Origin of the sequence: Streptomyces sp. HNM0574, assembly GCF_012726235.1 — a bacterium.
Lineage (GTDB): Bacteria > Actinomycetota > Actinomycetes > Streptomycetales > Streptomycetaceae > Streptomyces.
The window spans coordinates 1-57,671 of sequence record NZ_JAASAH010000022.1 but is presented as its reverse complement, the minus strand read 5'-3'; the positions used below and the strand labels follow the sequence as shown (position 1 = coordinate 57,671).

The window sequence follows — 57,671 nt, the reverse complement described above, 5'->3', positions numbered from 1 at the left end:
CATGGCGCGCGCGTCCAGCGGCGCCACTTCGTCGTACGGGATCTCGGGGAGCTGGAGCTGGTCGAAGAGCTCTTCGACCTGGTCCGGGCTCGTGGGTTCGGGGTCCTGGGCCTGCTCGGGCACGAAGCCCTCTTCAGCGGCCGGGTCAGTGGTACCCGGTATCCCGTGGTCGAGCCGGGGTGACATGGAATCCTCCATCAGTCTCTCGGCATATGGCTGCCGAAGCCGTGACGTGCACTACGGGGTGCGGCGCCTCCAAGGCCGACGTGGTTGGGTGGTCCTTACTAGAGCTACCTGCTTGCGCATAGGCATGGCAAGCGCTAATTGTCCGAATTTGCACCAATGTGTGGGTTGTTCGGCTACCGGCAGGGCCGGTGAAGACGTAGGGTTTGAACCGCCTGACGGGGGCAGCAGTGATGGGCGCTTAGGCGATCAGAAGGGGTGTGCATGGACCGCGGGATGCCCGGCAGCACAAGCCGGGGCCGGCTGACGGTCGACGTACGGCACCAGGGCGTCAGCGCCGTGGTGACACCCGAGGGTGAGCTTGATCACCACACCGCGGAACTGCTGCGCGAGCCACTGGAGCGATGCGTCGCCGATGGTTACAGCCGGTTGGTGATCGACTGCTCACGGCTGGACTTCTGCGACTCGACGGGTCTCAACGTCCTGCTCGGCGCCAGACTCAAGGCCGAAGCGGTGGGTGGCGGAGTGCACCTGGCGGGCATGCTCCCCGTCGTGGCCCGGGTCTTCGAGATCACGGGCGCGGGAGCCGTCTTCACGGTGCATGATGATCTTGATGCGGCACTGTCGAATGTCCCCGAGTCCTGAGCTCGGCGCGCCCGTTGCGGGTCCGTACGGTCGTGGACCGGGTCACGGAACAGTTGCGCGCATCACAGAGCCCCCGGTCAATCGGTGGGTGTTCCCACGTGCCGGGAGGGCAGGAGACCTGACGAATCAGCAGACGTTCGTCGAGCCGTTCGACCGGACAGGCGCGGGGCGACGAGACGGTAACTCGGTGAGCGGTGAGGTGAACCACTGATGAGCACCACCCGGCCGTACCCGGCGGGCGACGGCGTTCCGGAGCCCGAGGGCGCCGCGGCGACCGCTGCCGCACCGGAGGCCGGGGCTGACGGTGTGCGCTCCTCCGAGGCGACCGGCTCCGGCGACGCGGGCACGCCCGCGCGGCGCGGCGGCGCGGCCGCCGGTGGTGACGTGCCGGAGGGCTCCCCGGGTACGGGCTCCGGTTCCGGCGCGGGTTCCGGCTCCGGCGAGGCGGGCGGCACCGACGGGCGGATGCGGCAGGTGCGCAGGCTGCGGCTCTCGGGCGTCAGCGGCGCCGTGCCCCGCGCCCGTGACTTCACCCGGCAGGCGCTCCAGGACTGGGGCTGGCTGCCCGCGGCCACCGCGGACCAGCGGGCCGCCTCCGAGGACGCGCTGCTGGTCGTCTCCGAGCTGGTCACCAACGCCTGCCTGCACGCCGACGGCCCCGAGGAGCTGCGCATCGGCACCGGTGCGAAGGTGCTCCGCCTGGAGATCGTCGACCTGGGCACGGGCGCCCCGGCTCCGCGCAGCCCGCACCGGGCCGGACGGCCGGGCGGGCACGGGATGTTCATCGTGCAGCGGCTCTGCCTCGACTGGGGCGTCGTCCGCAACCCGGAGGGCAAGGGCAAGACGGTCTGGGCCGAACTCCCGGCCCCGGGCTGAGAGTTGGCGGCCGGTGGCCGCCTGTGTACGCGGTCTACGCGCGACGCCCCCGCTCGGCGAGAGCGGGGGCGTCGCGCGTTCCGGGTGCTCATGTGGGGGCGGGTGCGGCGCCGTCGGGGTGCGGGTTTTGCGCAGTTCCCCGCGCCCCTTGTCGCGGGCTCACCCCGCTTGGGAGAACTGCGCCGTAGGCGTAGGGCTGGCAAGCGCGGCGCGGCCACCCCCGCGCGGGGTGCGCAACCGTCGTCACCGGGCCGCCCCGTACGCCGTGGTCGTTCGCGCAGTTCCCCGCGCCCCCAGGAGGGCGCCCCTCCCCGCGCCCCTTGAGGGGTGCGGCATCTCTTCCATCGTTGCGGTCCCGGGCGTACTGTCAGCGGCCATCTGATGTGCCGTCAGGAAACTTGCCGAGCAAGGATGAAGGGGGAAACCCGGTGTCCCAGAGCAAGAAACGTCCAGCCCGCCGGCGCGGTCCGGCGCTCGCCATGGCCACGGTGGTCGCCGCCGGGTCGGTCGTTCTGATGTCCGCGCCCACCGCGTCCGCCGAGACCGTGGACGTCGACTACCAGTGCAAGACCCCGATCGGGAACAAGGGCGCCGTCTCGCCCATCGACATCAAGAGCACCGAGGCCGACGGCGGCCACAAGCTGACGATGTCCTTCGAGAAGGGCGTCTCCTCCAGCCCCATCGAGCTGGGCAAGGGCGCCATGAACCCCAGCGCGAAGATCAAGGTGGGCGGCGCGGACAGCGGTGAGGTGGACGTCAAGGGTCCGCCGAACGACAAGCCCATCCCGGCCAACACCCCCATCAAGATCAGCGACTTGACGGGTACGTACACCCCGAAGAAGAGCGGCAAGGTCACCTTCACCGCGGGCGTGCTGACCATCAAGGCGATGGGGACGACCACCACCTGTACGCCGAAGAACAACCCGAAGCCCTCGCTCTCCCTCGACGTCGAGGCCGCGGGCGGCGCCGGCGGCGCGGGCGGCGGCGGTGACGCGGGTGCCGGCGGCGCCACCGGCGGAGGCGGCGCGGCGGCCGGCGGCTCCGGCGAACTGCCCGAGACCGGACCGGCGGACTCCGCCGTGGCACTGGGCACCCTCGGCGGCACGGTGCTGCTCGCCGGTGTGGCCGGGGCCCTGTGGGTCACCCGACGCAACGCCACCGCACACCGCTGAGCCGGGCTCCCGGCCCCGCCCCGTACCGCGGGGCCGCGTACGGGCGCACCCGGCGGCGGGACCTCAACGGCCCCGCCCGGCACGCCCGTTGAGCACCCGGGACCACGCACCGACCGGCAAGGAACACGCACCGCCAGGGGAGCTGAGCCGCCGATGCCGATCCGCAGCGCGAGCCCGCGCCGACCGACGACCCTCCCGGCCCTGTTCGTCATCGCGGTGTGCTGCGCGACGGCCGTACTCGGCGCCGACCGCGCCGTCGCCGCCCCCGCGAGCCAGCGCACCCCCGGCTCCGCCGCCGCGGACGAGGGCCGGGACTGGTCGGCGGCGCCGTCCAGCGTGGGCCGCAGCGGCCCCGGGCGCGAGCAGTTCTACCTGGAGGGCGAGCCCGGCAGCGTCCTCCGCGACACCCTCTCCCTCACCAACGACAGCGACCGGGCCCGCACCTTCACCCTGCGCGGGACCGGCCCGGACGGGAAGCGGAGCGGCGGCGCGGCCCGCTGGGTGGCCTTCCCTGACAAGGGCGCGGCGCGCGCCGGCGAGGTCCGGGTTCCGGCGCGCACCCGCGCGGACGTGCCGTTCACGGTGACGGTCCCGGCCGGTGCCACCCCCGGCGACCACCCCTCGGCCCTCCTGGTGGGCGAGGGCGGCCGCGACGTGGGCGTACGGCTCCAACTGCGCGTCACCGGGCCCGCGTTGTCGGCGCTGAGCGTCGAGGACGCCACCGTGCGCGAGCGGGACGACGGCGCCACGGAGGTTGCGTACCGGCTGGTCAACCGGGGCAACACCGTGCTCCGGCCCCGCCTCGCGCTCCGCGCCGACCCGCTGTTCGGCGAGGCGACCCGGGCCGGGCCGCGTGCCCTGCCCGTCGAGCTGCTGCCCGGGCAGCGGGTCACCCTGCGCGAACCGTGGCGCGACCCGCCCGCGTTCGGCCCCGCCGACGTCACGGTCGCGGTCACCGCGGACGGCGGCGCCGAGGGCGAGGACAGCGCCGCGTACACCGCCGTGCCGTGGGCCGCCCTGACCGTCACCGCGGCCCTGCTCGCCTTCGGCGCCGGCGGCGGCCGCTGGTGGTACGTGCACCGGGCGCGCGGCCGCCGGGACGGCACGGAGACGGAGGCCGGCGACGCGGGCCCCCCGGCACCGGACGGCGCCCAGGAACCATCCCCAGACACGGAGTTGACGACGACGGGAGCGGTGAAGTGACGGCGTGGCCGGAGCACGAGAAGGGCGCGGGGGCGGGCGTGCGGCACCGCGCGGGCCGCCGGCTGCGCACGGCGGTGGCGGCCGTCGCGGTCGCCGGTGCGGCGCTGATGTCCACGGCGGCGGCCCCGGCCACCGCCTCCGTCGCCGAGGAACGGTCCGCGCCGCGGATCGAACTGTCCGAGGACGAGGCCGGTGCGGGGGGCGACGTCACCGTCAGCGGCACCGGCTGGCGTCCCGAGAGCCTGCTCACCCTGCTCATCTGCGGACAGAACGCGATCGGCGGCACCAACTCCTGCGCCAACGCGGCCGGCCGTGCCGTCACGACCGGCGCGGACGGCGCGTTCCAGGAGAAGATCCCGGTCGCCGAGCCGCCCAAGCCCTGCCCCTGCGTGGTCCGCGCCTCCACGGTGACCGGCGCGTACGCCTCGGCCGACGCGGAGTTCACCGTCGCCGGGCACCCCGTGAAGCGGCTGCCCGAGGACCGGGGCGGCGGACGTCTTTCGGTGCTGGCCGCGCGGCTGGAGGGCAGCAGCGGCCTGCTGACCTGGTTCGGCGCGCCGCCGCAGCGCCAACTCGTCCTCACCGTCGGCAACCTGGGCGCCGAACCCGCCAAGGACCCGGTGTTCGAGACGGGCACGGCGCACGGCGTGTACTCGCCGGAATGGGAACGCCGCCAGTGGAGCGGCACCATCGACCCGGGCCAGAAGAAGCGCGTCGCCCTGCCCGTCGAACTGGCCGCGGGCGCGCACGGGGACTACACCGTCTCCGCCAAGTACGGGAAGAAGCTGCTGACGGAACAGCCCTGGGACGTCGGACGCCCGTGGGGCGTCACCCTGTTCTGGGCCCTGCTGTTCCTCGTCGTCCCCGCGGCCGTCTTCCGCGCCGGCATGGCCGCCGTCGACCGGGTACGCCCGCGCCGCCCCGGCCGGGCCACCGGCCGCACCCGCGTCCCGGGCCTCGGCCGGGGCCGGACCGCGCCGGAACCCGCGCCCGCCACCGACGACGCGCACACCGGAGCCCTGCCCTGGTTCGCCCCCGGCACCCTCGGCGCCGGTGCACCCCCGGCCACCGGTACGGGCGCGACCCCGGACCGCGGCCCGGAGCTGAGCAGCACCAGCACGGTCTCCGCACCTTTCGACGACCGTCCCCCTTCGAAGGGAAACGCGACGTGACCTCTCCACCGGCTGGAGCAGGTGGATTCCCGGGCTGTCCAGGGCTGCCCGCCCGGCGTGACATCGGCTCCACAGGCCGATGCGGCCGGCCCGGCGGCCTGGAGACCGACGGCCGCGTTCACCTCACGGACGGCGATCCGGGCATGGTCTCGCGCGGCCTTCCGCTGGGCCTTCGCCCGGTTGCTGCTGCCCTTGGCCTTGGCCGGTCACGTCGGACCTGTTACAGCACGTCGGCGATCGCTTCCCCGCTCGGCATGGAGATTCGTCCCCTTCCCTGCCGCAAGGCAGGGCATTCGTGAAGGAGAGCTGATGAGGCAACCACGGCGGACCTGGACGGCGGCGCTGCTGCTGAGCGGCGCGGGTGTTCTGATCGCGGCGGGCCCGGCGCAGGCCGAGGAGTCCGGTGGCGGAGGTGGTGTGCCCGGGGTGCCGGGGCTGCCGGGCGGTGCCCCGAGCGGGGTGCCGACCGAGCTGCCGGGCGGCGGGGAGCCGCCGAAGCTGCCGGGCGTGCCGTCCGTGCCCGGGGTGCCCGGGGTGCCGGGCCTGCCCGGGCAGGACAGCGGCGGAGGCGGCGGGGACGGCGGAAGCGGGGGCTCCGGAGGCGGGGAGTCCGGCGGCTCCGGCGGTTCGGGCGGCTCCGGGGGCGAGACGGACGGGAAGACCTTCGCGGGCAAGGAGGTGCAGGTCCCGTACGCGTGCAAGACCCCGATCGGCGACAAGAAGGCCACGTCACCGGTGAAGATCGACGCGAAGGGCGCGGGCGGTGCCTTCGAACTCACCGTCTCCTTCAGCAAGTCCGTGATGGACAGCCCGGCCGAGATCCCCGAGGGCTCGGTGAAGCCCTCGATGCAGGTGAAGGTCGGCGGGGACGACAAGGGGACCGTGAAGGTCACGGGCCCGACGAACAAGGAGCCCGTCAAGCAGGGCGACCCGGTCGAGATCCCGGACCTCAAGGGCACCTACAAGCCGGGCGCCGACGGCACGTCGACGCTCACACCGGGCGTCCTCACCGTCGAGGCGATGGGCACCACCACGACCTGCACCCCGAGCAAGGACCCGGGCCCGTCCCTCGAACTCGACACCAGCGACGAGGGAGGCGTCAGCGGCGGAGGCGGCGACACCGGCGGAACGGGCGGCTCCGCGGGCGGCGGTACGGGCGGCGCGGCCCAGTCGACCGGCGGCGGAGCCGCGAGCGGCGGGCTGGCCGAGACCGGCGCCTCCGACAACGGCGGCCTCCAGGCCCTCGGCCTCGCCGCCGGCACCGTCGTCCTGCTGGGCGGCGCGGTGTTCACCCTCACCCCGTGGCGCAGGCTCCGCGGCACCCGGGCCTGACGGGGACGGACGACGGGCGGGCCGGAGCGGCGTCAACCGCCGCTCCGGCCCGCCCGGTTGAGAAAGCGAACGGTCAGCCGTCCAGCTGGTCGATCGTCGCGATCGAGGGGCCCCGGCGCTGCTGGAGGTCCCGGGCCACGCCCTCCGCCTCGCGCAGCACCCGTACCGCGTTGTGCCAGGTCAGCTTGGCGAGGTCGGCCTGCGACCAGCGGCGGGCGAGGAGTTCGGCGACGAGGTGGGGGTAGCCCGCGACGTCGTCGAGGCGGTCGGGGGTGAAGGCGGTGCCGTCGTAGTCGCCGCCGATGCCGATGTGGTCGATGCCGGCGGTCTCGCGCATGTGGTCGAGATGGTCGGCGACGGTGGCGGCGGTGGCGACCGGACGCGGGTGCTCCGCCTCGAAGGCCCGGTGGATCTCCATCGCGCGCGGGCCGGTGTTCAGATGGTGCAGCCCGTGGGCGCGCATGTTCTCGTCCGCCGCCGCCGTCCACTCCACCGCGGCGGGCAGCACGAACTTCGGGACGAAGGTCGCCATCGCCACCCCGCCGTTGCCCGGCAGCGCCTCCAGCACGTCGTCCGGGATGTTGCGCGGGTGGTCGCAGACGGCGCGGGCCGACGAGTGCGAGAAGAGCACCGGCGCCTCGGACACCCGCAGCGCGTCCCGCATGGTGCTCGCGGCGACGTGCGAGAGGTCGACGAGCATGCCCAGCCGGTTCATCTCCCGCACGACCTCCTCGCCGAAGGCGGAGAGGCCGTCGTGCCGGGGCTCGTCGGTGGCAGAGTCGGCCCAGTCGATGGTGTCGTTGTGGGTCAGCGTCATGTAGCGCACGCCGAGTTGGTACAGCGCGCGGAGCGTGGCCAGCGAGTTGCCGATGCTGTGCCCGCCCTCGGCACCCATGAGCGAGGCGATCCGCCCCTCGGCGCGGGCCGCCTCCATGTCGTCGGCGGTGCACGCGGCCCGCAGCTCGCCGGACCAGCGGTCGGTGAACTGCCGTACGACGTCGATCTGTTCCAGGCAGGCGCAGACGGCGCCGTCGCCGGTCAGCGAGGTCGTCACGTACACCGACCAGAACTGCGCGCCGACGCCGCCCGCGCGCATCCGCGGCAGGTCGGTGTGCAGGTACGCCGACTGGTCGGCGGCCAGGTCACGGCGCGAGAGGTCGTACCGCACCTGCTCGCGCAGCGCCCACGGCAGGTCGTTGTGCCCGTCGACGACGGGGTGCGCGGCGAGCAGCTCCCGCGCCCGCGTCAGCAGTTCGTCCGTGCCCGCGCCCGCCATGGTCACTTCCCTCCGAAGCCGAAACCGGACTCGCCCGTGACCTTCTCGCGCAGGCGCCTGCCCTTCTCCGTCGCCTGTGCGTTGAGCTTCTCCTGGAACTCCACCATCCGCTCCCGGAGTTCCGCGTCGTGCGCCGCGAGCGTCCGCACGGCCAGCAGCCCCGCGTTCCGCGCGCCGCCCACCGAGACGGTGGCCACCGGGACCCCGGCGGGCATCTGCACGATCGACAGCAGCGAGTCCATACCGTCCAGATACTTCAGCGGCACCGGGACACCGATCACCGGCAGCGGCGTCACCGAGGCCAGCATGCCCGGCAGGTGCGCGGCCCCGCCCGCGCCCGCGATCACGGCCTTCAGGCCGCGCTCCGCCGCCTGTTCCCCGTACGCCACCATCTCGCGGGGCATCCGGTGCGCCGAGACGACGTCGACCTCGTAGGGCACCCCGAACTCGTCGAGGGCCTTGGCGGCCTCCTCCATCACGGGCCAGTCGGAGTCGGAGCCCATCACGATTCCCACCAGGGGGGAGGCGCTGTCCGCGGTGCTGCTGCTCACTCGGTGATCGTCCCTCGGAGGTATCCGGCGGCGTGGGCCGCGCGCTCGCGCACGTCGGCCAGGTCGTCGCCGTAGGTGTTGACGTGGCCCACCTTGCGGCCGGGCTTCACGTCCTTGCCGTACATGTGGATCTTCAACTGCGGGTCGCGGGCCATGCAGTGCAGGTAGGCGGAGTACATGTCCGGGTAGTCGCCGCCGAGGACGTTCGCCATGACCGTCCACTCGGCCCGCGGCCGCGGATCGCCGAGCGGCAGGTCGAGCACGGCCCGCACGTGGTTGGCGAACTGCGAGGTGACGGCGCCGTCCTGGGTCCAGTGACCGGAGTTGTGCGGCCGCATCGCCAGCTCGTTGACCAGCACCCGCCCGTCCCGGGTCTCGAACAGCTCGACGGCCAGGTGCCCGACGACGCCCAGCTCGTGCGCGATCCGCAGCGCCATCTCCTGCGCGGCCACGGCCGCTTCCTCGGCCAGACCGGGCGCGGGCGCGATCACCGTGTCGCAGACCCCGTCCACCTGGACCGACTCGACCACCGGGTACGCGACGGCCTGCCCGTGCGGGGAGCGGACGACGTTCGCCGCGAGCTCCCGCGCGAAGTCGACCTTCTCCTCGGCCAGCACCGGCACGCCCGCCTTGAACGGCTCCGCCGCCTTCGGGTCGGCCGCGCTCCGCACGACCCACACACCCTTGCCGTCGTACCCGCCCCGCACGGTCTTCAGGACGACGGGGAACCCGTCGTCCTCCGCGGCGAACGCCGCAGCGCCCTCCGCGGCGAACGCCGCGACGTCTGCCGGGTCCTCGACGATCCGGTGCCGCGGGCACGGCACCCCGAGCGCGTCCAGCCGCTCCCGCATGACGCCCTTGTCCTGCGCGTGCACGAGCGCGTCGGGACCGGGGCGTACGGGGACGCCGTCCGCCTCCAGCTGCCGGAGCAGGTCCGTGGGGACGTGCTCGTGGTCGAAGGTGATCACGTCACAGCCCCGGGCGAACGCGCGCAGGGTGTCCGGATCGCGGTAGTCGCCGACGACGACGTCGCCGACGACCTGCGCAGCGGAGTCCTGCGGGGTGTCCGAGAGGAGCTTGAATCTGATGCCGAGGGGGATGCCCGCCTCGTGGGTCATACGGGCGAGCTGACCGCCACCGACCATGCCGACTACCGGGAAGTTCACGCCGTCCAGAGTATCCGCCCGGCCTCGGGTGCCCGCCGGGGTGGTGGATACGCACCGTCCGGCGGCCCGCACCGGGCCGGAGAATCCTCTGACAGCGCCTGGTCACGATCCCTGTCCGATCCGCCGGTACACCCCTGGCCGATCCCGCGGGTGGGGTCCCGTCCGGCTGGTTAGCATGAGTCTGCGCGTCACCGGCACATCACGGGCACGGCTCCCGCACGAGCCGGACGACGCCACCAGCGGGCGGGAGGCCCACCGGGCCCCGGACGCCCGGGACACCCGAGACGGATGGGGACGCCGAGGAATGACGACGCGCGGGACGGGCTCGACGGCCGGGCGGCGCTCGCTGCGTGCGCGGCTGCGGCGGCTGGCCCGCGAAGTCGCGACCTTCGGAGCGGTGGGCGCGATCGGCTTCCTGGTCAACGTCGCGGTGTTCAACCTCTGCATCCGCGGCTTCGGGATGGCCCCCGTACGGTCCGGGGTGATCGCCACCGTCGTCGCCATCGCCTCGAACTACGTGGGCAACCGGTACTGGACCTACCGCGGCGCCGACAAGCACCACGTGCGCCGCGAGGTCGGCCTGTTCCTCGTCTTCAGCGGCATCGGGCTGGTCATCGAGAACGGCGTGCTCGCCCTCTCGCACTACGGCCTGGGGTACACCTCGGCGCTCGCCGACAACATCGCGAAGAACGTCATCGGCCTCGGCCTCGGCACCGTCTTCCGCTTCTGGTCCTACCGCACCTGGGTGTTCCTGGACGACGAGGACGGGGACGGTCCCGGGCGGCGGTTCCGCTTCCGGTTCGCGGGCGGCGGCTCAGGCGGACGGGGCCGGGTCGTCGGGGACCTCACGGCTGAGAAAGAGCGCGAAAACCGGCGGATGCTGCTGTAGCAGCTCCAGCCGCCCGCCGTCCGCCTCGGCCAGGTCCCGGGCGACGGCCAGGCCGAGCCCCGTGGAGTTGTGGCCGCTGACGGTGCGCTCGAAGACCCGCGAACCCAGCGAGGGGGCGACGCCGGGGCCCTCGTCCGTCACCTCCACCACCACCTGGTTCCCGGTGACGCGGGTGCGCAGCGCGACCGTCCCGGCGCCGTGCATCAGCGCGTTCTCGATCAGCGTCGCCAGCACCTGCGCCACGGCACCCGGGGTGCCGACGGCCCGCAGCCCGGTCTTCCCCGAGTGCACGATCGCCCGGCCCGCGTTCCGGTACGCGGGCTTCCACTCCTCGCTCTGCTGCTTGACGACCTCGTCCAGGTCGAAGCTGATCGCGGAACCCGAGCGCGGGTCACGCGAGTTGGTGAGCAACCGCTGCACCACGTCCGTCAGCCGCTCCACCTGCACCAGCGCGATGGTGGCCTCCTCCTTGACGCTGTCCCGCTCGCCCGGATCGTCCGCGTCGGCCATCGCGATGATCTCCTCCAGCCGCATGGACAGCGCGGTCAGCGGCGTCCGCAGCTGGTGCGAGGCGTCGGCGGCCAGCCGCCGCTCGGCCGTCAGCATCCGGCCGATCCGGTCGGCGCTGCTGTCCAGCACGTCCGCGACCCGGTCCAGCTCCGGCACCCCGTACCGCCGGTGCCGCGGCCGCGGGTCGCCCGAGCCGAGCCGCTCCGCGGTCTCGGCCAGGTCCGTCAGCGGCGCCGCGACCAGCCGGGACTGCCGCACGGCCAGCACCGCGGCGGCGCCGACGGCGAGCAGCGCGACGGCGAAGATGATCAGCACCGTGCGGCCGACCTCGTCCTGCACCTGGCTGTACGCCTGCTGCACGGTGACGCGTTCGCCGTGCCCGCCCCGTTGGCTCGCCTCGATGACCCGTCCCTCGGGGCGTTCGCCCAGCTCGATGGCGGCCTTGCCGGGCACCTCGATCCGCACGTGCCGGTTGGAGGGGATCGCGTTGTGCATCGACGCCGGGGTGACCTTCTCACCGGCCACGATCCGGCTCTCCACCACCGAGACCAGCTGCACGGCCTCGGACTGGACGCTCTCCTCCGCGCTGTCCTCGATCGTCCGGGACTCCACGAGCACCAGCGAGACCCCGAACACGGCCACGACGACGAGCACCACGGCGAGCGTGGACTGGATCAGACGGCGCCGCATCGGCTGCCCCTTTCTGCTACGGGGTGCGCCACAAAAGGGGCGCGGGGAACTGCGCGATCAACCACGACGCACCCGCGGCCCGCGACGTACAGCAGTGGCACCCCCTCGACGGAAAGAAGCGCCGACCCCGCTAGTTCTTCTCGAACCGGAACCCCACGCCCCGCACCGTCGCGATGTAGCGCGGATTCGCCGCGTCGTCCCCGAGCTTCTTGCGCAGCCACGAGATGTGCATGTCCAGCGTCTTCGTCGACGACCACCAGGTGGTGTCCCACACCTCGCGCATCAGCTGGTCCCGCGTGACGACCCGGCCCGCGTCCCGGACGAGCACCCGCAGCAGGTCGAACTCCTTCGCCGTGAGCTGCAGTTCCTCGTCGGCCATCCAGGCGCGGTGCGACTCGACGTCGATCCGCACCCCGTGCGTGGTGGGTGGCGGCGCGGGCTCGGCGCCGGCGCCGCGGCGGAGCAGGGCCCGGACCCGGGCCAGCAGTTCGGCCAGCCGGAAGGGCTTGGTGACGTAGTCGTCGGCGCCCGCGTCCAGACCGACGACGGTGTCGACCTCGTCGGCGCGAGCCGTCAGGACGAGCACGGGGAAGGTGTGGCCCTCGTTCCGCAGCCGGCGGCAGACCTCGAGACCGTCCATGCCGGGCAGGCCGAGATCCAGCACGACCAGGTCGATGCCCTCGCGCAGCCCGGCGTCGAGCGCGGTGGGCCCGTCCTCGCGCACCTCGACCTCGTATCCCTCGCGGCGCAGAGCGCGGGCGAGCGGCTCTGAGATCGATGCGTCATCCTCGGCGAGCAGTACACGGGTCATGGGCCGATGGTAGTCCTCACGGCCCGGCGCGAGCGCGGTCCCTTCCGCTCGCCGGAGATCCCGGGTGACATGTGCACGGCACCTTGGAATCTGCTTTCCGGTTGCGGGCTCCGCCTGTGATTTGGCTCGCATTCTCTTCCGTCGCCCCGGAGACCGTGGCGTATGGTGTGGGCGCTTTCATTATGACCGTTAAGGTCCCGCGGGCAGCGGGCCCGGGACGCCCAGGAACAGGGGCCCGGACCGGGCCGCGGGGTCTTCGCCTGAGTGCAGTCGGCTCCTGACCACAGCGGCTCTCTCTCCCCCACCGGGCGCGCCGTGCTCCCAACCCATGTGCGCGTCCCGAGCAGCAAGGAACTCGACATGGCGTCAAGTCTGACGAAGGACTCCGCCGGTAACCCCGGGGGCAAGACCTTCTTTGGCCACCCACGAGGTCTGGCCACTCTGTTCATGACCGAGATGTGGGAGCGCTTCAGCTTCTACGGCATGCGAGCGCTGCTCGTCATCTACCTGGTCTCGGGCGGCCCCGACGCGGGGGAGAAGTCCCAGGGTGGCGGCCTCGCCATGGACCTGGCCACGGCCACCGCGATCTACTCGATCTACCTGGCGATGGTCTACCTGCTGGCACTGCCCGGCGGATGGTTCGGCGACCGGTTGTGGGGACCGCGCAAAACCGTCGCCGTGGCCGCCGGCGTGATCATGGCCGGTCACCTCTTCCTGGCACTGCCGGGCGAGCCGATGTTCTTCGTGGGCCTGGCCCTCGTCGCGGTCGGTTCCGGTCTGCTCAAGGCCAACATCTCGACGATGGTCGGCGACCTCTACAACGGTCCGGACGACCCGCGCCGTGACGGCGGCTTCACCGTCTTCTACATGGGCATCAACCTCGGTGCCTTCGTCGCCCCGTTCGTCATCGGCACCATCGGCGAGACGGTCAACTGGCACCTCGGCTTCAGCCTCGCCGCCGTCGGCATGGGCATCGGCCTCGTCCAGTTCCTGATCGGTTCGCGCCACCTCGACGAGAAGAGCAGCCGGGTCCCGAACCCGCTGACCCCGCAGGAGCGGAACTCGGCGCTGGTCAAGACGGTCATCTGCCTCGCCGTCGCCGCGATCTTCTACACCGCCGTCGGCGTCACCGGGCACTTCACCCTGAACTGGGCGATGATCCCGCTCACCGTGCTCGGCCTGCTGATCCCGGTCGGGATGCTGGTCCGGATCAAGCGGGACAAGGATCTGTCGCCGGCCGAGCAGGGCCGGATGTCCGGGTACATCTGGTTCTTCGCCGCGGCCGCCGTCTTCTGGATGATCTTCGACCAGGGCGGCTCCACGGTCCAGGCCTTCGGCTCCTCGAAGACCGCGACCGAGATCTTCGGCTGGAGCTTCCCGGCCACCTGGTTCCAGTCGATCAACCCGCTGTTCATCATCCTGCTGGCGCCGGTCTTCGCCTCGCTGTGGCTGGCCCTCGCCCGCCGCAGCCGCGAGCCCAGCACCACGGTGAAGTTCTCCTTCGCGCTGGTCTTCATCGGGCTGTCGTTCTTCGTGTTCGTCGTGCCGATGATGATGGCCGAGGGCGGCACCAAGGTCAGCCCGCTGTGGCTGGTGCTCATCTTCCTGATGCACACCACCGCCGAGCTGTGCCTCTCGCCGGTCGGCCTCTCCGTCACCACGAAGCTGGCGCCCGCCAAGTACGCGAGCCAGCTGATGGGTGTCTGGTTCCTCGCCGTCACCGCGGGCGACTCGGTCACGGGTCTGCTCTCCATCGCCGGTGCCGACCTGAGCACCCCGGCCGTGGTCGCGTCCGAGGCGACCCTCGCGGTCCTCGCCGGCTTCGCGGTCTTCATGTACCGCAAGAAGATGACCGAGGCGATGACCGAGGTGAAGTAGCGCCCCGGGGCCCGACGCCCCACCCGCGCGTACGACGAGGCGCCCCCGGAAATCCGGGGGCGCCTCGTCGTACGTCCGGCCGTCCCCGGTTCGGTCGGATGGACGGTGTACGCGTGCGGGCCCGGGCCCCGGCCGCGAGCCTGTGGGCGTGCGGACAGGTCTCGTGCGGGGTGCGGTGGGTCCGGCCGGCGCGGTGCTGCTGTGCCTGGCTCTGCTGCTGTGCGCGGCGCCGGTGCTCCCGGCCGCCGAGGCCCGCCGTTCCTCCTCCCCGGGGGACGGGCGCGCCCACGCGTACGGGCCCAGGGAGCGGCAGCGGCTCGTCGTGCACGGTGCCGGGGCGCGGGCCCCGGGCGGGCGGCCCGCCGTGGTGCTGCTGCACGGCGGCTACTGGTACCAGGGCCGCTCCCGTGGATGGGTGCCGTGGATGCGGCACTTCGTCGAGGCCGGGACGGTCGTCTTCGACGTCGACTACCGCAGCAACGCGGCGGCTGCCTGGCCCGCGCAGCGGAACGACATCCTCCGCGCGCTCCGGTGGATCCGGGCGCGGGCCGGGCGGCTGGGCGTCGACCCGGAGCGGCTGGTGCTGCTGGGCTCCTCGGCGGGCGGGCAGGTGGCGGCCGCCGTCGGCACGTACGGTGCGGGCCGGGAGCGGGTGGCCGGGGTGGTGGCCCTGTCCCCGCCGCTGGACCCGCTCCGCACCCAGGGCGAGCTCCGGGCCGCGCCGGGGGTGCCGGGGCGGGAGCCGCGGCTGCGGAAGACCGAGCACCTGCGGGCCAACGCCGCGCGCCTCGCCGGCTGCCCGAGCCTGCGCGCCGCCCCCGGCACCCGGTGCGGGCGGGTGTGGCGGGACATGGCGGCGGCGCGGCACGCCTCCGGCGCCGACGACGCCCCGATGCTGCTGGTCCACGCCCGGCGGGACTTCGTCCCCTTCGGCCCCTCGCTCCGGCTGGCCCGCGCGCAGCGGGCGCGGGGGATGCCCGCTGACGGCGTCACGGTGCTCACCGTGCCGGGCGCCGCGCACGGCGGCGTACTGCTCCGGCTGCCGCGGGTGGCCCGCGCCGTCCTGGACTGGACGGCGGCCCGCACCCGCGAGTGACCGCGTACGCCGCCGCCCCCGCCCGGAGTTCCGGACGGGGGCGGCGTACGCGGGAGGGGCCTTACGGCAGGTTGCGGGCCATGACGACGCGCTGGACCTGGTTGGTGCCCTCGTAGATCTGCGTGATCTTCGCGTCGCGCATCATGCGCTCGACGGGGTAGTCCCGGGTGTAGCCGTAGCCGCCGAGGAGCTGCACCGCGTCGGTGGTGACCTCCATGGCGACGTCGGAGGCGAAGCACTTGGCGGCGGCGCCCTGGAAGGTCAGGTCGCTGTCGCCGCGCTCGGACTTGGCGGCCGCCGCGTACGTGAGCTGCCGCGCGGCCTCCAGCTTCATCGCCATGTCGGCCAGCATGAACTGGACGCCCTGGAAGTCGCCGACGGGCTTGCCGAACTGCTTGCGCTCGCGCACGTAGGACTTCGCGTAGTCCAGGGCGCCCTGGGCGATGCCGAGGGCCTGCGCGGCGATGGTGATGCGGGTGTGGTCCAGCGTCTTCATCGCGGTCGCGAAGCCGGTGCCCTCCTCGCCGATCATGCGGTCGGCGGGGATGCGGACGTTGTCGAGGTAGACCTCGCGGGTCGGCGAGCCCTTGATGCCGAGCTTCTTCTCCGGGGCGCCGAAGGAGACGCCCTCGTCGCCCTTCTCCACGACGAAGGCGCTGATGCCCTTGGTGCGCTTCTCGGGGTCGGTGACGGCCATGACGGTGTAGTAGTCCGAGACCCCGGCGTTGGTGATCCAGCGCTTGACGCCGTTGAGCACCCAGAAGTCGCCGTCGCGTACGGCCTTGGTCTTCATGCCGCCCGCGTCGGAGCCGGCGTCGGGCTCGGAGAGGCAGTAGGAGAACATGCCGTCGCCCTTGGCGAGCGGGCCCAGGTACTTCTTCTTCAGCTCCTCGGAGCCGGAGAGGATCACCGGCAGCGAGCCCAGCTTGTTCACGGCCGGGATCAGCGAGGAGGAGCCGCAGACCCGGGCGACCTCCTCGATCACGATGACGGTGGCGAGCGCGTCGGCCCCGGCGCCGCCGTAGGACTCGGGGACGTGGACGGCGTGCAGGTCGTTGGCGACCAGCGCGTCGAGGGCCTCCTGCGGGAAGCGGCCCTCCTCGTCGACATCGGCCGCGAAGGGAGCGATCTTCGCCTCGGAGAGCGCGCGCACCGAGTCGCGGAGCATGTCGTGCTCCTCGGAGGGCCGGTAGAGGTCGAAGTCAGCGGCTGCGCCGCGATCCGAGGACGCCAAGGTGTCTCACTCCTTTTAGGGCACCTCCCGGCGGCGGTCCGCCGGGGGAGTCGGGGCAAGCTAGTTACCGTTAAGTAACCCAATTCTAGGGGCGATTCGCGGGCCGGGGATACGTGAGGTTCACGACAGGAAGCTCCCCGTTATGCTCGCGGGGCAACTCGTACGCGTCGTTGTTCCCAGCGATGTGCCCGTAGCAACAGGAGTGCCCCTTAGATGTCCACGCCCAAGCCCAGGATCACCGTGATCGGCACCGGCTATCTCGGTGCCACCCACGCCGCCGCCATGGCCGAGCTGGGCTTCGAGGTGCTGGGCCTCGACATCGACCCCGCGAAGATCGCCATGCTGGAGCGCGGCGAGCTCCCGATGTACGAGCCCGGCCTCGGCGAGCTGCTGCGCCGCCACGTCGCGGGCCACGAGGGCGCCAGCGGACGGCTCCGGTTCACCACCTCGTACGCGGAGGCCGGCGAGTTCGGCGACATCCACTTCCTCTGCGTGAACACCCCGCAGAAGCACGGCGAGTACGCCTGCGACATGAGCTACGTCGACAGGGCGCTCGACTCGCTCGCCCCGCACCTGACCCGCTCCGCGCTGGTCGTCGGCAAGTCCACCGTCCCCGTCGGCAGCGCCGACCGGCTCGCGGCCCGCCTCGCCGAGCTCGCCCCCGCCGGGGACGACGCCGAACTCGCCTGGAACCCGGAGTTCCTCCGCGAGGGCTTCGCCGTCGAGGACACCCTGCACCCGGACCGGATCGTCGTCGGCGTCCGCAGCGAGCGCGCCGAGACGCTGCTGCGCGCGGTGTACGCGACACCGGTCGCCGAGGGCACGCCGTTCATCGTCACCGACTTCCCGACCGCCGAGCTGGTCAAGACCTCGGCGAACTCCTTCCTGGCCACGAAGATCTCCTTCATCAACGCCATGGCCGAGGTCTGCGAGGCCGCCGACGGCGACGTGGTGAAGCTGGCCGAGGCGATCGGGCACGACGACCGGATCGGCAAGAAGTTCCTGCGCGCCGGGATCGGCTTCGGCGGCGGCTGCCTGCCCAAGGACATCCGCGCCTTCATGGCCCGCGCGGGCGAGCTGGGCGCCTCCGAGGCGCTGACCTTCCTGCGCGAGGTCGACTCCATCAACATGCGGCGCCGGGCCCAGATGGTCGAGCTGACCCGCGAGGCCGTCGGCGGGGCCCTGCTCGGCAAGCGGGTCGCCGTACTCGGCGCCACCTTCAAGCCCGACTCGGACGACGTGCGCGACTCCCCGGCCCTCAACGTCGCGGGGCAGCTGCACCTCCAGGGCGCGCAGGTCACCGTCTACGACCCGAAGGGCATGGAGAACGCCCGCGCGCTCTTCCCGACGCTGGGCTACGCGGCGAGCGCGGCCGAGGCGGTACGCGGCACGGACGTCGTGCTGCACCTCACCGAGTGGGCCGAGTTCCGCGAGCTGGACCCGGCGGCGCTCGGCGAGACGGTCGCCCAGCGGCACATCCTCGACGGCCGCAACACCCTCGACCCCCAACTCTGGCGCAAGTCCGGCTGGACCTTCCGCGCCCTGGGCCGCCCCACGGCCTGAGCGGTTTCTCAGGGGCGCGGGGAACTGCGCTTCTTGGGGGCGCGGGGAACGGCGCGAACGGCCACGGCGTACGGGGTGGTCCGGTGACGGCGGTTGTGCACCCCGCGCCGGGGCGGGCGCTGCGCTTGCCAGCCCTGCGCCTCGGCGCAGTCCTCCCAAGCGGGGCGGGCCCGCGATAGGGGGCGCGGGGAACTGCGCGAAAACCCGAGCCACGACGGCGCCGCACCTGCAGAAGCGGGGTGAGCCCACGAATAAGGGGCGCGGGGAACTGCGCGAAAAAGCCCCGGCGCCGCCGCACCCGAAGAAGCGGGGCGGGCCCGCAAACAGGGGCGCGGGGAACTGCGCAAACCCCGAGCCCCGACGGCCGCCGCACAAGACGGGGCGCCCCGAGAAGAACCCTCACCCCCCGCGCCGCGCCCGATAGGCCCGCATCTTCGCGCGGCTGCCGCAGACCGCCATCGAGCACCAGCGGCCCCGCCCCGCGGGGCTGCGGTCGTAGAACACCCACAGGCAGTCGTGCGCCGGGCACGCCTTCAGCCGCTGCCAGCTGCCGTCGGCCCGCGCCTCCGCGACCCCGGCCGCGATCCGCGCCGCGAGCGCCGGGACGCCGGTGAGCCCCTCGGCCGGCAGCAGCCGCGCCGCACCCGCCGCGTCCACGCTCAGCGCGAGCGGCGCGCGGGCGAACCACCGTCCCAGCGCGGCGACCTGTTCCGGCGGCGCGTCCGTCCCGGTATGGGCCAGGCAGGCCGCCCGCAGCGCCTCGCGCAGCTCCCGCAGCGCGTCCGCGTCCCGCTCCGTCAGGCCGAGCCCGGTGAGCCCGAGGCGTGCGGCGAAGGCGGCGACGCCCCCGTCCTCGGCGAGCGCGTCGGACCCGGCGTCCACGTCGAGCGTGTTCGCCAACTCCTGCGCCAGGATCAGCTGTTCGGGGGCGGTACGGTCCGTCACCCTTGCCAGGTTACCGCCAGGGGCGCATCATGGGGTAACCGCGTTCGTTACCGCTACATGACTCGAAGGGGTAACCCCGTATGAGCATCGTGACGATGGGCGTCACCGTCCTCGACTGTCCCGACCCCCTCCGCCTCGCCCGCTTCTACGCGGAGGTGCTGGGCTGGAAGGTGCTGGACCGGGAGGAGCCCGACTGGGTCGACGTGGCAGGCCCGGACGGCCGCGTCCTGGCCTTCCAGGAGTCCCCGGGATACCAGCCGCCGCAGTGGCCGAGCCTGGAGCACGCCCAGCAGCTGCACCTCGACTTCGACGTGCCGACGGCGCGGATGGACGAGGCGGAGGAGCTCGTCCTCGGCCTCGGCGCCACCCTCGCGCAGGGCGACGACGGCGGCAGGCGGAACTTCCGCGTCTACCTCGACCCCGTCGGCCACCCCTTCTGCCTCTGCGCGAAGGACTGACGGCACACACGAGGCCGCCCGCCCCTCCGGTGATCCGGACGGGCGGGCGGCCTCGTGTGCGAGCGGCGGCGGCCGGCCGTCAGCGGTCGGCCTCGACCGTGACCTGCTCGTCGTTCTTCAGCTGCTGGATCAGCTGTTCCTTCTTCGCCGGGTCCCACTGCAGCGAGCCCATCGGCGCGGTGCCGGAGATCGGCATGTTCATCGACTTGCCCTTGCCGCTGGAGACGTCCTTCATCGCGAAGAACATCGAGCCCAGGTCGAGCATGCCCATGTCCTCGTCGACGACCAGGGTGTCCAGGCCCGCGCCCAGCGTCGGGTAGAGCGCGAACGGGTTGAGGATCGTCGACGGGGTGGCGGCCTGGCTGGCCAGGGCGGCGAGGAACTTCTGCTGGTTCTTCGTCCGGCCCAGGTCGCTGTCGCCGGTGCCCGCGTGCCGGTTGCGGACGAAGGAGAGGGCCTGCTTGCCGTCGAGGACCTGCTTGCCCTTCTTGAAGTCCGCGCCGGAGTTCTTGTCCTTGATGTCCTGCGGGATGTTCATCTCGACGCCGCCGACCGCGTCCACGATCTTCGCGAAGCCGCCGAAGCCGATCTCCGCGTAGTGGTCGATCTTCAGCCCGGTGTTGTGCTCAACGGTGCGCACCAGCAGCGGGGCGCCGTCCTGCGAGTAGGCCGCGTTGAGCTTGGTCTGCTGGGTGTTGCTGAAGTGCTTGCCGGACTCGGAGCCCGTGAACGGCGGGATCTCGACCCAGGAGTCGCGCGGCAGCGAGATGAGCGTCGGCTCGCCGTCCCCGACGTGCAGGATCATCATCGAGTCGGTGCGCTTGCCCTCGGCGGAGCCGGTGTGCAGGTCCTTCTTCTCCTGCTCGGACATCCCCTCGCGGCTGTCCGAGCCGACGATCAGGAAGTTCGTCCCGTCGCCCGCCTCGGGCCGGTCCTCGACGATGCTGAGGTCGACCTCACGCCGCAGCTGCGAGTCGGCCCAGAAGTACGTGCCGATCGACCAGGCCAGCAGGACCACGACCAGCGTGATCACACCGGCCTTGAACCTGCGGCCCCAGTTGGGCCGCCGCCGCTCGTCGTACGGGTAGTCCTCGTACGGGCCCTGGCCCCGGCCGCGGCCACCGCCGCCGTAGACCTGGCCCTCGCTGTAGCCCGAGTCGTACGGCGCACCGCCGGGACCCGCGCCGCGCCCGCCTCTGGACTGGCGCGGTACGCCGGGCCGCTGGGTGTGCGGCATGGTCCGGGTGGGGTCGGGCGTCGGCGATCCGCTGCCGCGCCCGTACTGGTGCCGGGAGTCGTCGGTCCTGCCGTCGGGCCACTCGTTCATGCACGGCAGTGTGCACGCTTGGCGTGTCCGGATCACACCCCGGGTCCCGCTTCCCGGGGCGGCTGTAGCAGATCTGATGCAAAGAACGGTGAAGGCGTCCCAAATGTCTGCTGGACGCTCGCGCATAAGGTGGGTTGTATGACCGACCAGGATTCCGCGGAGGACGGCACCCCCCAGGGCAAGCCGACCGCCGCCTCCCGCACCACCCTGTCGCACATCATGACGGGGAACGACACCAACCTCCTCGGCACCGTCCACGGTGGCGTGATCATGAAGCTCGTGGACGACGCGGCCGGCGCCGTCGCCGGGCGCCACTCCGGCGGCCCGGCCGTCACCGCCTCGATGGACGAGATGGTCTTCCTGGAGCCGGTGCGCGTCGGCGACCTCGTCCATGTGAAGGCCCAGGTCAACTGGACGGGACGGTCCTCGATGGAGGTCGGCGTCCGGGTGCTGGCCGAGCGCTGGAACGAGTCGACCCCGGCCACCCAGGTCGGCACCGCCTATCTCGTCTTCGCCGCCGTCGACGAGCAGGGCACGCCCCGCGCCGTCCCGCCGGTGCTGCCCGAGACCGACCGCGACCGGCGCCGCTACCAGGAGGCGCAGATCCGGCGCACCCACCGGCTGGCCCGCCGCCGCGCGATCAAGGAACTGCGGGACGCCAAGCAGGGCGAGTGGTCCCCGCCCGCAGAGGCCAAGAACGTCTGAGGCTCACTTGCAGGTGACCTGGTCGCCGGTGACCGCGCCGCCGTCGTTCCGCCCCGCCGGGGGACCGTCCGCGACGGACTGCCGCACGGGCCGCACCTTCTCGAAGTCGGCGCCGACCGTGACCTTCATCTGCGGCCCGCGCCCCGGGTCCTTGACCAGCTTCGCGTCCGGCAGCGCGGCCGCGAGCGAGCGCGCGGAACGGTCCCAGCGCGGGTCGTAGGCGATCTCCGTCCGCTCGACGTCCCGGTCCTTGGCGTTCCGCGGGGTGCCCGTGGTGGCGAAGCCCGCGTCGCCCAGCTCCCGGTCGGCCCGGTGCCCGGTGCCGGTCTCCGAGGTCCCGTTCTCCACCTGGACGCGGACCGAGCCCGGCGCGACCTCGACGTGCGCGGGGCCCTTCTCCTTCTCCTTCTCGTCTGCCTTCTCCTCGGCCTTCGCGTCCTCCGGTTGGGCGCGGCGTTCGCGGGCCTCCTCGCGCTCCTGCGCGCGCTGCTTCTTCAGGGCCTCCGTCTGCCGGGCCAGCGGCCGGTCCTCGCGGAGGGCGGTGAACAGCTCGCCCGCCTTCTCCTCGTCCCACTTCACCGTCGACCCCAGCCCCGGCACCTGGTGCCCCGGGTCGGCCAGCGGTACGGAGGCGAACTCGGAGGACGCGGGCGTGAAGTTCCGCATCACCCGGCCCAGGGCCACGATCTGCTCGCTGCCGAAGCCGTGGTCGGCGCGGACGGACTTGAGCAGCGTGGAGGCGAGCTCGTTGAACTTCACCGGGTTCATCAGCACCCCGCTGCTGGTCGCCTCGTCGAGCAGCGCGGCGAGGAAACGCTGCTGCCGCTGCATCCGGCCCAGGTCGGAGCCCCCGTCGAGGTGCCGGGCCCGGACGTACTGGAGCGCCTCGCCGCCGTTCAGCCTGCTCGTCCCGGCGGGCAGGTCCAGCCCCGAGTGCGAGTCCTTCAGCGGCTTCGTCGTGCAGACGGGGACGCCGCCGATGACGTCCACCGTGCTCATGAAGCTGCCGAAATCGACCTCCAGATAGTGGTCGATGTGCACCCGGGTCAGCTTCTCGACGGTGCTGACGGTGAGGTTCGGGCCGCCGTGCGCGTACGCCGAGTTGAGCTTCGCGGGCTCGTCCCGCCGCTCGACGGGCTTGCCGTCCTTGCCGCGGTGCGTGTGCGCGGGCAGCTTCGTGTAGGTGTCGCGGGGAAGGCTCACCACGCTCGCCCGGCTCCGGTCGGCGGACAGGTGCACCAGCATCAGCGTGTCCGTGCAGTTGCAGGCGGTGCCGCCCAGCCGGTACTTCTCGCGCTGCTCCTTGCTGAGCTTGTCCCGTCCGTCGGTCCCGGCGACGAGGAAGTTGACGCCGTTGCCCGCCTCGGGCCGGTCGCCGAGCCCGCCGAACGGATCGACCCGGCGGACGCCCGAGTCGAGCCCGCTCACCATCGCGTGCCCCACCCCGCTGGCCAGCAGCAGGAGCGCCGAGGTCGCCGCCGCGATCCGCAGCCCCCAGCGCGGCCGCCGCGCCCGCCGGGCACGACGCGGGTCACGTCCGTCACGTCCGCCGGGGCGAGGGGAGCGCGGGGGTCTGCCGGGGGCCTCGTGCCACTGTCCGTGCGGGGGCCGCCGGGAGGCGGGCGAGGGGCGAGGACGACGCTCCGGTCCGGGCAACGGGACTCCTCAGCGGCGGTCGGGAACGGCCGCCGGGCCGCGGCCGGAACGGGGCGCGGCTCCGGTCGCCCGCACCTCGACGGACTGTCGCACATGTCTGCTTTCGGGGACTTCGCCGACAGTAGGCCCATACGATGTGCAACCACGGATACACGCCGCCGCAGCGGGGCCGGGGCACCCGGCTGGCGTGCGGGGGTGTCGCTCGTTCGCGGTAACGTGAGCCCGTGACTGATAGCTCCTCCGCCACCCCGCGCACGGAACTCCCCGCCGTCTCCGTGATCATGCCGGTCCTCAACGAGGAACGGCACCTGCGCAGCTCCGTCCGGCACATCCTGGAGCAGGAGTACGACGGTGAGATGGAGGTCGTGATCGCCGTCGGCCCCTCCGAGGACCGCACCGAGGAGATCGCGGCCGAGCTGGTGCGCGAGGACCCCCGCGTGCACACCGTGCCGAACCCGACCGGACGGACGCCCGCCGCGCTGAACGCCGCGATCAAGGCGTCCCGCCACCCCGTCGTGGTGCGCGTCGACGGGCACGGGATGCTCTCGCCGAACTACATCGCCACGGCCGTACGGCTGCTGGAGGAGACGGGCGCGGCCAACGTCGGCGGCATCATGCACGCCGAGGGCGAGAACGACTGGGAGCACGCGGTCGCCGCCGCCATGACCTCCCGGATCGGCGTCGGCAACGCGGCCTTCCACACCGGCGGCGAGTCCGGCGAGGCCGAGACGGTCTACCTCGGCGTCTTCCGCCGGGACGTGCTGGAGCAGCAGGACGGCTACAACGAGGAGTTCATCCGCGCCCAGGACTGGGAGCTGAACTACCGCATCCGCGAGGCGGGCGGCCGCGTCTGGTTCTCGCCCGAGCTGCGGGTCTCGTACCGGCCGCGGCCCAGCGTCCGCGCGCTGGCCAAGCAGTACAAGAACTACGGGCGCTGGCGGCACGTCGTCTCCCGGTACCACGCGGGCTCGATCAACCTCCGCTACCTCGCGCCGCCGACGGCCGTGTGCGCCGTCGCCGCGGGCGCCGTGGCCGGCGTCGCGGTCACCCCGTGGGGCTTCGTGCTCCCGGCCGGGTACCTCGCGGCCATCACCGCCGGGTCACTGCCCGCAGGCAAGGGGCTGCCGCTGAAGGCGCGGGCGCAGATTCCCGTCGCGCTGGCGACGATGCACATGTCGTGGGGCTGGGGCTTTCTGACCAGCCCGAAGAAGCTGGCGCGCAAGGTCATCGCGAGCCGGCGCGAGCCGGTGCTCGCCTCCGACGCGAGCTGACGTTCCGCTTCCTTCGCGGGGTGCCCCTTCGGGGCGCGTCGCGGGGCGCGGGTTTCGTCGTGGCGCGGGTTTTCGCGCAGTTCCCCGCGCCCCTTATCGCGGGCTCGCCCCGCTTGGGAGGACTGCGCCTTAGGCGCAGGGCTGGCAAGCGCAGCGCGGTCACCCACGCGCGGGGTGCTCCATGCCGTCACCGGGCCACCCCGTACGACGTGACAAGCGCGCCCCTGAACGGGGCGCCCCTCACCACGTGTACGACGGGTTGACCTCCATGCAGGCCCCCTTGTCGTCACCGTTGAGCGCCTCCGCGCTGTCCGGTGCCTTGTTCGCCGGCGCCTTGTCGGCCCCGCCGTCGTCGCCGGAGCCGCCCGGGTGGCGCGTGCCCTCGCGCCAGTCCGTGCCGACGACCAGCGTGACCTCGGCCACCGCCGACGAGTGCTTGACCGCCCGCTCCGGCAGGCCCAGCGCCTTGGCGACGGCCAGCGCGTCCCCGCGCTGCCCCGCCTGCCCGTAGCTGACCGTCGTGTCGGCCTGCGACTTGGGCGTCCGGTCGGCCGCCGCCTGTGCGAAGCCCTGCTGGTTCAGCGTGCCCGCGACGGCCCCGGCCCGGCCGGTGACCGGCGCCTGGAGCGCGGTGCCCGTGCCGTTCATGACGACCACCGGGATCTCGGCCTTGGGCGCGGAAGGCTCCGTCGGCTCCGGTGAACTGTCCTTCTTCGGACGCTTCTTGTCCCGCCCGTCGAGCGCGACATCGTGCCGGATCAGCGAGAACGTCCGCTCCGCGTCGTCCGCCTTGGGTATGACGAAGCCGCCCGGCGCGTACTCCCACGGCATGGTGGCCATGGTGATGCGCTTGGTGGGGACGCGCTTGAGGTCGTTGCCGAGGTCGTACAGGTCCTTCACGGAGCCGAGGCCCTCGTCCACCGTGAGTGCCTTCGTCGCCGCCTCGGCGAGGGAGCGCAGCTGGCCCGGGTCGGAGAGCTTGGTGCCGGACTTCAACTGCCGCACCATCGCGTTCATGTACATGTGCTGGGCGCGGGCGCGGCCGATGTCGGAGCCGTCGGCGAAGCCGTGCCGGGTACGGAGCCAGTGCAGCGCCTGCTCCCCGCGTACCACCGACTCGCCCTTCTTCAGGCGGAGTTGGGAGCGCGGGTCGTAGATGTTCTGGTCCACGCAGACGGGGACGCCGCCCACGGCGTCCGCCATGGAGACCACGCCGGCGAAGTCGATCATCATGAAGTGGTCGATCGGGACGCCCGTCATCTCCTCCCAGGTGGCGACCGTGCAGCCGGGACCGCCGCGCTGGAGGCTGGTGTTGATCTTCGCCGTCGTCTCCGGGTAGACCGTTCCGTCGTCCGGGTCGGTGCACTTGGGGATCGTCGCCCTGGTGTCCCGGGGGACGGAGAGGACGGACATGTTGGTGCGGTCGGCCGAGACGTGCAGCAGCATCTGGACGTCGGCGAGCGGGGCGCGCCCCTGCTCGGCCTTGGCGCCGCCGAGTTCGACGTTCTTCTTCGAACCGCGTGAATCGGAGCCCAGCAGCAGGATGTTGAGGGGACGCTGGCCCTTCGCGTTGGGGCCGCTGCGGTCCAGCCGGTTGTCCCCGAGGTTGAGGACGTCCTTGCCGAGGTTGCCGTTGAGGTGCTGGTAGTAGACGTATCCCGCGCCCGCGGTGACGAGTATCAGCAGCGACAGGGCGAGCACGAACCAGCGCAGGAAGCGCCGTTTCTTGGGCGGGCCGGGGGAGCCGGCCTCCGCACCGGCCTCCGGGCCCGAAGTGCCGCCCTCGTACAGGGAGTCGTCCCAGCCCCGGTCCCCGGCCGTGGGCACGGCGCCGCCTGCCTTCCGGCCTCGGCTGCTGTCTGGCCGCACGGGACCTCCCCGTTGTTCTTACCTGGTGGTGCTTGCCCCGGCCCGCGCGTCGGCGGGCCGGGGGTAGAGGTTACTTGGCACAGATGTTCTTGTTGCCCGCGTTGACGTTCTGAACCCCTTCAGGGGTTTTGTCCGGTGCGGAGACGGGGTCGCCGGGGCCGGTGAAGTCCTGTCCGAGTGTCAGGTCCATTCCCTCCCCGGATGTGGACGGAACCTGCTTCATCGCGGACTTCGGGAGGTCCAGCAGTGCGGCGAGGGTCGCCGCCTGGCCGGCCTGGTCCGAGGTGAACTGCAGGCGGGTGCGCTCCAGTTGCTCGCCCGCGTTGCCGGCGTTCGCCGAGTTGGTGACGCCCTTGAGGGCCAGCCAGTCGACGGTCTCCTGCGCGGCGCCGCCGGGGCCGCCGCCGTTGGCGACGTTCACCGCCACCTCGGAGGCGGGAACCTTCTTCGCCGCGGCCGGCTTCTCGGCCTTCTTCTCCTTCTTCTTGGTTCCGGAGAGCGACTTGTCCTGCTGCACCATCTTGAACAGCGGCTTGGCCTTGGCCTCGTCGAGGATGACGGTGGCCGGGTCCTCCGGGTTGTCCACGACGGGCACCGTCGCGAAGGTGATCTTGTCGGTGTCGACCCGCTTGAGGTCGTTCGCGAGGTCCACCAGCTTGCTGACGCTGCCGATGCCCTCGTCGACGGTGAGCGCCTTCGTCGCCGCGTTCGCCAGGTCCATCAGCTTCGACGGGCTGGTGAGGGTGTCGGTGGACTGCATCTTGCGGATCATCGAGCTGAGGAACTGCTGCTGGAGCTCGATCCGGCTCAGGTCACTGCCCGTGCCGACGGAGTGCCGGGTACGGACGAAGGCGAGCGCGTCCTCGCCCTTGAGCGTGTGACGTCCCGCCTCCAGGTTGAGGTGCGACTTCGGGTCGTTGATCGGCTTGGCGGCGCAGACCTCGACCCCGCCCACGGCGGTGGACAGCTCCTTGACGGCGTTGAAGTCGGCCATCATGAAGTGGTTGATCTTGACGCCGGTGAGCTTCTCGACGGTCCGCCAAGTGCAGCCCGGGTCACGGCCGCTCTGGCCCAGGCTGGTGTTGAAGCGGGCGTTCTGCTCGCCGGGGATCTTCTCGATGCTGCCGTCCGGCTGCTTGGTCGGACAGGTGGGGATGTCGGTGAGCATGTCGCGGGGGATGGACAGCGCGGTGGCGTTGGTCCGGTCCTCGGAGACGTGGAAGAGGAACGTCGTGTCCGCGTGGCCGACGCTTCCCGTGTCGCCGTAACCGGTGTTGCCCTTGCCCTCACGCGCGTCGGTGCCCATCACCAGGATGTTCACCGGGCCGTCGGTGACCGCGTCGTTGTTCATGCCGACGTCGACCTTGTTGATGTTGCCGTCGAGCTGCTGGTAGATGAAGTACCCGCCGGTGCAGCCCGCGATCAGCAGCAGGCCGAGGGCGCCGCCGCCCCAGCGCAGGGCCTTCTGCTTGCCCGAAGTCCCGGCCTTGGCACGGGACTTGCGCCGTCCCCCGCCGCCCGCCGGGGTCTTGCCCGCCGCGCGCCGTCCGCCGCCGGCCGAGGCCGGTGTGGCGGCGCGGGCGCGGCGCCGCTGGCCCGGCAGCCGCGACTCGTCCTCGGTGGGGTCGACGCCGCCCCCGGCCGAGGTGCGGTCTCCGGCGCGCTTCCCGGAGACGGAGGGAATCGAGACGGTCTCGCCGTCCGTGGATCTTCTCTGACGCGGCGCTGAGGGACGGCTGCTGGCTGAGCGACTCGGGGAGTCGGCAGCAGCGGGGGTCAGTCGCAGCTCATAGCTGCCGGTGTTCGGGTCGAACACCCACTGATCGGCGGGATCGATATCGCCCGCGTGCCCACGGCCTCGCGCGTTCACGATTGCGTAAGTCCTCCATTTGCCGCCTGGCGTCGCCCCCTCGGGGCGGACCGGAGCGGCCACACTATCCGGCAGGTTCGCGGGGTAGCGACGCCGGTGACAAATTCCACGAACTCAGAACTGGTCAATTCGCCCCATTCCCTGCGCGGTTCGTCACGGGCATGCCATCTTTTCCGGAGGTCGCGGCGTTCCCCGTACGCCACGGCTTTCGCGTCCGGCACCCGTGTGACATGGCCCGCAGCGACCTCCTCACCGGCAGTGCCGTCACCGCTGCGCTCCGCGTCCGATCGTGAACCCGGTGCGGGGTACGGGGAATTCAAGGCGCGGGCCGAGGTGATCGGTGTCCGGTTCTCCGGGTAATGGCGACGCCTTACTTCCGGTGCGTGACGCTCTCCTTGCACAGGGCGACGACGCGTGCGCGGAGTTGTGAACACCGCGCACCTGAGAGCCACTTGCGTCTGCATCAGTTCTCCGCGGGGGAGGGATATCGGAGCCGCCCGTCCCGGCCCGGTGCGGAGAAAATCGAACGTGCCCCGGGGGGATATTCCGTACGGTGCGCACGAGTTCGCACCGCGACGAAGGTCGCCGCGTACAACATTCCGTACCGGCAAGGCGATTGGTCCGTACCGCCGGGGTTCCGGAAGGCGATAGGCCATTGCCGGAAAGCGCGGCTCACGGATGCTGCGCAATTTCTTCACAGGGGCCTCGGAAAATCCTCCGCTCCGGCCCCGCACGCCTCACCCCTTCCCGCCCCCGCGCCCGCGGGAGCCCGAGGCCGGCCCCGCGCGGGGGCCCGCCTCTCCCCGTACAGACCCCCGGACCGCACCGAGGGTTGTACGGCTCCCGCCGGACCGGACGGGTCAGCTCGCGGTGTGGGTCACGCGCTCGCTCTCGCGGCGCTTGTCGAGCGCGGCCGCGTCCAGCCCCTCGGCGTTCCGGCACAGCACCGTCGAGCCGCCGGAGGTGAGCGGGGCGAGGAGCCCGGCGCTGATCCCGTCCCAGCCGTCGTACGGCAGGACCGACAGCAGCCGGGAGCCCTCGGCCAGGCCGCGCTCCCGCGCGTCGGACAGCGCGAGTCCGACCGTCTGTTCCCCCGTCAGCTCACGGCCGTCCGGCAGCACCAGGAACGGCTGGTCGGGTTCGACGGGCGCGATCGGCGTGAACCGGTCGCCCTGGCCCGGCACCTCGACGGCGTAGTCCGTGAAGCCCTCCGGCGGCTGCGGGAAGCGCGCGCCGAGCGGGCGCAGGCTCAGCGCGACCCGGTCACCCGAGCAGGCCCGCGCCCGCTCCAGGGTGTCGGGCCCGCTGACGACGAGGTCCGCGCCGGCCGGGTCGCCGTGCAGGTCGACGACGACGCCGGTGGAGGAGCAGGCGAGCAGCCAGACCGCGGTCTGCCAGTGCGCGGGGAGCAGCAGCGCGAGCCGGTCGCCGGGCTCGGCGGAGAACTCGTCCTGGAGCAGATTGGCCGTCTTCGCCACCCAATTGGCGAAGGTGGCGACCGAGAGTTCGACGCGCTCGGAGGTGGCGTCGTCGTAGTAGGTCACCAGCGGGCGGGCCGGGTCCGCGGCGAGCGCGGAACGCAGCAGGTCGGCGGGGGTGCGGGCAGATGCGTTCATCCGCGCAAGGGTACGCGGGGGCCCAGCTGGCGGGGCGTCAGAGCCGAGCCCGGCCGCCGTCGCGGGGGCGCCCGCCCGGCCGACGAAGCGTCAGATCCCGAATAGACAGATTTGTCCGACTATGGCCACGATCACTGGTATGCGTGCATACCTTGTTTCCTCGATCGGCGTCGCCTGCGGAGCGGCACTGCTGCTCCCGCTCGCCCCCGCCGTGTCCGCCGGCCAAGCCCACCCCTCCGACTCCGCAGACCGCACCGTCCGCGCGGCGGCCGACACGGCCGGAGCCCCCGCCCCGGCCCCGGGAGCCGCACCCGGCAAGAAGGCGGCGCACGAGAAGACCGGCCGCGCGAAGGGCCGCGAACTGCCCGGCAGCACCCAGTCGTTGCCGCTCTCCGCCCGGACCTCCGACGGCAAGGACCTGCTGTCCGCCACCGCGGGCCGGACCGCCGGGCCCGAGCGGGCCGGCCAGCTGAAGCGCCGCAACGTCGACCGCTTCTCCCTGGTCGGCGTCGTCTGGGACGACCCCGAGGCGAAGGTCGACGGGACGATCCAGGTGCGTACCCGCGCCACCGGCAGCGGCAAGTGGACCTCCTGGCAGAACCTGGAGTCGCACAGCGACGACGGCCCCGACTCCGCGACGGCCGAACGCCGGGGCGAACGCGCCCGCGGCGCCACGGCCCCGCTCTGGGTCGGCGACTCGGACGGCGTCGAGGTCCGCGTCGTCCCCGGGCCCAAGGGCGGCAAGCACGCGCACGGCACGGCGGACCGGCAGGACTCCCCGCGCGAGGAGGCGCTGGAGCGCGCCGAGGAGAAGCGCGAGGAGCAGGCCGAACGCCGCGAGGAGCGCCGGGAGGACGCGGCCGACAAGCGCGAGGAGCAGGCCGAGGCCAAGGAGGAGCGGCGGGAGGACGCGGCCGACAGACGCGAGGAGGCCGCCGAGGCCGAGGAGGAGAAGCGCGAGGAGGCCGCCGAGGCCCGCGAGGAGAAGCGCGAGGACGCCGTCGTCCACGGGCTGCCGAAGGGCATGAGCCTGGAGCTCGTCTCCCCGGGACCCGACCCCGAGAAGCGCCCCGCCTCCGCCGTCCGGCACGGGAACCCCGGCGGCCCGGCGCACGGCATGACGGCCCAGTCCGTCGGCCGGACCGAGGACGCCGACGCGCTCGCCGCCGAGGAACCGCCCGCCGAGGGCCGCTCCGGCACCGGCCAGGGCGCCGCCGGCCCGGACACCGACGAGGCCCCCGAGGGCACCGAGAGCACCGGGACCGCACCCGAGCGGACCGCGGGCGGCAACGAACTGCTGGAGAAGAGCGCCGAACTCCCGGCCCTCAGCAAGGACGACACCGAGGCCGCGTACGGCCCGGAGCTCCGCGACGCGGCACGCGGCCACGTGGGACCGCGTCCCGGCATCGTCACCCGCAAGGGCTGGGGCGCGGACGAGAGCCTGCGCGAGAAGCAGTTCGGCTACACCAAGACCGTGAAGACGGCCTTCGTGCACCACACCGCGACCAGCAACAACTACTCCTGCAAGCAGGCGCCGTCGATCATCCGGAGCATCTACCGGTACCACGTCAAGAGCAGCAAGTGGCGTGACATCGGCTACAACTTCCTCGTCGACAAGTGCGGAACCATCTACGAGGGCCGTGCCGGAGGTGTGGCCAATCCCGTGATGGGGGCCCACACTTACGGCTTCAACAGCAACAGCACGGGCATCGCCGTCATCGGCTCGCACGCGAGCGCGCCGCCCACCCGGGAGGCCGTCGAGGGCGTGGCGAAGCTGACGGCCTGGAAGCTCGGCCTGCACGGAGCCAACGCGAAGGGAAAGACGACGGTCGTCTCGGGAGGTGGCACGAAGTACCCCAAGGGCCGGAAGGTCACGCTCAACACCATCTCCGGGCACCGCGACGGCTTCAGCACCGACTGCCCGGGCGCGAAGCTCTACGGCAAGCTCGGCGACGTCCGCGCCATCGCGGGCCGGCTCCAGGGACGGTGACGGGGCGGGGTTCCGCCGACGGGTGAGCCGCTGATTCACAAGGTGTGCGGGTGGCCGCCGGACAGTGTGAAGGCGTCTGCATACACTGGCCGCCGGCCACCCGGCCGCGCTGGTCAGCGGGACCCGAGGGAAGCAGAGAAACAGGTGACAGAAGCGATCCTCCTGGTCGGGGGCAAGGGCACCCGCCTGCGACCGTTGACCGTCAACACCCCGAAACCCATGGTTCCGGCGGCCGGTGTGCCGTTCCTGACGCACCAGCTGGCCCGCGCGCGGGCGGCCGGAGTCGAACATGTGGTGATGGCCACCTCCTACCTTGCGGAGGTTTTCGAGCCGTACTTCGGCGACGGCTCCCAGCTCGGCCTCCACCTGGAGTACGTCACGGAGGAGGAGCCCCTCGGCACGGGCGGAGCCATCCGCAACGTCGCCTCCCGGCTCCACTCCGGACCGGACGAGCCCGTCCTCATCTTCAACGGCGACATCCTCACCGGACTCGACATCGAGGCCCTGGTGCGCACCCACACCGGCTCGGGCGCCGACGTCTCCCTCCACCTCACCCGGGTCGACGACCCGCGCGCGTACGGGCTGGTGCCCACCGACGCGGACGGCCGCGTCAGCGCCTTCCTGGAGAAGCCGCAGACGCCGGAGGAGATCGTCACCGACCAGATCAACGCGGGCGCCTACGTGTTCAACCGCTCCGTGATCGACAGCATCCCCGCCGACCGCCCCGTCTCCGTCGAACGCGAGACCTTCCCCGGGCTGCTGGCGGCCGGCGCCCACCTCCAGGGCATGGTCGACTCCACCTACTGGCTCGACCTCGGCACCCCGCAGGCGTTCGTCCGCGGCTCGGCCGACCTCGTCCTCGGCCGCGCGCCGTCCCCGGCCGTGCCGGGCCGGTGCGGCGAGCGGCTGGTGCTGGACTCGGCCGAGGTCGCCGCCGACGCCAAGCTCACCGGCGGCACCGTCGTCGGCTCCGGCGCCGTGGTCGGCGCGGGCGCGCGGGTCGAGGGCTCGGCCGTGCTGGACGGCGCGGTCGTCGCGCCCGGCGCGGTGGTGCGGGACTCGCTGATCGGCGCGGGCGCGCGGATCGGCCCCGGCAGCGTGCTCCAGGGGACGGTCGTCGGCGACGGCGCCGAGGTCGGCGAGGGCAACGAACTGCGCGAGGGCGTGCGCATCTGGTGCGAGGCCCGCATCCCCGCGGGCGCCGTCCGCTTCTCCTCCGACCAGTGAGCCGCCCCGGCGGCTGACGGGGGCGGGGCCCGCTCCCGCCGCGTCCGCGCGCGGGACGCCGTACCCTTTCGGCGTGTCCACCCCGCCCCGCACTCGCACCTGGTCGCCCCCGGCCGGGGCGGGCTCGTACCGCCTGCACCGGCACCTGGGCGTGCTGCAGCGCGGCCCGTACGACCCGGCCTGCCGGTTCGAGGACGGTGCGGCCTGGCGCGGCACCCGCACCCCGGACGGTCCCGCGGCGCTGCGGATGCGGCAGGAGCGCGGGACGGACGGGCCCGTCGTCCGCGCCGAGGCGTGGGGGCCCGGAGCCGGCTGGGCGCTGGAGACGCTGCCCGCGCTGCTCGGCGGCGCGGACGACCCGTCGGCCTTCGTGCCGCACCACCGGCTGGTGGCCGAGGCGCACCGGCGGCATCCCGGGCTGCGGCTGGCGCGCACGGGGCTGGTGCTGGAGTCCCTGATCCCCTCGGTGCTGGAGCAGAAGGTCACCGCGGAGGAGGCGTACCGCGCGTGGCGGCTGCTGGTGCGCCGCTTCGGCGAACGCGCGCCGGGCCCGAACCTGTCGCTGCATGTGATGCCGTCCGCCCGCGACTGGTGCCGCATCCCGTCCTGGGAGTGGCACCGGGCCGGGGTCGACGGCAAGCGTTCGGCGGCCGTCGTCCGCGCCGCGCAGCGCGCCTCCCGCATGGAGGAGGCCGCGGGCATGGAGCTGGACGCGGCGCTGCGGCGGCTCCAGGCGATCCCCGGCATCGGCCCGTGGACCGCGGCCGAGACCCTCCAGCGCAGCAACGGCGACCCGGACGCGGTGACCGTCGGCGACCTGCACCTGCCGCGCATCGTCGGGTACGCGCTCACCGGCGCGCGCGGAGTGGACGACGCGGGAATGCTGGAGCTGCTCGCGCCCTACGCGGAGCAGGGCCAGCGGCACCGCGCGACCCGGTTGATCCTCTCCACCGGCCGCGTACCCCCGCGCCGCCAACCCCGCTTCCCCGTCGGCGACATCGCCCCGCTGTAGCCGCCCCGGCGGAAGGGCGCCTCAGCGGACGGTGATGAAGTCTCCCGGATCGCGGGGCGGGCGTTCGCGGGGCGGGGCGGCGGCGCGGCCGATGGCCACCGCGCCCATGGGGTCCCAGTCGTCGGGCAGCCCGAGCTCCTCGCGGACCACGTCGCGGCAGAACATCGTGGACGACACCCAGGCGGAGCCCAGCTGCTCGCCCGCGAGCGCGACGAGGAAGTTCTGGATGCCCGCGCCGTTCGCGACGACGAACATCTCCCGTTCCGCCGCGGCCCTCCGCGCGTCCGGATAGCTGTGCGCCCCGTCCGCCACCAGGCAGGGGACGGCCAGGTACGGCGCGTTGCGCAGCACGTCACCGCGCCGTACGCGCCGCGCGATGCTCTCCTCGCTCTTCCCGTCGGCCCGCAGATCGGCGGTCCACCGCTCGCGCATCGCGTCGAGCAGCCGGGTCCTGGACTCCTCCGACTCCAGCAGGACGAAGCGCCAGGGCGTGGTGTGGTGCGGCGCCGGCGCCGTCAGCGCGGCGGCGACGGCACGGCGTACGGCGCCCCCGTCGACGGGCTGGTCGGTGAACTCGCGGACCGTACGGCGGAGCGTGACCGCCTCCCGTACGGCCTCCGAAGTGCCCAGCCGGAACATGTCGTTGGCCGCGTCCCGCACCAGCGCCCGCGCGCCCTGACCGTCCTCCGCGCAGTCCGCGTCCCCCGGAACCGCGGCCGGGGCGGAGGGCTCCGCGCCCAGGACGTGCTGCGCCAGGCCGCGCACCACGGCGACGGGCAGGCCGTCGGCCTTGCCCTTCACCAGTTCGCCCGCGGCGGCCAGTTCGTCGCCGACGGCGGTGACGGTGACGCCGAGCGGGTTGCCCATCGCGTCGGTGCCGCCGCGCAGGTCGTGCAGGACGCGGACGCCGCTGGCGCCGATCGCGACGTCCGTCTGGCCCTCCCGCCACGGCCGCCCGAAGGTGTCGGTGACGACGACGCCGACCGCGACGCCGAGCGTCTTCCGCAGCCCCTCGCGGATGCGCCGGGCCGAGGCGTCCGGGTCCTCGGGCAGCAACAGGACGGTGCCGACCGCGGTGTTGGAGGCGTCGACCCCGGCGGCGGCCATCACGAAGCCGTGCCGGCTCTCGACGATCCGCACCGCCCCGCGCCGCGCGACGACCCGTACGGCCTCGGCGTCGACGGCGGCCTCGCGGTCGTCGGCGCGCAGCACCCGGCCCTCGGCCTTGCTGACGATCTTGGACGTCACGATCAGCACGTCACCGTCGGCCAGCCCGGGCAGCCCCTCACCGGTCACCCCGGCCGCGATCAGCTTCACCAGGTCGTCGCCGGCGCGGACTTCGGGAATCCCGGGCACGGACCACACCCGGTACGAGGGGACCTCTCCCGCGGCGGTCACGCGCGCACCTCCTCGGCCAGGGCGAGCGCCTCGCGCGCCATCGCGGCCGTCGCCTCGGTGCCGGTCATCATCAGCGGCACGGCCCGGCAGCGGATGCCCGCCTCCTCGACCGCGCCGACCCGTCCCGCGTCCACGGTGTCGACGAGCCAGCCGTCCAGCAGGCCCGAACCGTAGTGCTCCGCGACCGCCGAGGCCGTGGCCTCGACGCCGACCGCGGCCAGCACCTTGTCCGCCATCCCGTGCACCGGCGCGTCCCCGACGATCGGCGAGAGCCCGACGACCGGGACGTCCGCGTCCGCGATCGCCTCCCGCACCCCGGGCACGGCGAGGATCGTGCCGACGCTCACCACGGGGTTGGACGGCGGGAAGAGCACCACGTCGGCCGCGGCGATGGCCTCCAGCACGCCGGGCCCCGGCTTCGCCGACTCGGCGCCCACCGGCACCACGGCCCGCGCGTCGACGGACGCCCGCATCCGCACCCAGTACTCCTGGAAGTGCACGGCCTTCCGGCCGCCCTCCTCCTCCGGCGCGTCGATCAGTACGTGCGTCTCGACCCGGTCGTCCGTCATCGGCAGCAGCCGGACGCCCGGCTGCCAGCGCGCGCACAGCGCCTCGGTGACGGCGCTGAGCGGATACCCGGCGCCGATCATCTGGGTACGCACGATGTGCGTCGCGAAGTCGCGGTCGCCCAGGCCGAACCACTGCGGTTCGACGCCGTACTCCGCGAGCTCCTCCTTCACCGTGAAGGACTCGTCCTTCCGCCCCCAGCCCTGCTCCTCGTGGATGCCACCGCCGAGCGTGTACATCACGGTGTCGAGGTCGGGACAGACCTTCAGGCCGAAGAGATGGATGTCGTCACCGGTGTTGCCGATGACGGTGATCTCCGCCTCGGGTACGGCGGAACTCAGTCCGCGAAGGAAACGGGCACCACCAACGCCCCCGGCCAGAACCACAATCCGCTGCATGCGGTCAGTCTGTCAGGCCCGCGCGGCGGGAACATCAGCCGGAGGTCGGGGTACTTGAGGGGGACGGCCCGCCGCGCCGGGCCCGACCTCAGACGGAGCTGTCGGTCAGCAGCGGCCGCGACTCCACGCAGTGCGGCGCGTGCATGGGCATCTCGGTCAGCCCGGGGAAGTAGGCGTGCAGGCTCACCGCGGGCCGCAGCCCGTCGTTGACCACCTCGTGCACGTACCCGGGCGCGAACACCCGCTGCGCCCCGGCCGCCAGAGCGCGCGCGCCCCCGCGCGCGTGCTCGGTCAACTCACCTTCCAGGACGGTCAGTACACCGGAGGACGGGCCGTGGTCGTGCCGTCCGCTGCCCTGCCCGGGCAGCCAGCTGAGCAGCCACAGCTCGTAGCCGGGGCCGGTGCGCAGCCGGTGGTACCAGCGGGTGGTGGCGTCGTACCGGACGAGCGGGGCCCAGGCGTCCCGGTCGGCGGCGAGGGAACGGGCCAGTCCCACGAAGCCGGAGATGCCGGTGGGGTGGGCGGGGACGGGCGGGAGGAGATGCGGGATCGCGGTGAGGTCGCCCGCGATCTCGACGTCGCTGTTCACGTCTGATCTGTGCTTTCGCGCTGGTCCGGGCCCGCGCGGAGGCCGGGCCGGAAAGGGAACGGGGAGAACCGAGGTGCCGGAGGCCGGGTGGAGAAGCGGGCCTCAACAGCAGGTACAGCGACAGCGACAGTGACCCGGGAGCGCGCGAAGGGACCCGCGGAGGCGGGCCTGACGGGGCTCGGTGGTCACTGGCATGCGGACCAGGAGACGCAACAACCCATTCGGTTGTCAACCGGTTGTCGCGTTTGGGCGTAATGTTTCATCCCATCCGGTTGCCCCGGGCGCCGAAAGGTTTGTGCGCGCCGCGGCCGGGACACATGGCGCAACATCCGCGCCCACAAACGCCGTTGCGCATCTGTGATCGGACCGTGATCGGTTCCGCTCCGGCGGGTGCGGGGCGACGTGATCGGCACTCCGGCCATCTCGTGACCCAGAACGGGCAAACTGGACAAGCCTCGGGTTCAAAAGGCATGGTTCATCATGATTTGAACACCTTCTGGTCACGCTTGGTTCCGCAGAGTGAATAACGGGCTCAATAGCAGATCTCGGCTTGACTGGCCCGGATCGGCACACTTGTAATTTCACCCGTGTCGTTCAAGAGGAATCGATAACGACGGCATCACGGGGAAGCAAAGACAGACGAGGGGCGCGCACATGGCCGAGCTGTTTCAACAACTCCTGGTCGAAGAGGCGGACGAAGAGCTCGGCTGGCAGGAACGCGCGTTGTGCGCGCAGACCGATCCCGAGTCGTTCTTCCCGGAGAAGGGCGGATCCACCCGCGAGGCCAAAAAGGTCTGCCTCGCCTGTGAGGTGCGGTCCGAATGCCTGGAATACGCGCTGGCGAACGACGAACGTTTCGGTATTTGGGGCGGCCTGTCGGAGCGTGAGCGCCGCCGCCTGAAGAAAGCCGCTGTCTGAACCTCTCCGAGGTATGGACGTCACGTCGGTACGGCGTCCGTGAACCGGCGTTCCGGACGGTTCACGACGGTGCATGACGATGTGTGAGGGCGGCCGGGGACGTGCTTCGTCCCCGGCCGCCCTCCGTTGTGCGGACCCGACGGGCCCCGGGGGATGAGCCGTTAGTGTGGTGGGCCGTGAAGAGGCGTGACGCCCCGGTCCCGGGGCGCCGGCGCAGTCCGTCGCAGCATCTTCGGGGGCCCGCCCCCGTACCCCCGGGGAGGGGCTCGCACCTCGATGTCCGTGCACAGCCATACGGCGGTCCACTCCGCCCAGCATGAGCCGGGGACGCCTCAGTTCCCCCGGCACGTCGTCACCGCCGTGCTCGTCACCCACGACGGCGCCCGGTGGCTGCCCGACGCGCTGGCGGGACTGACGGGGCAGGAACGCCCCGTGCAGTACGCCCTCGCGGCCGACACCGGAAGCGCCGACGACTCGGCGCGGCTGGTCACCGAGGCGCTCGGCCCGGAACGCGTGCTGCACATGGCCCGCCGCAGCGGCTTCGGCGCGGCCGTCGACGAGGCGGCGCGCACCGCGCCCGTCCTCACGCCCGACGACCTGCCGTACCTCAAGCGCCCCAGCGGCTGGGACCCCGTCAGCCGGACCTGGCGGGACGAGGCGTACGAGATGCCGGAGCTGCCGCACGGCGAGCCCGTGCAGTGGCTGTGGCTGCTGCACGACGACTGCGCGCCCGAACCCGACGCGCTCGCGCAACTGTTGCGGATCGTCGACGCCGACCCGTCGGTCGCCGTCGTCGGGCCGAAGCTGCGCAGCTGGTACGACCGCAGGCAGCTGCTGGAGGCCGGGGTCTCCATCGCCAACAGCGGCCGCCGCTGGACGGGCGTGGAGCGGCGCGAGCAGGACCAGGGCCAGCACGACCAGGTGCGGCCGGTGCTGTCGGTCTCCACGGCCGGGATGCTCATCCGCCGCGACGTCTTCGAACAGCTCGGCGGGTTCGACCGCAGGCTGCCGCTGATGCGGGACGACGTCGACCTGTGCTGGCGCGCGCAGGCCGCCGGGCACCGGGTGCTCGTCGCGCCCGACGCGGTGATGCGGCACGCGGAGGCCGCCTCCCGCGAACGCCGTCCCGTCGACTGCGTCGGCCGGGGCTGGCGCGGCGCGGCGAGCCCGCACCGGGTGGACAAGGCGGGCGCCGTGTTCACCCTGCTCGCCAACGTGCCCACGGCGAAGGCGCCCTGGGTGCTGCTGCGGCTGGTCCTCGGCACGCTGCTGCGGACGCTCGCCTACCTGGTGGGCAAGGTGCCCGGCCAGGCGCTCGACGAAGTCGCCGGACTGAGCGGCACGTTGCTGCGGCCCGGGCGGATCCTCGCGGCGCGGCGGCGGCGCGGCAGACCCGTCGTCGCCCACCGCGACCTGCGGCCGCTGTTCCCGCCGCCCGGCGCGACCGTGCGCGTCACCGTCGAGCAGGTCGCCAGCAACTTCACCGGGCGGTCCGAGCCGGAGCTCTCCGGCGGCGGGCGGCACGGCGGCGCCGTCGAGAGCGGGCCGGGCGAGGACGACGCGGACTTCCTGGACGTCGAACAGTTCGCCCGGCTCAAGCGGGTGGCGCGCAAGCCGGGGCCGGTGCTGTTCGGCGTGCTGCTCCTGGTCTCGCTGATCGCCTGCCGGGCGCTGCTCGGCGGCGGCGCGCTCGCGGGCGGCGCCCTGCTGCCCGCGCCCGACGGCGTCGGTGACCTGTGGGCGCGCTACACCGACAGCTGGCACCCCGTCGGCACCGGCGGCACCCAGACGGCGCCGCCGTACCTCGCGGTGCTCGGCAGCGTCGCCGCGGTGCTCTTCGGCAGCACCGGCTTCACGCTGACGCTGCTGCTGGTGTGTTCCGTGCCGCTGGCCGGGCTCACCGCGTACTTCGCCTCCCGGCCGCTCACCGAGTCGCGGCTGCTGCGGGCCTGGGGGAGTGTCGCGTACGCCTTCCTGCCCGCCGCGACGGGTGCGCTCGCGGGCGGGCGGCTCGGGACGGCGCTGCTGGCCGTGCTGCTGCCGGTGATGGCGCGGGTCGCGCTGACGGCCGGCGGCCTGCGGGGCAAGCCGGGCTGGCGGCCCGCGTGGACGCTCGCGCTGCTGCTCACCCTGACCACGGCCTTCACGCCCGTCGTCTGGCCCGTGACGCTGGTGCTCGCGGTGGCGCTGCTGGTGCTGCGGTGGCGGGGCGCCGAGGAGCTGCGCGGCACGGCGCTGCGGGTGCTCGTCGTACTGGTGACGCCGATGGTGCTGCTGGCGCCCTGGTCGCTGTCGCTGCTGACGGACCCCGCGCGGTTCCTCGCCGAGGTCGGCCTGCCGTACGGCGCGGGCGCGGCCTCCGCGCTGGACCTGCTGACGCTCACGCCCGGCGGCCCCGGCGCCGCGGGCGGCTGGCTGCTCGTCGGCGTGGTGCTGGCCGGGCTGGCCGCGCTGCTGCGCGCGGAGCGGCAGTTGGCGATCCGCACGGCCTGGGCGGTCGCGCTGGTGGGCCTGCTGTTCGCCGCGCTGTCGAACGCCTCGGCCTGGGCCGGGCCCGCCACGCTGGTGTACGGGCTGGGCCTGCTGTGCGCGGCGGTCACCGGCGCCGAGGGCGCGAAGGAGCGGGTCGCGGCGCAGAGCTTCGGCTGGCGGCAGCCGGTGGCGGCGCTGATCGCGGCGGCCGCCGTGGCCGCGCCGCTGTTCGCGGCGGTCGGCTGGATGGTGGGCGGCGCGGACGGTCCGCTGTCCCGCCGCGACCCCGTCCAGGTGCCCGCGTTCGTCGCGGAGGAGAGCAAGACCCGGGACCAGACGCGCACCCTCGTCCTCGACGGCGAGTCCGCGCCCGGTGCCTCGGGGGAGACCAGCGGCGTCTCGTACTCGCTGGTCCGCGGCTCCGGGGCCCGGCTCGGGGACGCCGACCTCGCGGCCGAGGGCGGCGAGGACGCGCGGCTGCGCGGCATCGTCGCGAACCTCGTCGCGGGCTCGGGCGCCGACCAGTCCGAGCAGCTCAGCGGCTACGCGGTGCGGCACGTCCTGGTCCGGGACGGCGCTCCGCGCCGGATGAGCCGGACGCTCGACGCGACGCCCGGCCTCTCCCGCTACAGCCAGGAGGACGGCAGCGCGCTGTGGGGCGTGGACCGGCAGGTCTCGCGCGTCAGCATCGTCGCGGGCGAGGGGAAGGCGCCGGGCGGCGCCGAGCCGGAGCCGGTGGCGGTCGCGGCCGGTCCCGTCGAGGTGCACACACAGGTGCCGGACGGTCCGGGCGGCCGCGTGCTGCGGATCGCGGACGCGGCGGACGACGGCTGGGAGGCCACGCTCGACGGGAAGCCGCTGCGGCCCGTCACCGTCGACGGCTGGGCGCAGGGCTTCGAACTGCCCGCCGGGGGCGGGAAGTTGGACGTCACGCGGGCCACCGACACCGCGCACGTGGTGTGGCTGTCCGTCCAGGGCCTGCTCGCCCTCGTCGTGATCGTCCTCGCGCTGCCCGGACGGCGGCGCGAGATCGACGACGACCTGCCCGAGGCCGAACCGGCCGTGCCGCCGCAGCCCGTCGAGGGCGAGGGCCGGCGCGCGCGCCGGCTGCGCGCCGCCGCCGAGGCCGCGGGCGCCGGCTCCGCACGCCCGTCACCGCCCGCGCCCGAAGCGGGCCCGGACGGGACGCCGCTGCCCGCACCCCCGCCGTACGCGCCGGGGCCGGACGCGGGGCAGCAGCCCTACGTGCCGGGCCAGGCCGGCGGCTTCGCGGACGGCTTCGGTCACGCCCCGGCGCCCGAAGGGCAGCCGTACGGCGCCGGCTGGGGCGTACCGCAGCAGCAGGCGCCCGGCGCCGTGCCGGTGGACGCCTACGGCACCGGCGGGTACGGCGCGGACCCGTACGCGGTCGATCCCTACGCCCCCGGGGCCTACCCGCAGGGCGGTTACGCGCCGGACGCGTACGGGGCGTACGGCACGCGGGGCGAGACGGGCGAGTACGGCGACAGGAGCGATCAGCAGTGAACCGCAGCACCCTGACCCTGGCCGGCGCGGTCGCCGCGCTGGCCGCGCTCACCGGCGTCGCCGCCGTCGCCGCCCCGGGGGACGAGGCCGGCCGGGCTCCGGCGGCGGCCGCGCGCAAGCCCGTCGAACGGTCCACGCTGGTGTGCCCGAAGCCGACGGAGTCGGACGTCGCGGAGACGGTCTACTCGGCCGTCACGCCGAAGGGCGGCGCCGCGAAGGGCGGCACCGCCGAGCTGTACCCGGCGGAGTCGGCCGAGACCGGAACCGGAAGCGGAACCGAGGACGGCAGCAAGGGCAAGGGCGCGAAGGACGAAGGCGGGCAGGCCGTGCTGCCGCTGAAGAGCCCCGGCACACCCGTCACGTCCACCACCTCGCGCAGCGACGCGCCCGCGCTGATCGGCTCGGCCGAGGGCCGCTTCGCGCCCGGCTGGACGGTCCAGCAGACCACCGAGGTGAGCGCGGGCGCGGGCAAGGGCCTGCACGGAACGGCCTGTTCGGTACCGGACACCGACTTCTGGTTCCCCGCCACCAGCACCGCGAAGGACCGGAAGGACTACGTCCACCTCACCAACCCGGACAGCACCGGCGCCACCGTCGACCTCGACCTCTACGGCAAGGACGGCCGGGTGAGCACCAGTTCGGGCGAGGCGATCAACGTCCCGCCCCGCTCCACCGTCCCCGTGCTGCTCTCCACCCTCACCGAGGAGCCCGTCACCAACGCGACGCTGCACGTGAGCGCCCGTACCGGCCGGGTCGGCGCCCAGGTGCAGTCCCTCGACGAGAAGCTCGGCGGCGACTGGATCGCCCCCGCGGCCGACGCGGCGCCGAGCACCGTCCTCCCCGGCATCCCGGGCGACGCGGCCTCCGTACGGCTGGTGGTCCACGCGCCCGGCGACCGGGACGCCGACCTCAAGGTGCGCTTCGCCGGACCGTCCGGACGGATCACCCCCGCCGGGTACGAGACGCTCCACGTGCGCGGCGGCATGACCACCGCCGTCGACCTGAAGAACCTCGCCCAGGGCGAGGCCGGGACGCTGGAGCTGACCCCGGCGGAGAAGGACGGCGCCACCCCCGTCGTCGCCGGTCTGCGCGTCACCCGGGGCAAGGGCGGCGGCCAGGAGAGCGCGTTCGTCCCGGCCACCCGGCCGGTGGACGCGCGCGCCACCGCCGTCGGCGACTCCGGCCGCGAGCCCCGGCTCACGCTCACCGCCACCGGGAAGACCGCCAAGGTCCGCGTCACCACCTCGGCGGGCAGCGACGGCGGCAGCCCGGCGAGCCGGACGTACGAGGTGAAGGGCGGGACGACGAAGTCCTTCGCGCCGCCCGCGCCGAAGGGCGTCAGGGGCAGCTACGGCGTCACCGTCGAACGGCTCTCCGGCGGCCCGCTGTACGCGGCGCGGACGCTGACCGGCGGCGGCTCCGCCTTCACCGTGCAGGGCCTCCCGGACGACCGCGGCACCGTCTCCGTCCCCCGGGCGACCCAGGACCTCTCCGTCCTGAACGACGACTGAAGGGCAGCGCGCGTCAGTCCTGGCCGTAGCGCGGGTCGACCGACTCCGGGTCCATGCCCAGGAGTTCGGCGACCTGTTCGACGACGACCTCGTGGACGAGCAGCGCGCGCTCGTCCCGGTTCCTGGCCCGGAGCTCGACCGGCCGCCGGTAGACCACCACGCGGTCGGGCTCCTCGCCCCGCGCGTGGGTCACCCGGCCGAGCGGCACCAGGCCCGAGCCCTCGTCGAGCTCGCCGTTGTCCGCGCGCGGCACCTCCTGCACGGCGAACTCGACGCTCGCCAGCTGCGGCCAGCGCCGCTCCAGCCTGCCGATCGCGTCCCGCACCAGATCGTCGAAGGCGTCCGAGCGGCTCACCGAGAGCGGGACCTGCGGCGGCGCGACGGGCCCGCGCATGCCGCGCCCGTGCCGGTCCCGGCGGCGGGGACGGCGGGCGCCCTCGCCCCCGGCCGCGCCCGCGGCACCGGAAGCAGCGCCGTCCGGACCCGAAGCGGAACCGGAACCGGAGGCCCCCGGAACGGAGGCGGCGCCGTCCGACGGGTCGGGTCGGCGGGGCGGTACGGGCGTGCTGCTCATCATCCCGAGCCTAGCCGCCAGGGGCCCCACGGGTCCGCCGGCCGCCGGAGCGGCCCGGCCGAGCTGCCGGAGGCGGGTCACGTTTTGATTCCGTTCGCCCGGCCTCCCGGCGCGCGCGCAGGCCGCCGCCCGGGCCCGGGACGCCCCCTGCCCGCGCGGGCGCCCCGGGCCCGGGACCTCCGCGAACACCTCCATGTCCCCGGATTCCGTACCTCCGCCGCAGGTCGGACCATCCACGCGAACCGGACGACACGGGGGAGTGAGCTCGGGGAGAGTCGTCGCAGGCCGCTCGCGAGTGCGGTACGGTCCAACGTCGTGAGCCCTGTACGTCGCTGTTCGCGCACCGCATGCGGCCGTCCCGCCGTCGCGACGCTGACGTACGTCTATGCGGACTCGACGGCCGTCCTCGGTCCGCTCGCCACCTACGCCGAACCCCACTGCTACGACCTCTGTTCCGAGCACTCGGAGCGGCTGACCGCGCCGCGCGGCTGGGAGGTCGTGCGGCTCGCCGTCGACAGCGGGCCCGTCCGCCCCAGCGGGGACGACCTGGAGGCGCTGGCCAACGCCGTCCGCGAGGCGGCCCGTACGCCGCAGCGCCGCGACCCCACGGCCGCCGCGCCCTCGGACGCCGTCGGCGGTCCCGACGGGCGGGACGCCGACCCGATGGAGGTCGCCCGCCGCGGCCACCTCCGCGTCCTCCGCTCGCCCGAGCAGTAGGCCAGGGCCCCGCTTCTCCTCCGCGCCGCTTCGCGGGCACCCGGTGTTGGCCGGGAGCGTACGGTCCGTTCGGATGCCGTTGATCCACTGCGGGTAGATTTGGGTCCCCCGACCGGGGCGACGGTCCGATCTGCCCGCACCGCGGGTGCCGGGCCCGGAAGCGCACACAGCAGGACCCGACCAACGGGACCGCAGAGGACTCCAGGAGAGGGCTGGCCGTGGTGGATCTGTCTCGGATCGTGAAGGCGTACGACGTGCGCGGTGTGGTGCCGGACCAGTGGGACGAGGCGCTCGCCGAGCTGTTCGGGGCCGCCTTCGTGCAGGTCACCCGGGCCACGGCGATCGTCGTCGGGCACGACATGCGGCCCTCCTCGCCGGGCCTCGCGCGGGCCTTCGGGCGGGGCGCGGCCGGGCGGGGCGCCGACGTCACCGAGATCGGCCTGTGCTCCACGGACGAGCTGTACTTCGCCAGCGGCCGCCTGGACGTGCCCGGCGCGATGTTCACCGCGAGCCACAACCCCGCGCAGTACAACGGCATCAAGATGTGCCGGGCCGGCGCGGCGCCCGTCGGGCAGGACACCGGGCTGGCCGACATCCGCGCGCTGGTCGAGGAGTGGAGCGCGAACGGCCTGCCCGCGACGGACGCGGCACCCGGCACGGTGACCGCGCGGGACGTGCTCGGCGACTACGCGGCACACCTGCGCTCGCTGGTGGACCTGACCGCGATCCGCCCGCTGAAGGTCGTCGTCGACGCGGGCAACGGCATGGGCGGGCACACCGTCCCGACCGTCTTCGAGGGGCTGCCGCTGGAGCTGGACGCGCTCTACTTCGAGCTCGACGGCACCTTCCCGAACCACGAGGCGAACCCGCTCGACCCGCGCAACATCGTCGACCTCCAGCAGCGCGTCCGGGACACCGGCGCCGATCTCGGCCTCGCCTTCGACGGGGACGCCGACCGCTGCTTCGTCGTCGACGAGCGCGGCGACCCGGTCTCCCCGTCGGCGATCACCGCGCTGGTCGCCTCGCGCGAGCTGGCCAAGGCGCCGGGCGCCACCGTCATCCACAACTGCATCACCTCGTGGTCCGTGCCCGAGGTGGTGAAGGAGAACGGCGGCACCCCCGTCCGCACGCGGGTCGGCCACTCGTTCATCAAGGAGGAGATGGCCCGCACCGGCGCCATCTTCGGCGGCGAGCACTCCGCGCACTACTACTTCCGCGACTTCTGGAACGCGGACACCGGCATGCTCGCCGCGCTGCACGTCCTCGCCGCGCTCGGCGGCCAGAGCGGCCCGCTCTCCGGCCTCGTCGCCCAGTACGACCGGTACGCCGCCTCCGGCGAGATCAACAGCACCGTCGAGGACCAGCCCGGCCGCGCCGCCGCCGTCAAGGCCGCCTACGCGGGACGGGACGACGTCAGCCTCGACGAGCTGGACGGGCTGACCGTCACCGCGGACGACTGGTGGTTCAACCTCCGCGCCTCCAACACCGAGCCGCTGCTCCGGCTGAACGTCGAGGCCCGGACGGCGCCGCTGATGACCGAGGTGCGCGACGAGGTCCTCGCCCTCGTCCGCGCCTGAGCGGCGGGGGCCGCCGGGCGAACGGTCCCGGGCGCCCGGCGGTACCCTGGCCAGCACAGTCGCCAGCCTGCCGAAAGGGACGTATCCATGCCGCTCGAAGCCGGTCTCCTCGAGATCCTCGCCTGTCCGGCCTGCCACGCCCCGCTCCGTGAGCAGGACGAGGAGCTGCTGTGCGAGGGCCCCGAGTGCGGGCTCGCCTACCCCGTCCGGGACGGCATCCCCGTCCTGCTCGTCGACGAGGCCCGCCGCCCGGCCTGACGCCGGCCGGCCTCAACTGCCGCCGCGCGCCGGGCTCCTGGCGCCGGTTCCGGCGCGCCCGCGGCAACACCACACCGCAGCAAGGCAGTCGACCGAAAGGTCTGGGGAGAATGCTCGACGAGTCGGTACTCGACAGTCCCGAGGCCCTCGTCCGCGCCGACGCGCGCGGCCTGCTGCGCGGCGTGGCCGAGGCCGGAGCCCGGGTCCGTACGGGCGCCCGGCGGGCGGCCGAGGCGGGCCTGGCCGAGCTGCGCCCCGAGGGACGCCCGCGCGCCGTGCTCCTCGCCGGTACGGGACCGGCCGCCGCCTGCGCCGCCGACCTGCTCGGAGCCCTGGTGGGCGGCGCCCTGCCGGTCACCCTGATCCGGCCCACCGGCCCCTTCGTCTCACCCGGCGCGCTGACCTGGACGCTCCCCGGCTGGGCCGGACCGTACGACCTGCTGCTGCTCGCCACCCCCGACGGCTCGGAAGGGGGCCTGGCGGCGCTCGCCGACCAGGCGTACCGGCGCGGGTGCAGCGTCGTCGCCGTCTCGCCGCCCGGGGCGCCGCTGGCCGGGGCGATCGGGCAGAGCCGCGGGCTGCACGTGCCGCTCGCGCCCGAGCTGTACGCGCCCTTCGCCGAGCCGGGGTCGTACGAACCGGCCGAGTCCGCGGGGACGGTCGCCGGTGCCGGGCAGCGCGCCGGCGTCGCCGACTCGCTGGAGATCCCCGGTGTCGCCGAGCCGCCGCAGCCGCTGCCCGCCGCCCCCGGCGAACTGTGGGCGCTGCTCACGCCGCTGGTGATGCTGGCCGACCGGCTCGGGCTGCTCCCCGGCGAGCCCGGCGGGGCGCCGCTGGACGCACTGGCCGACCGGCTCGACCGGGTCGCCGAACGCTGCGGGCCCGCGATCGACGTGGACAGCAACCCCGCGAAGAGCCTCGCCGCCGAACTCGCCGACACCCTGCCGCTGTGGTGGAGCGACGGCGCCGTCGCCGGTGCCGTCGCACGGCACGCGGCCGGCACGCTGACCGCGCTCCCGGGCCGCCCCGCGCTCGCCGCCGCGCTGCCGGAGGCGATGGGGCAGCACGGGGCGCTGCTCCAGGGCTCGTTCGGCGGTGACGCCGGGCCGGACGACTTCTTCCGTGACCGCGTCGAGGAGCCGGAGAGCCTGCACGCCCGCGTCGTCCTCGTGCGCGACGGCGGGACGGCGGAGGACGGTGCTTCGGCCGCCGGCGCCGCGCGGGACCTCGCGCACACGCACGGGGCGCCGCTGACCGAGCTCGCCCCGGCCGAGGACAGCGGCCCGCTGGAGACCGCGGCGGAACTGATCGCAACGGCCGATTTCGCCGCCGTTTACCTCCTGCTCGCCGCGCACGACGCATAGTGATCCCGGCCTCCGGGCCCCGGGAGAGCACCGCGCGGCCCGGACCGACAGACCCCGCCCCGGGAACCGAGCCCCGGGCACACCGAGCAGCGATGCGGAGCACCTCATGGACCCTCTACAGAACACCGTCCGGCCGTACGCCTGGGGCTCCACGACCGCGATTCCCCAGCTCCTCGGCGTCCCGCCCACCGGAGAGCCGCAGGCCGAGATGTGGTTGGGCGGCCACCCCGGGGCGCCCTCGCTGATCGACCGCGGCGCGGGCCCGTCCCCGCTGCCCGGGTGGATCGAGGCCGACCCGGTGCGGGAGCTCGGGCCCGAGTCCGTGCGCGCGTACGGGGCGAAGCTGCCGTTCCTGCTGAAGCTGCTCGCGGCCGGCTCCCCGCTCTCCCTCCAGGTGCACCCCGACCCCGAGCAGGCCCGTGAGGGCTTCGCCCGCGAGGAGGCCGCCGGGGTGCCGGTGGACGCGCCGGAGCGGAACTACAAGGACGAGGGGCACAAGCCCGAACTCATCTGCGCCCTCACGCCGTTCGACGGCCTGTGCGGCTTCCGGCACCCGTCCGAGGCCGCCGATCTGCTCGCCGGTCTCGACGTCGACGGGCTCAAGCCGTACGTCGACATCCTGCGCGCCAACCCCGAGGGCGGCGCCCTGCGCGAGGTGCTCACCGGCGTCCTCACCGCCGACCGCGAGGAGATCGCGGAGACGGTCGGGCAGGCCGCCGTCGCCGCCTCCGCGCTCGCGGCCGACGCCGACGGCGCGTACTCCGGGCCGTACGCCACCTGCGCCTCGCTCGCGCAGGCCTACCCCGGGGACCCGGGCGTCATCGCGGCGATGCTGCTCCACCACGTACGCCTCCAGCCCGGCGAGGCGCTGTACCTGGGGGCCGGGGTGCCGCACGCGTACCTCAGCGGGCTCGGCGTCGAGATCATGGCCAGTTCGGACAACGTGCTGCGGTGCGGGCTCACCCCGAAGCACATCGACGTGCCCGAACTGCTGCGGATCGTCCGCTTCGAGCCGTCCGACCCCGGAATCCTGCGCCCCGAGGCGGGCCCGGACGGCGAGGAGCTGTACGAGACCCCGGTCGGCGAGTTCCGGCTCTCCCGGTACGTCCTCGCCCCCGGCGGCAGCGTGCCCGAACTCGGCTCCCGCGCACCGCAGATCCTGCTGTGCACCTCGGGCCGCGCCGTGCTGCACGGCGAGCGGGACGGGGGCGAGGAGGAATTGGCGCTCGTGCCCGGTGGGTCCGCTTATGTGCCCGCGGGCGAGCGGGTCCGCCTCTCCGGTGACGGTACGCTCTTCCGCGCCACGGTGGCCGTCTGAGACGCGGCTGCCCCCAGGAGCACGGAAAGGGACCCCCGACTCGCATGAGTGCATCAGGCGGAACAAAGGCGATTGTTGCCGCGCTCGGCGCCAACCTGGCCATCGCGGCGAGCAAGTTCGTCGCCTTCGCCTTCAGCGGCTCGTCGTCGATGCTCGCCGAAGGCGTCCACTCGCTGGCCGACTCCGGCAATCAGGGACTGCTGCTCCTCGGAGGCAAGAGGGCCAAGAGAGAGGCCAGCGAGGAACACCCCTTCGGGTACGGCCGCGAGCGCTACATCTACGGCTTCCTGGTCTCGATCGTGCTCTTCACCATCGGCGGCGTCTTCGCGCTGTACGAGGGCTACGAGAAGATCAAGCACCCGCACGAGCTGGAGCACTGGTACTGGCCGGTGGGCGTGCTGGTCTTCGCGATCATCGCGGAGTCCTTCTCGTTCCGGACCGCCATCAAGGAGTCCAACGAGGTACGCGGCAGGCTCAGTTGGAGCCAGTTCGTCCGCCGGGCCAAGGCGCCCGAGCTGCCCGTCGTCCTGCTGGAGGACCTCGGCGCGCTCGTCGGCCTGGTCCTCGCGCTCGGCGGCGTCGGCCTCGCGCTGATCACCGGCAACGGCGTGTGGGACGGCGTCGGCACGCTCTGCATCGGCGTGCTGCTCGTCGCGATCGCGATCGTGCTGGCGGCGGAGACCAAGTCGCTGCTGCTCGGCGAGTCCGCCGACCCGGCCGAGCGGGAGAAGATCCGCGACGCGGTCGTCGACGGCGAGACCGTCACCAGCGTCATCCACATGAAGACGCTGCACCTGGGTCCCGAGGAGCTGCTCGTCGCCGCCAAGGTCGCGGTGCGGCACGACAATTCGGCCGCCCAGGTCGCGGAGGCGATCGACGCGGCCGAGGCCCGCATCCGCGAGGCCGTGCCGATCTGCCGCGCCATCTACCTGGAGCCGGACATCTGGCGCGAGGAGCGCGCCGGGACCGGCGCGAGCGCGACGGCCTGAGCCCGGACAGCGGCGGGGCCCCGCCCGGACTTTCGGTCCGGACGGGGCCCCGCCGCGTTGCTCAGGCCTCAGCGGCCCCGCGTCACCGGATCTCGGCGAGGATCTCCAGCAGCGCGTCCTCGCCCTCGGCGGCCAGCAGCCGCTGCCGGTAGTCGGCGTCGATCAGCTTCCGGGACAACCGCGCGAGCACACGCAGGTGTTCGTCCCCGGCGGCCGCCTCCGGCACCGAGATCATGAACACCAGGCGCGCCTTCGTCCCGTCCGGGGCGCCCCACTCGATGCCCTCGGCGGACCGCGCGAAGCCGACGACGGGCGCGGTGACCGCGTCCGTCTTGGCGTGCGGCACGGCGATCTCGTCGCCCAGGCCCGTCGTGCCCTGCTCCTCGCGGGCGAGGGCGACGCGGACCAGCTCGTCCACGTCCGCCACCTTGCCCGTACCGGCGAGGAGCCCGGCCATCTCCCGGACCGCCGCCTCCTTCTCGTCCGAGCCCAGCCACTCCCGCACCGACCCGCGCGTGAGATAGCCGGAGAGAACCTCGGGGGTCTGCTCCGGGGCCTGCCCGGGGGCCTTCTCCGGAGCCGCGACCGCCGCTTCCGGGGCGGCGGTCGAACCGCCCGCGCCGACCGGGACGGCGACCGCCCCGGCGAGTACGGCGGCCTCCGGTACGTCCGCCTCCGCCTCCCGGGCGGCCTCGTTCCGGCCCACGGACAGCAGGGCGGCGGTGGCCAGCGCGGTGACCGCGGTGCCGACGGCGATCGCGACGAAGAACATCGCCACCCCGTCGACCGCGCCCAGCAGCGCCACGATCGGGCCGCCGTGCGGCACGTTGCCCGCCACGGAGGCGAGACCGGCGACGGCGCCGGCGGCGGCCCCGCCCAGCATGTTCGCGGGGATCACGCGCGCGGGCCGCGCCGCGGCGAACGGGATCGCGCCCTCCGTGATCCCGAAGAAGCCCATGAACAGGGCCGCGTACCCGGTCTCCCGCTCCTGCGCGGTGAAGTACCGGCGGCGCAGCAGCGTCGCGATGCCCTGGCCGAGCGGCGGCACCGGGATGGCGGCCGCGCACATGCCCATGACCTCGGGGTTCTTGGAGACCAGCCCGGCGCCGAAGAGGAACGCGGTCTTGTTGACCGGGCCGCCCATGTCGAACGTGATCATCAGCCCGAGGATGATGCCGAGCAGCGCGGCCCCGGTACCGGTCATGCCGCCGAGCCAGGACGTCAGATGCTCGAACACCCAGGAGATGGGGCGGCCGATGACGTAGATGAAGAACAGTCCGAGCGCCGAGGACGCCAGGATCGGGATCACGATGATCGGCATGATCGGCTGCGCGAACTTGGGCACCCGGACCTTCTTGATCCACTGGACCAGATAGCCCGCCAGGAAGCCCGTGACGATCGCGCCGATGAAGCCCGCGCCCGACTCGGAGTCGTACAGCTCACCGGTGTTGGCGATCCAGCCGCCGATCATGCCGGGTACGAGTGCGGGCCGGTCGCCGATCGCGTAGGCGATGTACCCGGAGAGGATCGGCACCATCAGCGTGAAGCCGATCGTCCCGATGTCGTTGACGTGCTTCCAGAACGAGCCGTCCGGGATCACGAGTCCGCCGTCGGCCTGCGGACTGCCGCCCAGCGCAAGGGAGATGGCGATCAGCAGACCGCCGACGACCACGAACGGGATCATGTACGAGACGCCGTTCATCAGGGCCTTGTACGTCGTCCCGCGGCCGCGCGGCTTCTTGCCGGGCGCCGCGGTCTCCGCACCGCCGGAATCCCGAACTCCGCTTCCGCTTCCGGCTGTTGCGGCGCCGCCGTGCACGGGCGCGTCCCCGACGCGGTCGATCAGTCCGTCCGGATCGCTGATCCCCTCGGCGACGCCGACGACCAGCAGCCGCTTGCCCGCGAAGCGTTCGCGGTCCACGTCCTTGTCGGCGGCGATGATCACGCCGTCGGCCTCGTTGATATCGTTGTCAGTCAGCACGTTCTCCGAGCCGATCGAGCCCTGCGTCTCGACCTTCATGCTGACCCCGCGGGCCTCGGCGGCCTGCGTCAGCTTCTCGGCTGCCATGTACGTATGCGCGATGCCGGTCGGACAGGCGGTCACCGCGAGCAGCCGCAGCCCTGGACCTGCCTCCTGCCGCGGCTCCCCGTTCGAGCCGTCGGAACTGGTCACGTCACATCTCCTTGATCTGCGCTGCCGTCAGCGTGCGGGTGTTTACCGGCGTTGAGGTGGGAAGGCTCGTACGGACTGCCGTACGGGCGGCCGAAAACCGACCCAGTGTCGCCCTTGGGACCGGCCCAGGCAATCCGCTCGTCCGGACGAGCGGTGTAGATTCGTATGAGCACAGTCGTCGCTGCTGATGGCGGTCGGCCGGCCCGCGCTGCGGGCCACCGAGGGAGAGAGGGCCTCCGACGGACTGAGCTGCGGCCAAGGGACACGTATGTCCGTACGCGTGTGGTCGGCCGCTCCTGGCGTGAAGCCGGGGGTGACCGCTGCCACACGGGCAGCCTGGGCGCCGCAGCACGGACCAGCAAGCCACAACCTCGAGACCGAGGAGAGCAGCTCGCATGACGACGACCTCCAACGGCCAGGACTTCAAGGTCGCGGACCTCTCGCTGGCGGCCTTCGGCCGCAAGGAGATCACCCTCGCCGAGCACGAGATGCCCGGCCTGATGGCGATCCGCAAGGAGTACGCCGCTGAAAAGCCCCTCTCCGGCGCCCGTATCACGGGTTCGCTCCACATGACCGTCCAGACCGCTGTCCTGATCGAGACCCTCGTCGCCCTGGGCGCCGAGGTCCGCTGGGCGTCCTGCAACATCTTCTCCACGCAGGACCACGCGGCCGCGGCGATCGTCGTGGGCCCGAACGGCACCCCGGAGAAGCCGCAGGGCGTTCCGGTCTTCGCCTGGAAGGGCGAGACCCTGGCCGAGTACTGGTGGTGCACGGAGCAGGCCCTGACCTGGCCGAACGCCGCCACCGGCGGCCCGAACATGATTCTCGACGACGGCGGCGACGCCACGATGCTCGTGCACAAGGGCGTCGAGTACGAGAAGGCGGGCGCCGCCCCGTCCCCCGACACCGCGGAGAACGACGAGCACCGCGTCGTCCTCGAACTGCTGAACCGCACCCTGGGTGAGAACAAGCAGAAGTGGACGCAGGTCGCCTCGGAGATCCGTGGTGTCACGGAGGAGACCACCACCGGTGTCCACCGGCTCTACGAGATGCAGCAGGCGGGCCAGCTGCTGTTCCCGGCGATCAACGTGAACGACGCCGTCACCAAGTCGAAGTTCGACAACAAGTACGGCTGCCGCCACTCGCTCGTCGACGGCATCAACCGCGCCACCGACGTGCTCATCGGCGGCAAGACCGCCGTCGTCTTCGGCTACGGCGACGTCGGCAAGGGCTGCGCCGAGTCCCTGCGCGGCCAGGGCGCCCGCGTCATCGTCACCGAGATCGACCCGATCTGCGCCCTGCAGGCCGCCATGGACGGCTACCAGGTCGCGACGCTGGACGACGTGGTGGACACGGCGGACATCTTCGTCACCACCACGGGCAACAAGGACATCATCATGGCCTCGGACATGGCCAAGATGAAGCACCAGGCGATCATCGGGAACATCGGCCACTTCGACAACGAGATCGACATGGCCGGCCTGGAGAAGATCCCGGGCGTCGTCAAGGACGAGATCAAGCCGCAGGTCCACACCTGGACCTTCAAGGACGGCAAGACCATCATCGTGCTGTCCGAGGGCCGCCTGCTGAACCTGGGCAACGCCACCGGCCACCCCTCGTTCGTGATGTCCAACAGCTTCGCCGACCAGACGATCGCCCAGATCGAGCTGTTCACGAAGCCGGAGTCGTACCCGACCGACGTCTACGTGCTGCCCAAGCACCTCGACGAGAAGGTCGCCCGCCTCCACCTGGACGCGCTCGGCGCCAAGCTCACCACGCTCCGCAAGGAGCAGGCCGACTACATCGGTGTCCCCGTCGAGGGCCCGTACAAGCCGGACCACTACCGCTACTGAGCGGCACGGAACGGCACCGGTCACGGTCGGCCCTTCGGGGCCGCCGTCCCCCGGTGAGTCCCCGTTCCCGGTGACCCACCGCACGCGGTGAGCTCACCACCCCAGGCGACCTCCCGGCCGTGGCTGCGACGGCCGGGACGGACGCCGAGTGAACCCGCCGGGCCGAGCCCGCAGGGAACAGACCCGGGTGCGTCCGCGCACCGGCCCGAAGGCCCTCGTCTCCTCTCCGGACGGGGGCCTTCGGCCTGCTCAGGGCCGCGCACGTAGAGTCCCTCCCATGCCCCGCGGCCGCTATTCGCTCCACGACCCGCACGATCACGCCCCCCTCGGTGACGAGCACTTCCAGTGCGCCACCGGCCCCTCCGGCTGGCGCTACGTCTCGCAGATCACCACCCCCTCCGGCGATCACGCGGGCTCCGTCGACCTCGCCGTCGACGAACTCGGCCGCCCCCTCCGCCTGGAGATCCACGCGGGCAGCTGGCGCGTACGCGGCGGCGTCATGGACGGCGTCAGCTGGGTACGCACCGACCCCACCGGCGAGCACGCCCAGGAGGGCCACGCCGCCGCGCACTCCTTCACGGGCGCCTCGCCCGCCTTCCTCGTCGCCACGGCACGGCTGCTGCGCCTCACCCCCGGCGCCGACGCCACCCGCGTCCGCCTCGTCTCCCTCGCACCCCCCGTCCTCGCGCCCCGCACGCTCGACCAGTCCTGGGCCCTGCTGGACACCGAAGCACACGCCACCGACAACGGCCCGCTGACGGTGGAGAACTACCGGGTCAGCGAGGTCGGCACCGGCGAGCAGGCCGCGATCCACCTCGCGGGCGACGTCGTACTGGCCGCGCCGGGAATCGAGCTGGAGGAACTCGAGAACCCGCCGTCCGTCTTCCCCTGACCTCTCGGCCCTCCGGCCGGCGGCCCCAACCGGCCCGCCCCGCACGGCCGTTGGCCACCCGGCCCGCTCAGGCCGGCGGCACGAACCCCGTCGCGGACCCGCCACCCGGGCCCGCGTCCCGCTCCTCCGGCACCGGAGGAGCGGCAGACGCCCGGACGGCGGAATCGCGCTCCCCACCGGCCCGCGACGCCGGAGCCACGACCGCATCCGGCCCCGGGGCCCGCTCGAACTGCCCGGCCCCGAAGGCCCGTTGGGCTTCCCTGCGCTGCCGCTCCGCCAGCACGCCCGCCAGATACGCGGGCGCCGGCAGGCCCTCCGGCGCGGGCGCGCCCGTCCATGCGGCGACGTCGGCCGCGAGCCGCCCGGCCATCGACCGGCCGACGTCGGCGTCCAGCTGCCCGGCCCGGGTCAGGTACTGCCGCACCGCCAGCCACAGCCCGTCCGGCACCCGCGAGAGGTCCAGCCCGTCGAAGCTCCCCGCCTGCCCGGGCGGCGCAGGCGGCACCGGCGCCCCCTGCGCCGCGGGCACCCGCTCCCGTACGACGAGGGCGCCCCCGAACACGTCACCGAGCCTGCGCCCGCGCGCGGACACCAGCGAGGCCGCGCAGGCGATCACCCCGAAGGACATCTGGATCTCGACGAGCCCGGTCGCCCCGCGCACCAGCGCGTGCCGGAACCGCACCGGCCCGCCGTCCTCCCGTACGACCCGCAGCCCGCACAGCAGCTTGCCCACCGACCGCCCCTGGCTCAGCGTCTCCACCGCCACCGGCACCCCGACCAGCACCAGCAGGAACAGCCCGACCTGCACCGCGGCCAGCGCCGCGTCGTCCAGGGACGCGGTGACGGCCAGCAGCGCGAGGGACAGCAGCACGTACAGCGTCCAGGCGAGCACCAGATCGATGCAGACGGACAGCGCCCTGCTCGGCAGCCGCGCCGGCTGGAGACCGAGTACGACGGCGTCACCCGTGACGAGTTGGCTCACCCTGAGTCCTCTCGGAGCGCGGTTGCGGAGGCCGGACCTGTGCCCACAGTCTGCAGTTCCCCGGTAGCGATCTGCCAAGCTCTCCCCATGGACCTCGACGTCTTCGTCTCCGCACACCGGGCGGAGTGGGACCGGCTGGACGCCCTGCTGCACCGCCGCACCCGGCTGACCGGGGAAGAGGCGGACGAGATGGTCACGCTCTACCAGCGCGCGGCCACCCACCTCTCCCTCGTCCAGTCCTCCGCGCCCGACCCCGCGCTCACCGGCCGCCTCACCACCCTGGTGGCCCGGGCCCGCAGCGCGGTGACCGGACCGAGGAAGTCGACCTGGCGGGACGCCGCCCGGTTCTTCACCGCCGGCTTCCCCGCGGCCGTCCACCGCAGCCGCCACTGGTGGATCCCCACGGCGCTGCTGTCGATCGTCGTCGGCACCCTCATCGCCTGGTGGGTCGCCACCCACCCCGAGGTACGCGCGAGCATCGCGGCCCCCGACGAACTGCGCCGCATGACCCGCCCCGGCGGCGACTACGAGTCCTACTACTCCAGCCATCCCGCCACGTCCTTCGCCGCACAGGTGTGGACGAACAACGCCCAGGCTGTCGGCATCTGCCTGGTCTTCGGCACCCTGCTCGGCATCCCGGTGCTGTGGGTGCTCCTCCAGAACATGCTCAACCTCGGCATCGGCGTCGGCCTCATGGCGGACGCGGGCCGCCTCGACACCTTCCTCGGCCTCCTCCTCCCGCACGGACTGCTCGAACTCACCGCCGTCTTCGTCGCCGCGGGTACGGGACTGCGGCTCGGGTGGACCGTCATCGATCCCGGGCCGCGCAGCCGACGCGTCGCCCTGGCCGAGGAGGGCAGGGCCGCGATCGGCATGACCATCGGCCTCGCCGCCGTCCTCTTCGTCTCCGGCGCCATCGAAGGCTTCGTGACCCCGTCCGGCCTGCCCACCTGGGCCCGCGTCACGATCGGCGTGACGGCGGAGGCGCTGTTCCTCCTCTACGTCCACGTCCTGGGCCGCCGCGCGGTGGAAGCGGGGGAGACGGGGGACGTCGCGGGGGCGGACCGGCCGGCTCCGGTACCCACCGCGGCCTGATGTGCGCCGGGCCGCAACCACCTGTTACTGTTCTCGCCGCCCCGGAAAACCGTTGACAGCGGTAAGCCGCGGCCGTAGATTCGAACAGTTGCCTAGAGCTTTTGACGAGCTCGGCGCAGACAGTTAGAGTCTTCACCGCTTCGAAAAGCGAAATCCGGATTACTGGAATTCAGCCCGAGAAGCACCCTGCCGACAGGGGTCGGAAAAGGTTCCCGGACCGGAAACGGAACGGAAAACGGATCTGATAGAGTCGGAATCGCTTCGAAAGCGGGAGACGGGAAACCGGAAACCGCAGAGAAGCGGCCCGGA

Annotated in this window: 46 protein-coding genes and 1 pseudogene (1 of these 47 running past the window's edge); 28 read left to right on the top strand and 19 right to left on the bottom strand. The window is 73.2% G+C overall.

What is annotated here, in order from left to right; genetic code table 11:
* Positions 1–198 carry the beginning of an RNA polymerase sigma factor SigF gene (locus tag HCC30_RS26670; RefSeq protein WP_169445452.1) on the bottom strand. Its footprint begins 741 nt before the window's first position, so 198 of the gene's 939 nt are visible here — the first part of the coding sequence; it begins with the start codon at positions 196–198; its stop codon lies beyond the left edge, outside the window.
* 249 nt (positions 199–447) lie between these two features.
* Here HCC30_RS26670 and HCC30_RS26665 point away from each other — a divergent pair, with 249 nt between their 5' ends.
* The 6 genes and pseudogenes from HCC30_RS26665 to HCC30_RS26635 all read left to right on the top strand — a co-directional run.
* Positions 448–828: an STAS domain-containing protein gene (locus HCC30_RS26665; protein ID WP_169445450.1), complete on the top strand. Its 381-nt coding sequence runs from the start codon at positions 448–450 to the stop codon at positions 826–828.
* A 384-nt stretch (positions 829–1,212) separates the two neighbouring features.
* Positions 1,213–1,704 (top strand): ATP-binding protein, encoded by a 492-nt coding sequence (locus tag HCC30_RS28325; RefSeq protein WP_346776829.1) that lies wholly within the window; start codon positions 1,213–1,215, stop codon positions 1,702–1,704.
* Positions 1,705–2,183: 479 nt separating this feature from the next.
* Positions 2,184–2,876 carry an LPXTG cell wall anchor domain-containing protein gene (locus HCC30_RS26650; RefSeq protein ID WP_206324375.1) on the top strand — a complete coding sequence of 231 codons (693 nt, stop codon included), beginning with the start codon at positions 2,184–2,186 and terminating at the stop codon, positions 2,874–2,876.
* 153 nt (positions 2,877–3,029) lie between these two features.
* Complete coding sequence (locus HCC30_RS26645; protein WP_169445446.1) at positions 3,030–4,079, top strand: hypothetical protein; 1,050 nt, start codon at positions 3,030–3,032, stop codon at positions 4,077–4,079.
* 107 nt (positions 4,080–4,186) lie between these two features.
* Positions 4,187–5,251, top strand: coding sequence for a neocarzinostatin apoprotein domain-containing protein (locus tag HCC30_RS26640; protein WP_169445488.1), 1,065 nt, complete (start codon positions 4,187–4,189; stop codon positions 5,249–5,251).
* Between the two features lie 585 nt (positions 5,252–5,836).
* A pseudogene (locus tag HCC30_RS26635) lies at positions 5,837–6,583 on the top strand (hypothetical protein); the annotation flags it as partial.
* Positions 6,584–6,656: 73 nt separating this feature from the next.
* On the opposite strand, the gene HCC30_RS26630 reads toward HCC30_RS26635, so the two are convergent.
* Genes HCC30_RS26630 through HCC30_RS26620 form a run of 3 tightly spaced genes read right to left on the bottom strand, consistent with a single transcriptional unit; the run spans position 6,657 to position 9,555 of the window.
* Positions 6,657–7,859, bottom strand: coding sequence for a dipeptidase (locus HCC30_RS26630; protein ID WP_169445445.1), 1,203 nt, complete (start codon positions 7,857–7,859; stop codon positions 6,657–6,659).
* A 2-nt stretch (positions 7,860–7,861) separates the two neighbouring features.
* A complete protein-coding gene (purE, locus tag HCC30_RS26625; RefSeq protein ID WP_169445487.1) occupies positions 7,862–8,362 on the bottom strand; it encodes a 5-(carboxyamino)imidazole ribonucleotide mutase in 501 nt (166 codons plus the stop codon).
* A 44-nt stretch (positions 8,363–8,406) separates the two neighbouring features.
* Entirely contained in the window at positions 8,407–9,555 is a 1,149-nt protein-coding gene (locus HCC30_RS26620) for a 5-(carboxyamino)imidazole ribonucleotide synthase (protein WP_169445486.1), read from the bottom strand.
* Between the two features lie 325 nt (positions 9,556–9,880).
* Between HCC30_RS26620 and HCC30_RS26615 the strand changes: the two genes are divergently transcribed.
* Positions 9,881–10,465 (top strand): GtrA family protein, encoded by a 585-nt coding sequence (locus HCC30_RS26615; protein WP_169445443.1) that lies wholly within the window; start codon positions 9,881–9,883, stop codon positions 10,463–10,465.
* Here HCC30_RS26615 and HCC30_RS26610 read toward each other — a convergent pair.
* Together HCC30_RS26610 and HCC30_RS26605 are read right to left on the bottom strand one after the other, a co-directional pair.
* A complete protein-coding gene (locus HCC30_RS26610; protein WP_169445441.1) occupies positions 10,391–11,665 on the bottom strand; it encodes a HAMP domain-containing histidine kinase in 1,275 nt (424 codons plus the stop codon). The genes HCC30_RS26615 and HCC30_RS26610 overlap by 75 nt on opposite strands.
* A 130-nt stretch (positions 11,666–11,795) precedes the next feature.
* Complete coding sequence (locus HCC30_RS26605; protein ID WP_169445439.1) at positions 11,796–12,476, bottom strand: response regulator transcription factor; 681 nt, start codon at positions 12,474–12,476, stop codon at positions 11,796–11,798.
* A gap of 360 nt (positions 12,477–12,836) precedes the next feature.
* On the opposite strand from HCC30_RS26605, the gene HCC30_RS26600 reads away from it, so the two are divergent.
* Both HCC30_RS26600 and HCC30_RS26595 read left to right on the top strand, forming a co-directional pair.
* Positions 12,837–14,354, top strand: coding sequence for an oligopeptide:H+ symporter (locus HCC30_RS26600; RefSeq protein WP_169445437.1), 1,518 nt, complete (start codon positions 12,837–12,839; stop codon positions 14,352–14,354).
* Positions 14,355–14,502: 148 nt separating this feature from the next.
* On the top strand, positions 14,503–15,450 hold the full coding sequence (locus HCC30_RS26595; RefSeq protein ID WP_346776825.1) for an alpha/beta hydrolase: 948 nt from the start codon (positions 14,503–14,505) through the stop codon (positions 15,448–15,450).
* A gap of 61 nt (positions 15,451–15,511) precedes the next feature.
* On the opposite strand, the gene HCC30_RS26590 is transcribed toward HCC30_RS26595, so the two are convergent.
* Entirely contained in the window at positions 15,512–16,684 is a 1,173-nt protein-coding gene (locus HCC30_RS26590; RefSeq protein ID WP_277348060.1) for an acyl-CoA dehydrogenase, read from the bottom strand.
* Positions 16,685–16,897: 213 nt separating this feature from the next.
* Here HCC30_RS26590 and HCC30_RS26585 point away from each other — a divergent pair, with 213 nt between their 5' ends.
* Complete coding sequence (locus HCC30_RS26585) at positions 16,898–18,247, top strand: UDP-glucose/GDP-mannose dehydrogenase family protein (RefSeq protein ID WP_169445435.1); 1,350 nt, start codon at positions 16,898–16,900, stop codon at positions 18,245–18,247.
* 399 nt (positions 18,248–18,646) lie between these two features.
* Here the strand turns inward: HCC30_RS26585 and HCC30_RS26580 are convergent, their stop codons facing one another.
* Entirely contained in the window at positions 18,647–19,192 is a 546-nt protein-coding gene (locus HCC30_RS26580; protein ID WP_169445433.1) for a CGNR zinc finger domain-containing protein, read from the bottom strand.
* An 80-nt stretch (positions 19,193–19,272) separates the two neighbouring features.
* Here HCC30_RS26580 and HCC30_RS26575 point away from each other — a divergent pair, with 80 nt between their 5' ends.
* The gene (locus HCC30_RS26575) at positions 19,273–19,650 is read left to right on the top strand and encodes a VOC family protein (protein ID WP_169445431.1); all 378 of its coding nucleotides are present in this window, start codon (positions 19,273–19,275) and stop codon (positions 19,648–19,650) included.
* A 79-nt stretch (positions 19,651–19,729) separates the two neighbouring features.
* Here HCC30_RS26575 and HCC30_RS26570 read toward each other — a convergent pair whose 3' ends face one another.
* Positions 19,730–20,977: an LCP family protein gene (locus HCC30_RS26570; RefSeq protein WP_206324361.1), complete on the bottom strand. Its 1,248-nt coding sequence runs from the start codon at positions 20,975–20,977 to the stop codon at positions 19,730–19,732.
* 138 nt (positions 20,978–21,115) lie between these two features.
* Between HCC30_RS26570 and HCC30_RS26565 the strand changes: the two genes are divergently transcribed.
* The gene (locus tag HCC30_RS26565) at positions 21,116–21,682 is read left to right on the top strand and encodes an acyl-CoA thioesterase (RefSeq protein WP_169445429.1); all 567 of its coding nucleotides are present in this window, start codon (positions 21,116–21,118) and stop codon (positions 21,680–21,682) included.
* A 3-nt stretch (positions 21,683–21,685) separates the two neighbouring features.
* Here HCC30_RS26565 and HCC30_RS26560 read toward each other — a convergent pair whose 3' ends face one another.
* Entirely contained in the window at positions 21,686–23,338 is a 1,653-nt protein-coding gene (locus HCC30_RS26560; protein WP_240979921.1) for an LCP family protein, read from the bottom strand.
* 224 nt (positions 23,339–23,562) lie between these two features.
* Between HCC30_RS26560 and HCC30_RS26555 the strand changes: the two genes are divergently transcribed.
* Complete coding sequence (locus HCC30_RS26555) at positions 23,563–24,609, top strand: glycosyltransferase family 2 protein (protein WP_346776824.1); 1,047 nt, start codon at positions 23,563–23,565, stop codon at positions 24,607–24,609.
* 240 nt (positions 24,610–24,849) lie between these two features.
* Here the strand turns inward: HCC30_RS26555 and HCC30_RS26550 are convergent, their stop codons facing one another.
* The 3 genes from HCC30_RS26550 to HCC30_RS26540 all read right to left on the bottom strand — a co-directional run bounded on the left by HCC30_RS26550 (position 24,850) and on the right by HCC30_RS26540 (position 29,964).
* Entirely contained in the window at positions 24,850–26,436 is a 1,587-nt protein-coding gene (locus HCC30_RS26550) for an LCP family protein (RefSeq protein ID WP_346776823.1), read from the bottom strand.
* A gap of 112 nt (positions 26,437–26,548) precedes the next feature.
* Complete coding sequence (locus HCC30_RS26545) at positions 26,549–28,348, bottom strand: LCP family protein (protein WP_169445426.1); 1,800 nt, start codon at positions 28,346–28,348, stop codon at positions 26,549–26,551.
* 860 nt (positions 28,349–29,208) lie between these two features.
* Entirely contained in the window at positions 29,209–29,964 is a 756-nt protein-coding gene (locus HCC30_RS26540) for a TIGR03089 family protein (RefSeq protein ID WP_169445424.1), read from the bottom strand.
* Between the two features lie 139 nt (positions 29,965–30,103).
* Between HCC30_RS26540 and HCC30_RS28890 the strand changes: the two genes are divergently transcribed.
* The 3 genes from HCC30_RS28890 (at position 30,104) to HCC30_RS26525 (ending at position 34,193) form a co-directional block, all read left to right on the top strand.
* Positions 30,104–31,954: a peptidoglycan recognition protein gene (locus HCC30_RS28890; protein ID WP_240979920.1), complete on the top strand. Its 1,851-nt coding sequence runs from the start codon at positions 30,104–30,106 to the stop codon at positions 31,952–31,954.
* 144 nt (positions 31,955–32,098) lie between these two features.
* On the top strand, positions 32,099–33,181 hold the full coding sequence (locus tag HCC30_RS26530) for an NDP-sugar synthase (protein WP_169445422.1): 1,083 nt from the start codon (positions 32,099–32,101) through the stop codon (positions 33,179–33,181).
* Positions 33,182–33,314: 133 nt separating this feature from the next.
* The gene (locus HCC30_RS26525) at positions 33,315–34,193 is read left to right on the top strand and encodes a DNA-3-methyladenine glycosylase 2 family protein (protein WP_206324370.1); all 879 of its coding nucleotides are present in this window, start codon (positions 33,315–33,317) and stop codon (positions 34,191–34,193) included.
* A gap of 21 nt (positions 34,194–34,214) precedes the next feature.
* On the opposite strand, the gene HCC30_RS26520 is transcribed toward HCC30_RS26525, so the two are convergent.
* The 3 genes from HCC30_RS26520 to HCC30_RS26510 all read right to left on the bottom strand — a co-directional run bounded on the left by HCC30_RS26520 (position 34,215) and on the right by HCC30_RS26510 (position 37,145).
* Complete coding sequence (locus tag HCC30_RS26520) at positions 34,215–35,591, bottom strand: coenzyme F420-0:L-glutamate ligase (RefSeq protein ID WP_169445419.1); 1,377 nt, start codon at positions 35,589–35,591, stop codon at positions 34,215–34,217.
* Positions 35,588–36,556 carry a 2-phospho-L-lactate transferase gene (gene cofD, locus HCC30_RS26515; RefSeq protein WP_169445417.1) on the bottom strand — a complete coding sequence of 323 codons (969 nt, stop codon included), beginning with the start codon at positions 36,554–36,556 and terminating at the stop codon, positions 35,588–35,590. The genes HCC30_RS26520 and cofD overlap by 4 nt, the downstream gene beginning before the upstream one ends.
* Positions 36,557–36,644: 88 nt before the next feature.
* Positions 36,645–37,145 carry a cysteine dioxygenase family protein gene (locus HCC30_RS26510; RefSeq protein WP_169445415.1) on the bottom strand — a complete coding sequence of 167 codons (501 nt, stop codon included), beginning with the start codon at positions 37,143–37,145 and terminating at the stop codon, positions 36,645–36,647.
* 654 nt (positions 37,146–37,799) lie between these two features.
* Between HCC30_RS26510 and HCC30_RS26505 the strand changes: the two genes are divergently transcribed.
* The 3 genes from HCC30_RS26505 to HCC30_RS26495 all read left to right on the top strand — a co-directional run bounded on the left by HCC30_RS26505 (position 37,800) and on the right by HCC30_RS26495 (position 43,570).
* The gene (locus HCC30_RS26505) at positions 37,800–38,063 is read left to right on the top strand and encodes a WhiB family transcriptional regulator (protein ID WP_098752195.1); all 264 of its coding nucleotides are present in this window, start codon (positions 37,800–37,802) and stop codon (positions 38,061–38,063) included.
* 276 nt (positions 38,064–38,339) lie between these two features.
* Entirely contained in the window at positions 38,340–42,059 is a 3,720-nt protein-coding gene (locus HCC30_RS26500) for a glycosyltransferase family 2 protein (RefSeq protein ID WP_169445413.1), read from the top strand.
* Positions 42,056–43,570, top strand: coding sequence for a DUF5719 family protein (locus tag HCC30_RS26495; RefSeq protein ID WP_169445412.1), 1,515 nt, complete (start codon positions 42,056–42,058; stop codon positions 43,568–43,570). Before HCC30_RS26500 ends, HCC30_RS26495 begins: the two co-directional genes overlap by 4 nt.
* A 13-nt stretch (positions 43,571–43,583) precedes the next feature.
* Here HCC30_RS26495 and HCC30_RS26490 read toward each other — a convergent pair whose 3' ends face one another.
* On the bottom strand, positions 43,584–44,144 hold the full coding sequence (locus HCC30_RS26490) for a metallopeptidase family protein (protein ID WP_169445410.1): 561 nt from the start codon (positions 44,142–44,144) through the stop codon (positions 43,584–43,586).
* A 231-nt stretch (positions 44,145–44,375) separates the two neighbouring features.
* On the opposite strand from HCC30_RS26490, the gene HCC30_RS26485 reads away from it, so the two are divergent.
* The 6 genes from HCC30_RS26485 (at position 44,376) to HCC30_RS26460 (ending at position 50,367) form a co-directional block, all read left to right on the top strand.
* Positions 44,376–44,861, top strand: coding sequence for a DUF3499 domain-containing protein (locus tag HCC30_RS26485; protein WP_169445479.1), 486 nt, complete (start codon positions 44,376–44,378; stop codon positions 44,859–44,861).
* Between the two features lie 218 nt (positions 44,862–45,079).
* Positions 45,080–46,438 carry a phosphomannomutase/phosphoglucomutase gene (locus HCC30_RS26480; protein ID WP_169445409.1) on the top strand — a complete coding sequence of 453 codons (1,359 nt, stop codon included), beginning with the start codon at positions 45,080–45,082 and terminating at the stop codon, positions 46,436–46,438.
* 87 nt (positions 46,439–46,525) lie between these two features.
* Positions 46,526–46,696 carry a Trm112 family protein gene (locus HCC30_RS26475; RefSeq protein WP_169445407.1) on the top strand — a complete coding sequence of 57 codons (171 nt, stop codon included), beginning with the start codon at positions 46,526–46,528 and terminating at the stop codon, positions 46,694–46,696.
* A 110-nt stretch (positions 46,697–46,806) separates the two neighbouring features.
* Entirely contained in the window at positions 46,807–48,060 is a 1,254-nt protein-coding gene (locus HCC30_RS26470) for an SIS domain-containing protein (protein ID WP_169445405.1), read from the top strand.
* 106 nt (positions 48,061–48,166) lie between these two features.
* Complete coding sequence (manA, locus tag HCC30_RS26465; protein ID WP_169445403.1) at positions 48,167–49,378, top strand: mannose-6-phosphate isomerase, class I; 1,212 nt, start codon at positions 48,167–48,169, stop codon at positions 49,376–49,378.
* Between the two features lie 44 nt (positions 49,379–49,422).
* On the top strand, positions 49,423–50,367 hold the full coding sequence (locus HCC30_RS26460; protein ID WP_169445402.1) for a cation diffusion facilitator family transporter: 945 nt from the start codon (positions 49,423–49,425) through the stop codon (positions 50,365–50,367).
* An 82-nt stretch (positions 50,368–50,449) separates the two neighbouring features.
* Here the strand turns inward: HCC30_RS26460 and HCC30_RS26455 are convergent, their stop codons facing one another.
* On the bottom strand, positions 50,450–52,540 hold the full coding sequence (locus HCC30_RS26455; RefSeq protein WP_346776822.1) for a fructose-specific PTS transporter subunit EIIC: 2,091 nt from the start codon (positions 52,538–52,540) through the stop codon (positions 50,450–50,452).
* A gap of 395 nt (positions 52,541–52,935) precedes the next feature.
* On the opposite strand from HCC30_RS26455, the gene ahcY reads away from it, so the two are divergent.
* Together ahcY and HCC30_RS26445 are read left to right on the top strand one after the other, a co-directional pair.
* Positions 52,936–54,393, top strand: coding sequence for an adenosylhomocysteinase (ahcY, locus tag HCC30_RS26450; RefSeq protein WP_169445400.1), 1,458 nt, complete (start codon positions 52,936–52,938; stop codon positions 54,391–54,393).
* Between the two features lie 277 nt (positions 54,394–54,670).
* The gene (locus tag HCC30_RS26445) at positions 54,671–55,285 is read left to right on the top strand and encodes a hypothetical protein (RefSeq protein WP_169445398.1); all 615 of its coding nucleotides are present in this window, start codon (positions 54,671–54,673) and stop codon (positions 55,283–55,285) included.
* Between the two features lie 67 nt (positions 55,286–55,352).
* Here HCC30_RS26445 and HCC30_RS26440 read toward each other — a convergent pair whose 3' ends face one another.
* Positions 55,353–56,267, bottom strand: coding sequence for an RDD family protein (locus HCC30_RS26440; protein WP_169445396.1), 915 nt, complete (start codon positions 56,265–56,267; stop codon positions 55,353–55,355).
* Positions 56,268–56,354: 87 nt separating this feature from the next.
* On the opposite strand from HCC30_RS26440, the gene HCC30_RS26435 reads away from it, so the two are divergent.
* Positions 56,355–57,362 carry a stage II sporulation protein M gene (locus HCC30_RS26435; protein ID WP_169445394.1) on the top strand — a complete coding sequence of 336 codons (1,008 nt, stop codon included), beginning with the start codon at positions 56,355–56,357 and terminating at the stop codon, positions 57,360–57,362.
* Positions 57,363–57,671 lie beyond the last annotated feature (309 nt).

Coding starts and splice junctions, on each gene's coding strand:
- HCC30_RS26650 (WP_206324375.1), top strand. CDS start 2,184: ATGGCCACGGTGGTCGCCGCCGGGTCGGTCGTTCTGATGTCCGCGCCC.
- HCC30_RS26585 (WP_169445435.1), top strand. CDS start 16,898: ATGTCCACGCCCAAGCCCAGGATCACCGTGATCGGCACCGGCTATCTC.
- HCC30_RS26630 (WP_169445445.1), bottom strand. CDS start 7,859: ATGGCGGGCGCGGGCACGGACGAACTGCTGACGCGGGCGCGGGAGCTG.
- HCC30_RS26470 (WP_169445405.1), top strand. CDS start 46,807: ATGCTCGACGAGTCGGTACTCGACAGTCCCGAGGCCCTCGTCCGCGCC.
- HCC30_RS26665 (WP_169445450.1), top strand. CDS start 448: ATGGACCGCGGGATGCCCGGCAGCACAAGCCGGGGCCGGCTGACGGTC.
- HCC30_RS26445 (WP_169445398.1), top strand. CDS start 54,671: ATGCCCCGCGGCCGCTATTCGCTCCACGACCCGCACGATCACGCCCCC.
- HCC30_RS26435 (WP_169445394.1), top strand. CDS start 56,355: ATGGACCTCGACGTCTTCGTCTCCGCACACCGGGCGGAGTGGGACCGG.
- HCC30_RS28890 (WP_240979920.1), top strand. CDS start 30,104: ATGCGTGCATACCTTGTTTCCTCGATCGGCGTCGCCTGCGGAGCGGCA.
- purE (WP_169445487.1), bottom strand. CDS start 8,362: ATGGGCTCCGACTCCGACTGGCCCGTGATGGAGGAGGCCGCCAAGGCC.
- HCC30_RS26600 (WP_169445437.1), top strand. CDS start 12,837: ATGGCGTCAAGTCTGACGAAGGACTCCGCCGGTAACCCCGGGGGCAAG.
- HCC30_RS26640 (WP_169445488.1), top strand. CDS start 4,187: ATGTCCACGGCGGCGGCCCCGGCCACCGCCTCCGTCGCCGAGGAACGG.
- manA (WP_169445403.1), top strand. CDS start 48,167: ATGGACCCTCTACAGAACACCGTCCGGCCGTACGCCTGGGGCTCCACG.
- HCC30_RS26565 (WP_169445429.1), top strand. CDS start 21,116: ATGACCGACCAGGATTCCGCGGAGGACGGCACCCCCCAGGGCAAGCCG.
- ahcY (WP_169445400.1), top strand. CDS start 52,936: ATGACGACGACCTCCAACGGCCAGGACTTCAAGGTCGCGGACCTCTCG.
- HCC30_RS26570 (WP_206324361.1), bottom strand. CDS start 20,977: ATGAACGAGTGGCCCGACGGCAGGACCGACGACTCCCGGCACCAGTAC.
- HCC30_RS26505 (WP_098752195.1), top strand. CDS start 37,800: ATGGCCGAGCTGTTTCAACAACTCCTGGTCGAAGAGGCGGACGAAGAG.
- HCC30_RS26460 (WP_169445402.1), top strand. CDS start 49,423: ATGAGTGCATCAGGCGGAACAAAGGCGATTGTTGCCGCGCTCGGCGCC.
- HCC30_RS26490 (WP_169445410.1), bottom strand. CDS start 44,144: ATGAGCAGCACGCCCGTACCGCCCCGCCGACCCGACCCGTCGGACGGC.
- HCC30_RS26620 (WP_169445486.1), bottom strand. CDS start 9,555: ATGGTCGGTGGCGGTCAGCTCGCCCGTATGACCCACGAGGCGGGCATC.
- HCC30_RS26475 (WP_169445407.1), top strand. CDS start 46,526: ATGCCGCTCGAAGCCGGTCTCCTCGAGATCCTCGCCTGTCCGGCCTGC.
- HCC30_RS26610 (WP_169445441.1), bottom strand. CDS start 11,665: ATGCGGCGCCGTCTGATCCAGTCCACGCTCGCCGTGGTGCTCGTCGTC.
- HCC30_RS26645 (WP_169445446.1), top strand. CDS start 3,030: ATGCCGATCCGCAGCGCGAGCCCGCGCCGACCGACGACCCTCCCGGCC.
- HCC30_RS26605 (WP_169445439.1), bottom strand. CDS start 12,476: ATGACCCGTGTACTGCTCGCCGAGGATGACGCATCGATCTCAGAGCCG.
- HCC30_RS26500 (WP_169445413.1), top strand. CDS start 38,340: ATGTCCGTGCACAGCCATACGGCGGTCCACTCCGCCCAGCATGAGCCG.
- cofD (WP_169445417.1), bottom strand. CDS start 36,556: ATGCAGCGGATTGTGGTTCTGGCCGGGGGCGTTGGTGGTGCCCGTTTC.
- HCC30_RS26615 (WP_169445443.1), top strand. CDS start 9,881: ATGACGACGCGCGGGACGGGCTCGACGGCCGGGCGGCGCTCGCTGCGT.
- HCC30_RS26540 (WP_169445424.1), bottom strand. CDS start 29,964: ATGAACGCATCTGCCCGCACCCCCGCCGACCTGCTGCGTTCCGCGCTC.
- HCC30_RS26575 (WP_169445431.1), top strand. CDS start 19,273: ATGAGCATCGTGACGATGGGCGTCACCGTCCTCGACTGTCCCGACCCC.